We start from the raw sequence: 54,307 nt of genomic DNA, 5'->3' as shown, positions 1-54,307 counted from the left end.
CGCATGTAATCAGCCAGCGAGACGGGCGATCCGCACCGTGGACGAAAAATGGAGTGTATGTCATGAGCCTGTCATCTTGTTTGCCGCAGGTGTAGGGCAGTTGCTTTGAAAAGGGAATTGCGCAATAAGCATCGAGATGATGTTTGCGGTAACATTTTGCGTAAGCTGATCTGCAAACTTGAGATGACGTAAGGAGGTCTATGCCAATGCGACGCCTGAGAAATGTGAAAATCGTGGCGACGCTGGGGCCAGCGTCAAATGACTATGACACGATTCGTGCCCTGCACGAGGCTGGCGCTGATGTCTTTCGTCTGAACATGAGCCATGGCAGCCATGATGAGATCCGCGAACGGCACAAGATCATTCGGCAGGTGGAAAAGGACCTGGACAGCCCGATTGCCATTCTGGCCGACCTTCAGGGGCCCAAGCTGCGCGTTGGTGTCTTTGCCAATGAGGCAGAGGAGCTGGAAGAAGGTGCGTCCTTCCGGCTCGACCTCGACCCTGCTGCGGGCGACATCAACCGGGTCTGCCTGCCGCATCCCGAGATTTTCGCGGCGCTTGAGCCGGGCGCGCGCCTGCTGGTGAATGACGGCAAGATCCGACTGATCGTTCAGGACTGCGGGCAGGATTTTGCAAATTGCACGGTCGAGGTGGGTGGCACGATCTCGAACCGCAAGGGCGTCAACGTTCCTGATGTGGTGCTGCCGCTGGCGGCTTTGTCGGCCAAGGACCGAGAGGATCTGGAGTTTGTCTGCCAACTGGGTGTCGACTGGTTGGCGCTGAGCTTCGTGCAGCGCGCCAAAGACGTTTTCGAGGCTCGCGCGCTTGCGGATGGCCGCGCAGCGATCCTGTCCAAGATTGAAAAACCTGCGGCAGTTGAGGCGTTTGACGATATTCTTGATGCGTCGGACGGGATCATGGTGGCACGCGGCGACCTGGGCGTGGAACTGCCTGTTTCTGCCGTGCCTCCGATCCAGAAACGACTGGTCCGTAAATGCCGCGGGGCAGCCAAGCCCGTCATCGTCGCCACACAGATGCTGGAAAGCATGATCGAAAGCCCGATGCCGACCCGTGCCGAAGTGTCGGACGTTGCGACGGCGATCTACGAAGGCACTGATGCCATCATGCTCAGCGCGGAATCGGCAGCCGGTGCCTATCCGATCGAAGCGGTGCAGACGATGAACAAGGTTGCCATCGAAGTTGAAGCCGACCCGACGTATACGCAGATCATCGCCGCCTCGCGTACCGCCAAGGGAACCACCGTTGCGGACGGGATCGTTGCCGCGGCGCGCGAAATAGCCGAGAAAACCGAAATCAAGGCGATCTGCTGTTTTACGCAAAGTGGCACGACAGCCGCATTGACCGCGCGCGAACGTCCCGGTGTTCCGATTATCGCAATGACGTCGCTGATGGGAACGGCGCGCAGACTTTGCCTGACCTGGGGTTGCAACTGCGTCATGACGCCCGAGCTTGAACGGTTCAAAAGCGCGGTTGTAAACGCAGCGCGCGCCGCAAGGGCAGGGGGATTTGCAACCGAGACCGATCAGATCGTCGTCACTGCCGGCGTGCCGTTCAACGTGCCGGGCACGACCAACATTCTGCGCGTGGCCCCGTGTGACGAGCGACTGATCTACAGCACGGATCCCGAATAATCAGAACGGGTATCAAAGCCCGGACACCCGTTGGCCAACAGGCTCTTTCACGGCTTCCATGACCGTGAAAGAGCTGGTTTGGTGAATCCCGGGCAGCTTGTTGATTTTCTCACCCAGTATCATCCGGAAATGCGCGATATCGCGGGTGCGGACAGTCAGCAGGTAATCGAACGACCCTGCCACCATCAGGCAGCTTTCGATTTCCGGCACATCGCGTACGGCCTCGTTGAATTTATCCAGGGATTGCTCGGCCGTTGCGGTCAGCGACACCTGTACGACGGTCAGAAGGGCCAGCCCCATTCTCTCTTTGTCGACGATGGCGCTGTAGCCCTTGATATAGCCGTTCTTTTCCAGCCGTTTCACGCGTTCCGAACAGGGCGTGTTTGTAAGGTTTACGCGCGCCGCAAGCTCAACTATTGAGAGCCGGCCATTGGCCTCAAGCTCGTGCAGGATGCGCTGATCGATATTGTCCAATTCTCTACTAATCAGTAAATCTTCCTGTTTTTTTAGTGCAGAACGATAATTTACACTGAGTATAGGCCAAAAAAATCCCCAATTCCTAGTGAAAATTCCTGATACTTACCAAAGGGCGGTCTTATTGAAAGTTCCAAGTTCCGGCTGCCCTGCCGGGGGCACGGGCCCCGGCCAAATGAAAAAAATGGAGGAACGACATGACAACAAAGATTGTCATAGGACTCGACGGGACAGAGACCGGTGAGCGCGTGATTGCCTTTGCCAAGGATTTGGCAAGGTTGATCGGCTCGTGTGAACTGGTGGTCGCTTATGTGATCGAATGGTCCCCTTACACCTTTCAGACACCGGAAGAAAACGCACAGCGTCACAAGCGAAGGGAAGAAGAGGTTGATCTGGCAACGTCGCGTATCGTGACACCTGCCGTTGAGGCCCTCAGAGAGGCTGGTTTCGAAGCGCAGGGTGTTGTTCGTCATGGCGACGTGGCGGAGACCTTGAACGCCATTACAATGGAAATGGGCGGCTCGCAGATCGTTGTCGGCCGGTCTTCGGCAGACGGGATCAAGAAACGTATCTTCGGCAGTTCGACCCAGAACCTTGTGATGCATGCCGATGTTCCGGTCACGGTTGTGAACTGAAGGGAGGGACAAAATGAGAATGCTTAAACAACTCGGCGCCTCAACGGCCGCCGCTATTGTCGCCAGCCCTGCCTTTGCGCAAGATGCTCCGGGGCTTGATGAAAAAATCAACCAGGCTTTCGCTGACCTGACCGGCCCATTCGTCAGCTTCATCTTCGCACCATTCCCCGGGACCAGCTTCCCGTGGATCGTGATGTGGCTGGTCATCGCTGCGACGGTCTTCACTCTGTACTTTGCTTTTGTGCAGATGCGGTTCTTCAGTCACGCAATCAGTCTTGTCAAAGGTGACTATTCCGACCCCAACGATGCAGGCGAGGTCAGCCACTTTCAGGCTCTGGCCACGGCGCTTTCGGGCACAGTCGGCCTGGGGAATATCGCGGGTGTCGCTGTTGCCGTCGGCATCGGCGGACCGGGTGCAACCTTCTGGATGATCCTGGCGGGTCTTCTGGGTATGGCGTCGAAATTCACCGAATGTACGCTGGGTGTGAAATACCGCAACGAGTACGAAGATGGCACCGTTTCGGGTGGCCCGATGTACTATATGTCCAAAGGGTTCAACGAATTGGGCTTGCCGGGTGGCAAGATCCTTGCGGTTTTGTTCTCGATCTTCTGTATCCTTGGCGCGCTGGGTGGGGGCAACATGTTCCAGGCCAATCAGGCGCATCAGCAGATCGCAGGCATCGTGGGCGATTATCCGGGCTGGATCACAGGGCTGGTCTTTGCAGCGGTTGTTTTCATGGTCATCGTCGGCGGCCTGAAGTCCATCGCACGGGTGACTGAAAAGGTCGTACCGTTCATGGGCGTTCTCTACGTTCTGACCGCTTTGGTCATCATCTTGATGAATGCGGATATGATCGGCTGGGCCTTTGGTCAGATCTTCGCCGGCGCCTTCACCGGTCTGGGTGTTGCAGGCGGCATGGTCGGGGCGCTGATCCAAGGCTTCAAACGTGCGGCGTTTTCGAACGAAGCGGGTGTTGGCTCGGCAGCGATTGCGCACTCGGCTGTTCGGACCAAGGAACCGATCACTGAAGGCTTCGTTTCCTTGCTGGAACCGTTCATCGACACCGTGGTGATCTGCACGATGACCGCTTTGGTCATCATCATCACCCAGCAATTGATCATCGATCCGGAAACCGGCAACTACATGCTGAATGAGGCCGGCACGGCGATTGCCACTGTTGACGGCAACTCGGGTGTCAGCCTGACCTCTGCCGCCTTCGGCAGCGCGTTCGGTTTCTTCCCTTATATCCTGGCGGTTGCGGTGATCCTGTTTGCCTTCTCGACCATGATCAGCTGGTCCTACTATGGCCTCAAGGCCTGGACTTACCTGTTCGGTGAGGGCCACACCAAAGAGCTGGTGTTCAAGATCATCTTCTGCATCTTCGTCGTCATCGGTGCCGCAGCCAACCTTGGCCCGGTCATCGACTTCTCGGATGCGGCGATCTTTGCGATGGCGGTGGTCAACGTCTTTGCGCTCTACTTCCTGATGAAAGTGGTGCGTCAGGAGCTGGCCTCGTATTCCGAGCGCCTGAAAACCGGTGAAATCCGGAAATTCGAACACTAAACCCAATCACTGGGGCGGCCTTTGTCGCCCCAGTGCCCGATCAGCCGGCAAAAAGCGCAGAATCTGATCCAAACCCCCTTGCCAGTATGACCGAACTTGCGTAAACGGCGCTTCTGATCGCGTGACCGGCCGAGATGGCATGCCGAGTCGCGTCTGGAACCGAACCCGAAAAAGGAGACGGAAATGCCTAAGATGAAGACCAAGTCGAGCGCCAAAAAGCGCTTCAAGGTGACTGCGACCGGTAAGGTCCTTGCTGGCCAGGCCGGCAAACGGCACGGCATGATCAAGCGGACCAAGAAATTCATCCGCGATGCCCGTGGCAACACCACCCTGTCCGCCCCCGACGCCAAGATCGTCAAGGGCTACATGCCCTACGACCGCTAAGAGGAGATTAAGAGATGTCCCGCGTTAAAGGTGGAACCGTAACTCACGCCCGTCACAAGAAGGTCATCAAGGCCGCCAAAGGTTACTATGGCCGCCGCAAGAGCACCTTCAAGGTTGCCCGTCAGGCCGTCGACAAGGCCAACCAGTATGCAACCCGCGACCGCAAGAACCGCAAGCGCAACTTCCGCGCCCTGTGGATCCAGCGGATCAACGCTGCTGTCCGTTCGCATGACGAAGCACTGACATATTCCCGCTTCATCAACGGCCTGAACCTGGCCGGTATCGAGGTGGACCGCAAAGTTCTGGCCGACCTGGCCGTGCACGAACCGGAAGCGTTCGGCGCGATCGTCGCCAAAGCTCAGGCAGCTCTGACCGCCTGATCCTCTTTCGAGAGACAGTGAAAGAAAGGCCGTCCCATTTGGGGCGGCTTTTTTGTTTTCCATAGATTGGATGTCGGTGTTAAGCACACTCTGGACATCGTCCAGCAGTCGTGCGCACCTTAAACTATGTCGCTGGTACAAGACTTAGAGCAAGTTTTAGAAACTGCCTTGCCACGCGATCCCAGCTTTCGGCGGATCGAACAGACGGCGATAGACAGTTGCATTAGTGATGCCCGAAGATACGCTTCAGAAGGTCTAAAAGAGGCCTTTCTGTTTTCAACAATGCGCCTACTGGCACTTCCCGACAACGGGCACACACGGCTGATTCCGAATGATGCCATCTCGGTGCTCCCGCTGAGATTCGTGAGCATCGGAACCGCCATCCAGTTAGTTGGTACGGCACCAGAAACAACGGCGCCCAGAGGAAAGCTGGTTGCAGTCAACGGCACACCGTTAAGCCAAATCGAAGCCGCCTCAGAAACATTTCTGGCAGGAACGCGCCAAAGGAAACGGGTAATCGGATCGATAATACTCGTGTGGCCCTATGCTTTGGCTCGTCTCGGTTTTTCCTCAAAAGACGAAACGACCGAGTATCGCGTGCAAGACGAGAACGGTCAGATATCCGAATTCAAAGTGGAAAACGGTCATACGGTTCCTGCATCAACGCTCTACCCGAGAAACGAGCATGGCCGGGCCGATCCGGCTTGGACACCCGAGAGACTTGTGGAGACTAAGGGCTGGCGGGGACTTGGGCTTTCGATACTGTTGCCCAGTTTTCTCGATTCAGGAGAAGGTGCGCTGCCGAAAGCCATCTCAGGTGCAGCAGATCAAGTAAGCGTTTGCTCGGAAAAAACGCTCTTGATTGACATTCGTGGAAACACCGGTGGCGACTTTCTCAAAACGATGCCCTTGATCGACGCCATCTCTGAAAACGCAAGCAGGCAGGTTGTTGTGCTTGTCGATAAATTCACGTTTTCGGCTGCGATAGTTTTTGTCGCCATCCTCAAACATCGATTGGGACCTAGGCTCAAGCTCATAGGGGAAGAAATGGGTGACGGGTTGACGTTTTTTGCCGAGGGAGGTTCGCTCGATTTGCCAACCAGCGGGGCGGTCGTTCGATACTCATCGGCTTTTCATGATTGGGAGAACGGAACCAGCGATGAAACCACACCAGCCGAGATCGCGCGGCAACTAGTTCCGGCTGGAACACTGGATTTGGATTGGGAATTGATCAACGAACCTACCGCTGAAGATGCACATGGCGCGTTCTATCAACGAATTCTCAGAAGTCTGAGAAATTAGACGAATGGCAGGAAAGCCCGCGTAGATGCCACGCGAACGCAAAAAAAACCGGCGCATTCAGCGCCGGCTTTTGTAAATTCATTGAGGGAACTTACCCGAACACACGCCCCAGCGCGCCATCGACCGCGTCGGTGATCTGGTCGATGTCATCGGCCGTGGCGATCAGGGCGGGCGAGAAGCACAGCGTGTTGTTGCGGCTTGGGATCGAGCGGTTTGTGACACCGATGATCACGCCCTGGTTCATACAGTCAGCCACAACCGCCTGTGCCAGTTTCTCGTCCACAGGCTCTTTGCTGGTACGGTCTGCGACCAGCTCGGCACCCAGGAACAGGCCCTTGCCGCGCACGTCGCCAATGACCTTGTGTTTTTCCATCAGCGCCTGAAGGTTGCCCATCATGCGGTCACCCATGGCCGCGCAATTGCCCAGCAGGTTTTCATCCTCGATGATGCGCATGTTTTCGATTGCAGCAGCCGGACCGGCAGTGCAGCCACCAAAGGTCGAGATGTCGCGGAAATAGCTCATCGGGTCCGAAGCATCATCCTTGAACATGTCAAAGACTTCCTCTGTGGTGACCATGCAGGCAATCGCGGCATAGCCCGAGGCGACGCCCTTGGCCATGGTCACGAAATCCGGCTTGATGCCGTATTGCTGATAACCGAACCAAGTGCCGGTGCGGCCCACGCCGCAGACAACTTCGTCGATATGCAGCAGCACGTCGTATTTCTTGCAGATCTCCTGCACGCGCTGCCAGTATCCTTCGGGCGCTTCGATCACGCCGCCACCTGCGGTCACCGGCTCGAGGCACAGTGCGCCGACGGTGTCGGGGCCTTCGCGTAGGATGACCTGTTCGATCTGATCTGCGGCCCATTCGCCAAAGTTCTCTTCGGGGGCGCCGTCCAGCTCGTGCTTGCGGTATTCCATGCAGTGGGGCACGCGCACGAAATCAGGCGCAAAGGGGCCGTATTGTGCGGTGCGCTCGTCCTGACCGCCTGCCGACATGGTCGCCAGAGTCGAGCCGTGATAATCGCGGTCACGATACAGGATCTTGGTCTTCTTGCCGCCGTACTTCTTGTGCGCGATCTGGCGCACCATCTTGAACGCCTTCTCGTTCGCTTCAGAGCCCGAGTTGGTGTAATATACGCGGCTCATGCCGGGCATCTTGTCGATCAGCTGCTCGGCAAAGATCGCGCCGGGGATCGAGCCGGCCGAATTGGCGAAATAGCACAGCTTCATCAGCTGGTCGTAAACGGCCTTGCAGATCGATTCGCGGCCATAGCCGACGTTGACAGTCCAGACGCCGCCGGAAACCGCATCCAGATGCTCTTTGCCTTTCTGGTCCCAGACGCGCATGCCCTTGCCTTCGACAATGATGCGGGGGTCATTGGTTTCAAAGGGTTTGTGCTGGATCAGATGATGCCAGATATGGGCGCGGTCAGCTTCGACCACGCGGGAAAGATCGTTTTCGTTGAACGTGCCGTCCATGACAAGTCCTTTCAGTGAGGTGCGGTGCACGGGGTGCGGAAATGGCGTGCCCCGGCATATGTTTAAGATGCTTCAGATCACCGCGAATGGCCGGATCTAAGTAGGGCCAGATCGCACCATCCCGTATTGCCAGTCAATAAGGGTACCGTAATACTACGGATTTGTCAGAGCACCAAGTTTATGCTCAAGTCGCGCAAACCGAGTGCAGGGAGGATCAGCAGTTGGCAGCGACCAATATCTATGAGCGTCATTTGGACAAATGCCGGGCGAATTACACACCCTTGTCGCCCCTCTCGTTCATTGAGCGCACAGCGCAGGTTTATCCCGATTACCCGTCGGTCGTTTATGGTGAGCGGCGGTATACTTGGGCTGAAACCTATGCCCGGTGCCGCCGGCTGGCGGGGGCCCTGAATGCGCGGGGTATCGGAAAGGGTGATACCGTTTCAATTATCGCCGCAAACATCCCCGAGATGTACGAAGCGCATTTTGGTGTGCCCATGGCGGGTGCCGTTTTGAACGCCATCAACACGCGTCTGGATGCTCCGATAGTCGCTTTCATCCTGAACCACGCCGAAGCCAAGGCCTTGTTGGTTGACCCCGAGTTTTCCGGCGTCGTGAAAGAGGCGCTGGAGCAGGTTGATCATGATATTCTGGTAATCGACATCGAGGATCCCAGCTTTGAAGGCGGTGAAAGGCTTGGCAGCCTGACCTATGACGCCCTGATATCAGAGGGAGACCCCGAGTTTGACTGGTCACTGCCCGAGGATGAATGGGACGCGATCACGCTGAACTATACGTCCGGCACAACGGGCAATCCCAAGGGCGTGGTTTATCACCACCGCGGCGCCACGCTGAATGCACAATCGGATTTGCTGGACTGGGATATGCCCAAGCATTCGATCTATCTGTGGACCTTGCCGATGTTTCACTGCAACGGATGGTGCTTCCCCTGGGCCATGGCCGCCAATGCGGGCGTGTCCGTCTGTCTGCGCGCCGTGCGTGCCGAGCCGATCTATGCGGCATTCCGTGATGAGAAGGTCACCCATTTCTGCGGTGCTCCCATCGTTTTGAACATGTTGGCCCACGCGCCTGATGAACTGAAGGACTTTGACCATCAGATCAAGGTGATGACCGCGGGCGCTCCGCCGCCGGCCGCCGTGATCGAAGCGATGGAGGCGATGGGGGTCGAAGTCACGCACGTTTACGGCCTGACCGAGACTTACGGACCTTCGGTCGTTTGTGCCTGGAAGGATGAATGGAACGACAAGGGACCCGAAGACCGTGCTGCCCTGAAAGTAAGGCAGGGCGTGCGGTATACGGCGCTGTCTGGTCTGATGGTGGCCGATCCCGAAACGATGGAACCCGTGCCCGCGGATGGCGAAACCATGGGCGAGATCTTTATGCAGGGCAACGTGGTGATGAAAGGGTATCTCAAGAACCCTGATGCCACGGATGGGGCCTTCAAGGGCGGCTGGTTTGCATCCGGCGATTTGGGCGTCATGCACCCGGATGGCTATATCGCGCTCAAAGACCGGTCCAAGGACATCATCATTTCAGGCGGCGAGAATATCTCGTCCGTCGAGGTCGAGGGTATCCTCTACAAACACCCGGCAGTCATGGAAGCGGCGGTTGTGGCCCGGCCAGACGAGAAATGGGGCGAAACCCCCTGCGCCTTTGTCGAGCTGAAGCCTGACGCAACCGCGACCGAGGCAGAGCTGATTGCTTTTTGCCGAAACAACATGGCCCATTTCAAAGCGCCCAAGACCGTGGTGTTTGGCACCCTGCCGAAAACGTCAACCGGCAAGGTGCAGAAATTCGTTCTGCGGGATCAGGCGCGGGCGCTGGGCTGAAGCGTATCAAAGATCGACAGGTCCAGATCCAGCATTTCACCCATCCAAATCGCGCGATCGCGGTGATCGGCCAGATGGTCGCCGGTTTCCGGGTGGGTGAAAACCGTAAGGCCCCGCCGGTTCAGCATCAACCACGGAGTGACCTGGTCGAAGGCATCAGCCGCAAAGCTCAATTGGCAGCTCCAGCGCGGGTGGGGGCCGACATTGCGGCTATGCATGCGTCCCATCCGGACGGGGAACAGTCGGGCGGCCTCTTCGCAGACCTGTTGCGCCGTGTGCTGCGTGTCGGCGTCGAAATAGACATGGGCGTGGTATCCGGTGATCTCGGGCATCAGAACCTCTTTTGCTTTGATGAAACAAAGCTAAGTCCGATTGCGACGGACGCCTAGGCACACCGGCACACAGGACCTGTGCAAGCTTATTGGGGTGCGTGCCTGTCAGGATGCGCCGCAACAAATGCGGGATGATCGGCACAGGCCTTTTCGACACCCAGCAGACGGGGCATGTCCGACAAGTCGACCTTCCACCGGCGTGCATTATAGATCTGCGGGATCAGGCAGATGTCGGCGAGGCCGGGCTGTGAACCAACGCAATAGGGGGTTTGTTCAAACTCACCCAACATGGTCTCGAAGGCCTGCAACCCCGGCCGTATGAAGTGCCGCATCCACTCTCCGGGCATGTCGGTCGGGTCTTTGCTGAGGGTGGTCGCATGGCGAGCAACTGAAAGGTTGCAAACAGGGTGAATGTCCACCGCAATCGCATAGGCCAGCGCCTGCACGCGCGCGCGCCCTGCTGCATCGTCGGGCAGAAGGTTCAATTCACGTGTCTTGTCCAGATAGTCGAGAATGGCCAGAGACTGTGTCAGCCGCTGCCCGTCAATATCCAGCACCGGAACCAACCCTTGTGGATTTCGCGCGATATGTGCATCGCCCTTGTGTTCGCCGCCCACCAGGTCGACGACAACCGCGCGATAGTCGATCTCGGCCAGATTCAGGGCGATCCGCACCCGATAGCTGGCCGAGGACCGCCAATAGTCATAAAGGACGGTTTTGCTCACATTCGAATCCGTCACTTGTCGACCAGGGTGGCGGCGCGAATAGCGTCAGACAACACCGCCTTGTCGCCGATGTGATTGGCCAGCACCAGAACCAGTCGGGCGTTCAGCGCGTCACTGCCGGCTTTTTCAAGCCCTTCATGCGCGGCCAGCAGCTCGGCATAGAAGTCGTCAGCATCGTCGATATTCGGGGATAGGATCAGGTCAGACATCGCGCTCACTCCTTGCCACAGGCTCTGCGGATTGCATGGCGGAAACTGTTTTCTTCATAGCTGTCCCGCCGCGCCGCCACGTGCTGATCGGGTCGGATCAGATAAACGGCGCTGGTTGCGTCGCCCAGATAGCGACGTTTCAGCGCCAGCGTCTGGTCATCCTTGACCGACAGCGCCAACCGCGTGACCTCGACCCCGTCTTCTTCCAGCACCTCCGGGGCATCCGCGTCAATCGTCAGAAGGGTGAACTTGCCTGCCAGTTTGGGCAACAGGAACGCATCACCCAGCGGCGCGTCCGGGCAGGCCGAGCCGGGGCGCGTTTCGGCTGGGCCATCCAGCGCGTCGGCAGAATTCAGGGTCGAGCCGTCATAGGTGCAAGGTTGACTCAGGCGTCCTGAATTCACCAACGGACGGGCAAACTCGTACTGCTCGCCCAGGTCCAGAACTGCATCCCGCAGAACCCGCGACATCTCGGATTTCGGAGTGATGAAATCGGTCGACCGACTGGATTTCTGGATGTTCTCATCAGCCCCGTGCACGCGTTCCGCGTCGTAGCTGTCCAGCAGGCTTTCGGGGGCTTTCCCATCCAGCACCAGTTTCAGTTTCCAGCACAGGTTATCAGTGTCTTGCAGGCCGGAATTGGCACCGCGCGCGCCAAAGGGGCTGACCTGATGCGCGCTGTCGCCTGCGAAAAGAACCCGTCCTTTGCGGAAGCTTTCCATGCGGCGGCACTGGAACGTATAGATCGAGACCCACTCCAGTTGAAACTCGACGTCGTCGCCCAGCATCGCCTTGAGGCGCGGGATCACATTCTCGGGGCGCTTTTCGCGTTCCTTGTCGATGTCCCAACCCAGTTGCAGGTCAATACGCCAGACATTGTCGGGCTGTTTGTGCAAAAGCGCGGATTGCCCGCGATTGAACGGAGGGTCAAACCAGAACCAGCGTTCCGAGGGGAAATCGGCATCCATGATCACGTCCGCGATCAGGAAATTGTCTTCGAAAACACGCCCTTCGAAATCGATGCCCAGCATCCGCCGGGTGGGCGACGCGGCACCATCGCAGGCGATCAGCCATTCGGCCTCGAGTGTATAAGGGCCTTCGGGGGTTTCGACCTCCAGCCGCACGTGATCTTCGTGCGTACCGATTGCATCAACCTTGTTGCGCCCGCGAATCTCGATCGGTGCGCCGTCTGCCTGCAACTCGCGCACGCGTTCCACAAAGAAGTTTTCAAAATGGTATTGCTGCAAGTTGATGAAGGCCGGGTTGGCGTAACCTTCGTCCGGTTGCAGGTTGAATTCATAGACCTGACGATCATCGAAAAAGACCTTGCCGCGGTCCCATAGAACGCCTTTGTCGACCAATCGCTGGCCGCAGCCCAGCCGGTCTGCAATTTCCAGCGTGCGTTGGGAAAAACAGATGGCGCGGCTGCCAAAGCTGACCTTGTCATTTTCGTCCAGAACCACAACTTCGACCCCTTGCTGGGCCAGATCGATGGCGGCGGCCAGACCAACTGGCCCCGCACCGATCACGATGACCTTGTGCCTGACGGGCGTCGGGCTGTCCTGATCCGGGCTGCGTTCATATCCGTAAAGCGGCGTTTCAAAGATCTTGTTCATGGGCTCCCCCCAAAACAGATGCACCGTTGTGCTGCATGTCCTGTCCCCCGGCGGCGGGCGCCGGAGGTCTTAGATTATGGTTTCATCGAATCCCGCCGCACAAAACGATCTGGATCAAACTCGACCGTTTTTCGTCAGCCTTGCAGCGCTTCCCACATCTCGAGGTCGCGCTGGGCGGTCCAGATGCGGGGCGTGTCAATGCCGCGCGCCTCGTCATAGGCGCGGGCCACGTTGAACGGCAGGCAGTGCTCGTAGATCGCGTAATCGGCAAATTTGGGGTCACATTCAGCGCGGACTGCGTCCCAGGCCTCTTTCAGGGACCCGCCGCGCGCCGCGACCTTCGCCGCCGGCCGGTATGTGCTTTCGACAAAATCGCGGGTGTTCTCGATGGCCGCATTCACCATGTCCTTGCCAACCAGCGCATCGCCGCGCCCCGGTGCGATGGCGTCGACATCGAACCACTTTATCTCGTCCAACGTGTCACCCCAATCGCTGAAATGACCGTCACCGCAATAGCAGGCCGAGTGATATTCGACGATATCGCCGGTGAACATCACGTTCTGATCCGGCACATGGATGACGATATCGCCTGCCGTATGCGCCCGGCCCAGATGCATCAGGTCGATCCGGCGGTTGCCCAGATACACCGTCATCGTATCGCTGAAGGTGGTGGTGGGCCAGGTTAGGCCGGGGATGCTTTCATGCCCTTCAAAGAGGCGCGGGAAGCGCTGGAATTCGCTGTCCCAGTCTTCCTGACCCCGCTCGACGACCATGGCGCGGGCCATGTCCGACATCAGGATCTGCTGCGCGCCGAATGCGCTTGCGCCCAGAACACGCACTGCGTGGTAGTGGGTCAGGCCCACATGCGTGATCGGTTTGTCTGTGACGGAACGCACACATTCGATTACCTTGTTTGCCAGACGCGGAGTCGCCTGCGCCTCGACGATCATCACGCTGTCGTCACCGATGATCACACCCGAATTCGGATCGCCTTCGGCGGTAAAAGCATAAAGCCCTTCTCCGACTTCAGTAAAGCTGATCTTTTTTTCCGACATGTCCCCCTGGGACGCGAATGCCTTGGCCATCTTGGGTTTGTCCTTTTTCGGTTGCGCGGAAGGCAGAGGTTGGATGCCTCCGGCGGCAGTATTTGGGAAAAGATGAAGATCAGTGCGTCATCTTTCGTAGGGGTTCTCGAGTGCGGGCAGCAGCTTGCCCACACAATCGCCGAAACCGATCGTGTAGCCATCGCCCCTGGCAGCACCTTTGAGGGTCAGGGTATCGCCGTCCTCGATGAAGCTGCGGGTTTCGCCTGTATCCAGCGTGATCGGTTCCTTGCCGCCCCAGCTGAGTTCCAGAAGGGAACCGCGGCTGTCCTTCGTCGGCCCCGAGATCGTGCCCGATCCCAGCAGGTCGCCCGTGTTCATGGGGCATCCTGATGTGGTGTGATGCGCCAATTGCTGCGCAGCGGAATAGTACATCTGGTTGTAATTGGTCCGGGCAATCGTCGTGGCGGGTTGTCCGGCAGGTGCCATGGTGATCGCCAGATCGATGTCATAGAGCATCGGGCCGCAATCCTTGAGGTGATCCAGCAGCTCGAACTCGCGGGGCGGCGTATCACAGCGGAATGGCTCCAGCGCCGCCTTGGTCACGATCCACGGGCTGATCGAGGTTGCCGTGGCCTTTGCCTGAAACGGGCCCAGCGGCTGATATTCCCATGCCTGAATGTCGCGCGCAGACCAGTCATTCAGAAGCGCGTAACCGAAGATATTGTCATCCGCTTCCTGCACGGTGATCGGACCATCCGAGGGCGTTCCGACAACCGCGCCCATCTCAAGCTCGATGTCAAAACGGCGACTGGGCAGGAAGGCGGGCAAGTCCTGATCGGGGGCTTTCAACTGACCCCAGGGGCGGCGAATATCCGTGCCTGAAACCACGACCGAAGATGCGCGGCCGTTGTAACCAATGGGAATGTGCAGCCAGTTCGGCGGCAGGGCGTTTTCCGGCCCCCGGAACATGGTGCCCACGTTGAAGGCATGGTTTCGGCCTGCGTAGAAATCGGTGTATTCGCTGACCGCAAAGGGCAGATGCATTTCCGCATCTTCTTGTTTGACAAGCAGCGGTTCGACCTTGGCTTGTTCATCTGAACCCTCGGCCAGCAGGCTGATCAGCCGCGCGCGCAGCGCGGTCCAGACGGCTGGGCCTTCCTCCATCAGAGGGTTCCAGAACGGCATGTCGAAAAGCGGCTCGTCGCTCAGGGTGATCAACCCCTCGGCTTCGGCTGCCGTGACGTCGAGGATCATGTCGCCGATGGCCACACCGCAGCGGGGATCATCACCTTCGGTCGAGAAGACACCATACGGCAGGTTATTCAGTGGGAACGGATGTGTCGCGTCATTGGCCGACGCCACCCAGGATGTCATTAGAGGCATACGATGTCCCTGTTTTGTTGGTTAAGCAGAAGGGCGAAGGGATTTCAGCCCCAACAAGATAGCAGCGAGGATCATGAAGCTGCCGCCAATGCGGTCAAGCCACAGCTTTGCCGGGCCTTGCAAACGGCGAGCCAGCCAGCTTGCGCTGCCGCCATATGCGGTCAGGAACATCCCGTCCATGACCAGATAGGTAGACGACAGAATGGCGAATTGCGGCCAGAAGGGCAGGGCTGCGTCAATGAACAGCGGAAACAGTGCTGCAAAAAAGACCACGGCCTTGGGATTTGCGGCAGAAGTAATGAACCCCTGCATCCAAAGCGATTTGCGGCTGGCCTTGGGCGCGGTTTGCGCTTCAGACATACGGGCCTTTAGGATCTGTTTAACCCCTAGATAAACCAGATAGGTGACACCAAACCACTTGATGACCGTCAGTGCGGTTGCAGATGTGGCGATCAGGGCGGCTAGGCCCAGCCCCGCCGCCAGCATTTGCAGAAAGTTCGCCGTCAGATCTCCGGCAGCGGTGAACAGCCCGCGCCGAAGCCCGTTAGTTGCTGAGTTTGACAACATCAGCAACTGGCTGGGTCCCGGTGTGCTCATCAGCAGCAGGACCGTTGCCACATAGGTGATCCAGATATCCAAGCTCATTTCTTGCCCGGCGTTCCGTCGAACTTTTTCTCAAGCGATGTCCAGCAGTCGATGTAATCATCCTGCAACGGCGCTTCGGTGGCGGCAAACGGGGTCAGGTGCTGCGGGAAGCGGGTTTCGAACATGAACGACATTGTCTGGTCCAGCTTGTCCGGCCCCAGGTTGGAGTATGACGCCTTATCGAAGGCTTCCCTGTCGGGGCCATGCGGGATCATCATGTTGTGCAGGCTTGTGCCGCCGGGAACAAAGCCCTGAGGTTTCGCGTCGTACTGGCCGTAGATGTTGCCCATCAGCTCGGACATGATGTTCTTGTGGTACCACGGCGGGCGGAACGTGTCTTCCATCACCATCCAGCGTTCGCGGAACAAGACAAAGTCGATATTGGCCGTGCCGGGCTGGCCGGACGGAGCCGTCAGAACGGTAAAGATCGACGGGTCGGGGTGGTCAAACAGGATCGCGCCGACGGGGCAATAGTTGCGCAGGTCGTATTTGTAGGGCGCATAGTTGCCGTGCCATGCCACGACATCCAGTGGACTGTGGCCGATCTTGGTTGTGTGGAATTGCCCGCACCATTTGATTGTCACGGTAGAAGGGGTTTCACGATCCTCATAAGCGGCCACCGGTGCCTTGAAGTCGCGCGGGTTGGCCATGCAGTTGGCACCGATTGGTCCGCGACCCGGCAGTTCAAACTTCTGACCGTAATTCTCGCAGACAAAGCCGCGCGCAGGGCCTTCCAGAACCTCGACCCGGTACAGCAAACCGCGTGGAATGATCGCGATTTCCTTGGGTTCCAGGTCGATGATTCCCAGTTCTGTCGCAAATCGCAGGCGTCCTTCCTGTGGCACAACCAGCAATTCGGAATCAGCCGAAAAGAAGTAGTCATCCACCATGGATTCCGTGACCAGATAGATGTGGCTTGCCATGCCGACCTGCGTGTTCACGTCACCTGCGGTCGTCATGGTCCGCATACCCGTCATCCAGTTCAGACCTTCATCGGAATGCGGGACAGGATCCCAGCGATACTGGCCAAGGCTGATTACATCCGGATCAATGCAGGGGGCCGATTTCCAGTAGGGCAGATCGATTTTTTCATAACGGTGTGAATGCTTTACGGATGGGCGAATACGATAGCACCAGGTGCGCTCGGGTGGGTTGGCGGTAAAGGCCGTGCCACTCAGCTGCTCTCCGTAAAGACCATAGTTGCACCGTTGCGGGCTGTTCATCCCTTGCGGCAGGGCCTCGGGCAGGGCCTCGGTTTCAAAGTCGTTCCCAAAGCCTGGCATATAGCCTGCATGAGTTCCGACAGGCGTCGCAGCCTGTGTCAGCGTATGCGGATCAGTCGGACGATTCATTGCGTTTTCCTCCGTTTGCTGCTTGTCGGTTAATAGTTGATTTTGTAACTAACAAGCATGACACACGATGAATCCGAAAAAAATGATGACTTTTATCTGCAAAATTTTCTGCCCTTCCTGCTGAATCAGGCGGCCGAACGGGCTTCGCTAGAGTTTCAGGCAGTTTACAAGGGCCGTTATGGGATGCTCAGAACCGAATGGCGGGTATTGTTCCATCTGGGTTTGTTTGGCGAGATGACTGCCAAGGAAATCGGTGAGCGCGCCAGAATGCACAAAACCAAAATCAGCCGTGCTGTGGCCAAGCTGGAACAGCGTCGATACCTGAAACGCACACGGGACGAAGCGGATCGGCGGGCGGAATGGTTGACACTAACACCAGCAGGGCAAGCTGTGTATCGTGACCTGCGCGGCGTTGCTGCCAATTACGATGCGAAACTGTCAGGCCTGTTCAAACCGGAAGAGGCCGCGTTGTTGCGACAAATGCTGCAAAGGTTGGCTGGTTTGGACTGACCTATGGCAATTGACGCGGCCTACCCCCAAATGGGGATCATACTTGATACGGACAACAAAATGACATTGCCAGATTCCGCTTCAGTTTTCTCACATTCCCTGATTGATTGGCTGGTCAACAAGGGGCTAGAGGGCGCCGGGCAAGAAGAGCTGTTGGAAGGGTTTTGTGCCCGATTGGTGGAAATGGGTATTCCGTTGATGCGCTTTCATGCGGCGCAGTCGACCCTGCATCCGGTTTACGGAGGTACCGGTTACAGCTGGTACAACGGCGCGGGCGGTGAATCCGAGAAGTTTGAATACACGGAAACGCCCAGCGAAGTTTGGCAGCAAAGCCCACTCTATGCGCTGCTGAACGATGATCTGGATGAAATCCGGGTCAAACTGGTCGACCATAATGAACCCAGCCGCTTTCCCTTGTTGAATGATCTGCGTGAAATCGGAGCGACAGACTATTATGCCACCGGCCTGTCATATGAAGGGGCCAGTCAACTACGCCCCGACGGCACGAAAAAGGTCAGCGATGGTGTTCTGATGTCCTGGACCAGCGACGCACCGAACGGATTCGAAGACAGCGATCTGAACAAAATACAATCTGTACTTCCGCATCTGGGGCTGGCGCTCAAATCCGCCAAGAACCAGGATCTGGCCAAGGATTTGATGCGGGTTTATCTGGGGCGAGATGCCGGTCGCCGGGTTCTGTCGGGTGAAATTCGGCGTGGGTCTTTGCAGCAAATCGATGCTGTGATCTGGAATTTCGACCTCGAAGGCTTCACCACGCTGTCCGAAGACCTGCCGGGGCATGAGATCATCGACATGCTGAACGACTATCTGGCTGTCGCCGTGGGTGTGGTGCATGACAAGGGCGGCAACATCCTGAAATTCATGGGTGACGGCCTGATGGCAATGTTCGATGTCGGAGAGATCGACGAAGACGCCCGTGCCGCGCTTGATGCTGTGCCTTTGTTGCAGTCCCGCATGGATGAACTGAACGCAAGGCGCCGCGCGCAAGGTCTGCCGGTGGCCAATTATACGCTGGCCCTACATTCGGGCGAGATTCTCTATGGCAATATCGGGTCCGAGACCCGGCTGGACTTCACTGTGATCGGCCCGGCTGTCAACCAGGCCGCCCGCATTGCGGGAATGCACCGGTCTTTGGGTCAAAGGATCCTTATCTCGGACGATGTCGCCCGCGCTGCACAGCCCTGCGCGCAGGAGCTTGTCTCGGTCGGCCGCTACATGCTGCGCGGCGTTAATGAGCCGAAAGAGTTGTTTACGGTGTACAGTCCCGGCGGGCCATCAGAATCCGATTGAGACAGCGGCGATTCCTTCCAGCGGTTCCGAAACTGAAAGTCTTGATGGAACGCATTTAACTCGCCGGGTTTGAGCGGCGGTTTGGACCGAATGTTCGACTATAGTGTGAATATGAACATTAAGCTGGTTAGAGCCCAAGCCGTCGATGGCTCATCGCACAGCAGTCCTGCCCAATGAGCGATAAACGCTGAGACAGACTCTGGTCCTTGCTTGCAATGGCCGTGCAGGAATTTGTTTCCGCCGGATGAACCTTTGCCAGGTAAAGGCAAAGATTGAATTAAGAAATCCGCTGCGGCATTGTCCGGCCCATGGAATTTCTGGACTTCGGACATAACCCTTGGTTGGTGGTTACATCGTTCGTTGTGGCGCTAGTTGCTGGGGCCACGGGATTGTCTTTGACGAGGGATTTGTCCGAAAAGTCGCTTTCACAACGCAGGTTGGCCATCGCGTTGGGTGCCGTTGCTTTGGGTGGTGGGATCTGGTCAATGCACTTCGTGGCTATGCTTGGCCTAAGGCTGCCCATCCTGTTTTACTATGATGCCGCAATCACGCTCGCATCTGCGCTTATTGCGATCCTTATGGTCGCTTTGGCGCTTGTCCTTTTGCATTTCACTGAGCGTTCCAAGGGGATCATCATTGCTGCCGGAGCAATCGTAGGCGCGGGCATCTTGGCGATGCACTATGTGGGAATGGCTGGCATGCAGCTTTGCAAACCCGTTTATACCCTTCAAGGTGTGCTCGGGTCGTCGGTATTGGCTATTGTCCTGTGCATTCTCGCGATCGGCGTTGCCTATAATGAGCGTTCCAACAGGACCATCGCGATCGGCACGCTGTGTTTTGGCGTAGCTGTCTTTTCAGTGCATTTCCTGGCCATGGCAGGAACCAATTTTGTAGCCTTGAAAGAAATCCGAGAGTTTGGGCCCGTCATCAGCAACGAAGTCATGGCCGTTGGGGTGATCCTGTCGAGCTTTGTTATCTTCGGCGCATTTTTGTGGGTCGGCACAACTTATCTTGTGCCTATGCAAGCCACAGAGATCCCGATGACAGGCGTGGCCCAAGACGAGCCTTCAGCAAACCAGACCCCGCCTATTCGCATCCCCTGTGAAAGAGACGGAGGCAAGGTTTTTATTGCCGCGCCTGACGTTGCATTCGTCAGGGCGGATGGTCACTATACGCAGGTCTACACCCGCACAGAAAAGTACTTTTGCGTCTGGCCGATCACTGAAGCGGTCAAACGGCTGGAGCCAACTGGCTTTTTGCGCGTGCATCGCAGCTATATAGTGAACCCCAAAAAAGTCGCGCGGTTTGAACGGACCAAAGACAAGGGACAATGCACCTTTGGTGAGGCCGATCTCCCTCCGGTGCCGGTCAGCCGATCAAACCTGAAAGCAGCACTGACCGCCTTTGGGTAACGCGTGGTAATTCAGGCAGCGCAACTCGTGCGTCCTGAAGCGCATTTCGTGCAAAATTAGCGAAAACAAAGTGTTTTCTCGGGTCTACAACCCGGCATCGAGCGAGCTTCTCTAACAGCCAGAACAGTTGCTGCAGGGAGGAGAGGCAATGATTCCAGCTGCCTTTGAATATTATAGACCTAAGGATTTGGCGGGCGCCCTGTCCGTACTTGTGGAGCACGGAGATGACGCACGGGTCCTCGCAGGGGGGCACAGTCTGATACCTATGATGAAGCTCCGCATGGCCGAAGTGCCACATCTGATCGACTTGCAGGATGTGGAGGGATTGAGCGGCATCTCCATTGAGGGGGATAGCATCCGCATCGGCGCGATGACGACGCAACATGACATCATCGACAACGCTCAATTGGCGTTGGCTGCTCCGATCATGCGAGAGGCTTCTTTGCAGATCGCAGACCCGCAAGTGCGTTACATGGGCACGGTTGGCGGCAACGTTGCAAACGGCGACCCGGGTAATGACATGCCGGGCTTGATGCAGTGTCTGGACGCGACTTTCACTTTGGTCGGGCCGGATGGCGAACGCAAAGTCGCGGCCCGTGATTTCTACGAAGCGGCTTATATGACTGACCGCGAGGATGAAGAGATCCTGACAGCGGTGGAGTTCAATGCGCCAAAGGGCGGGTACGCCTATGAAAAGCAAAAGCGCAAAATCGGCGACTACGCCACCGCGGCTGCTGCGGTTCTTTTGACTAAAGAAGGTGGGACTTGCACCTCGGCTTCCATCGCGATGACCAATCTGAGCGACACTCCAGTTCATTCTGAAGATGCTGGTGCTGCGCTTGTCGGCACGTCTGTGGATGATGCGGCAATCAAAGCGGCGGTGGACGCCATGTTGGGTGACATCGATCCAACACAGGACAACCGTGGTCCCATTGAATTCAAACGTCACGCAGCGGCGATTATCTTGCGCCGTGCGATCGAAAACGCCTGGGCCAGAGCCTGAGGAGAGAGATCATGTCAAAGAAGAAACACTTCACTCTAACAGTGAATGGCGAGGAGCAAGAGTTCCTGGCTGAACCGCGCGAACTGCTGATCCACACCCTGCGCGAACGGCTGCGCAAGACCGGTCCGCACATTGGTTGCGAGACCTCGCATTGCGGCGCTTGCACCGTGACCATGAACGGCAAATCGGTGAAGTCCTGTACCGTGTTCGTAGCACAGGCTGACGGTGCCGAAATCACCACGATCGAAGGGCTTGGCAACCCGGACAGCCTGCACGTATTGCAGGAAGCGTTCAAAGAACACCATGGTCTTCAATGCGGCTTCTGCACACCGGGTATGATCACCCGCGCATCCAAGCTTTTGGAAGAAAACCCGAACCCAACTGAAGAAGAGGTGCGCTTTGGCATGGCGGGTAACCTCTGCCGCTGTACCGGGTATCAGAACATCGTCAAATCTATCCTCGCCGCCGCGGCCGAGATGAACTCTGCGAAGGAGGCGGCACAATGAAAAAGGAACTGACCCGCGAAGAACGCGCCGACGCACTGGGAGGAATGGGTTGCAAACGCAAGCGCGTTGAAGATGCCAGGTTTACCCAAGGCAAAGGCAATTACGTTGACGACATCAAACTGCCCGGCATGCTGCATGGTGATTTCGTGCGTTCGCCCTATGCCCACGCCAAGATCGTGTCGATCAATGCCGAGGCCGCTTTGGCGCTGGACGGTGTGATTGCCGTACTGACCGCCGAAGACCTCGCCCCTCTTGGTCTGCACTGGATGCCGACGCTGGCGGGCGACAAGCAGATGGTTTTGGCTGACGGCAAGGTGCTCTTCCAAGGTCAGGAAGTGGCATTTGTGGTGGCAAAGGACCGTTATATTGCAGCCGATGCAGTCGAGCTGGTCGAAGTGGAGTATGAAGAACTCCCCGTTTTGACCGATCCCCACGCAGCATTGGAATCCGACGTGGTTCTTCGCGAAGACCTGATGGGCGAAGGTGGAGCGATTCCAGGTGGGGCCCACGGCCCACGCAAACACCCTAACCACATCTTTACCTGGGAGGTTGGCGAGAAGGATGCGACCGAGCAGGTAATGGGGGAGGCTGACGTGGTCGCTGAAGAGATGGTGTATTACCATCGCACGCACCCATGTCCGCTCGAAACTTGTGGCTGCGTGGCTTCGATGGACAAGGTCAACGGCAAGCTCACGCTGCACGGCACGTTCCAGGCGCCTCACGCTATTCGCACAGTGGTCAGCCTGATCTCGGGCATTGAAGAGCACAATATCCGCGTGATCTCGCCCGACATCGGTGGCGGCTTTGGCAACAAGGTTGGGGCTTACCCCGGCTATGTGTGCTCGGTCGTGGCCTCGATTGTCACCGGTGTTCCGGTGAAATGGGTCGAGGACCGTATGGAAAACCTGATGACCACCGCTTTTGCCCGTGACTACTGGATGAAAGGTAAGATCAGCGCAACCAAAGAGGGTAAAATCACCGGTCTCTGGTGCCACACGACCGCAGACCACGGCGGCTTTGACGCCTGTGCCGACCCGACCAAGTTCCCGGCTGGGTTTATGAACATCTGTACCGGGTCTTACGACATTCCGACTGCGTATTTGGCAGTGGACGGCGTTTACACCAACAAAGCGCCGGGCGGGGTCAGTTATCGCTGCTCCTTCCGTGTAACCGAAGCCGCTTACTTCATTGAACGCATGATCGAGGTTCTGGCGATAGAGTTGAACATGGACGCGGCCGAGCTGCGCCGGATCAACTTCATCAAGAAAGAGCAGTTTCCCTATCAGTCCGCGCTTGGGTGGGAGTATGATTCCGGCGACTATCACACTGCTTGGGATAAGGCGCTAAATGCCGTCGATTACGAAGGGCTGCGTGCAGAACAAGCTCAACGGATCGAGGATTTCAAGGCGGGCAAAACCCGAAAGCTTATGGGCATCGGCCTGACGCATTTCACCGAAATCGTCGGCGCTGGACCCGTCAAGAATTGCGATATCCTTGGTCTTGGCATGTTCGACAGCTGTGAAATCCGCATTCACCCGACCGGCTCAGCGATCGCACGCCTTGGCACCATCTCGCAAGGCCAGGGCCATGCCACGACCTTTGCACAGATACTCGCAACCGAGATCGGCCTGCCGGCGGATAGTATTACCATCGAAGAGGGTGATACGGATACCGCGCCCTACGGTCTTGGAACATACGGCTCGCGCTCGACGCCGGTAGCGGGTGCCGCGACCGCGATGGCAGGGCGCAAGATCCGCGCCAAGGCACAGATGATCGCGGCCTACCTGCTGGAAGTGCATGACGATGATGTCGAATTCGACGTGGATCGTTTCGTGGTCAAGGGCGCGCCTGAAAAGTTCAAGACGATGAAGGAAATCGCCTTTGCCGCCTACAATCAGGCCATTCCGGGCATCGAGCCGGGTCTGGAGGCGGTCAGCTACTATGACCCGCCGAACATGACCTATCCCTTTGGCGCCTACGTCTGCGTGATGGACATCGATGTGGACACCGGTGTGACCGACATTCGCCGCTTCTATGCGCTGGATGACTGCGGCACGCGCATAAACCCGATGATCATCGAGGGCCAGGTGCACGGTGGTTTGACCGAGGCGCTGGCTGTCGCTCTGGGGCAAGAGATCGCCTATGACGAGATGGGCAACGTCAAGACCGGCACATTGATGGATTTCTTCCTGCCGACCGCATGGGAAGTGCCGAATTACGAGACCGATCACACCGTTACCCCCAGCCCGCACCACCCAATAGGTGCCAAGGGTGTCGGCGAAAGCCCTCATGTGGGCGGCGTGCCCTGTTTCTCCAACGCGGTGAATGATGCCTTCCGTGCCTTTGGCCTGCGTCACACCCATATGCCGCACGATCACTGGCGGATCTGGAAGACAGCAAACGAACTGGGCCTTCACGGCTAAGCTTCCGGCGCGCGCGGCAGGGATGGCTGCGCGCGCCTCACAAACCACTTGAGGCTCTGATGACCTGGACCGATCTCCAATCTGCACTTGTAGAACAGAACTACGTCGCCTCAGACGATCTGGCGGTGTCGCTGCATTTGGCTTTGTCATTGCGCCGCCCTCTACTGCTGGAAGGCGCGGCGGGCGTAGGAAAAACCGAAGTTGCCCGAGTACTGGCTGCGGCCCAGAACACGCAGTTGATCCGCCTGCAATGCTATGAAGGTCTGGACGCCTCTCAGGCGATCTACGAGTGGAATTACCAACGACAACTACTGGCGATCCGTGCGTCCTCTGAAGCAGGCGAGACCGGCAAGGCGGTCGAGGATCGGATATTCTCGCGTGAGTATTTGTTGGAGCGCCCCTTGCTGTCGGCGATCACGCAAGACGTTTCTCCGGTTTTATTGATCGATGAAATCGACCGCGCAGACGAAGAGTTCGAAGCTTTCCTGCTCGAGATCCTCGCTGATTACCAAATCACCGTTCCGGAGCTTGGCACCATCAAAGCCACCGCCGTGCCAACAGTTATACTGACCTCGAATGGCACCCGCGACTTGTCGGACGCGCTGAGGCGTCGCTGCCTTTTCAGTTATGTCGATTATCCCGACCGGACAACGGAACTCGCGATCCTAAAAGCCCGGTGTGCTGGGATTGAAGCGCAGCTGGCCGATCAGGTGATCGAGTTCGTCCAGACGCTGCGCAAGGAAGAGCTGGAGAAAGTGCCCGGAATCGCGGAGACACTGGATTTTGCCGCCGCGCTCATGGGGTTAGGGATTGCTGATCTGACGGAAAACCCGGCAGCCCTCCAAGCCACACTCACGACACTTCTAAAAACTCAGAGCGATCGCGCAAATATCACCAGCGAAGTGGCACAACGCATCGCGGGGAAGGCCGCATGACCCGCGTGACCCGCTTTGCTGGCCGAGATCCCGGCGCTACGGCGCGCATGGCAGGGTTCCTGGCCCATTTGCGGGAGAATGGCCTGCGCCTTGGCGTGCAGGAAACCGAAGCAGCTCTGACGGCGTTGACCTGTGTTGAGGCAGCCAACCCTGAAGAGGCGCGTTGCGCACTCAAGGCCGTCTGCACGGGATGCAAGGACGAAGCGCAGAGGTTTGATCCGCTGTTTGATAGTTTCTGGATGGATGCCGGTCGCGTGCGAACAAAGGTCATGCCGAAAATGTCGACCCACCCCAAGGGCGACGACAGCGTACATTCGTCACGAGATGCCAAAGGAGAAGACGTTGGAGGCGCTGGCGATGCGACAGCGCCAGACGGAGGTGACGGTGATGCCGAAAGTGATGGCGACGGTAAGCTGATCGCCACCGAAATGCGCAACCTGTCCCGGCGCGATCTACGTGATCTGGTACGGGCAGAAGAGATTGCCGAGGCCGAAGAAGTTGCTCGCCGCCTCGGACAAGCGCTGCGCGACCGCCGCTCCCGCCGCCGCATCGCTGCCCGCAAGGGCGATCGACTGCATTTCCGCAAAACAATCCGGCGCAGCCTGGCGACAGGGGGCGAACCCATCCGACTCATCAAGCGCAAACGCCCTGATCGTAGCCGAAAAATCGTAGCGCTATGCGATGTTTCCGGCTCTATGACCGTCTATGCGCAAGTATTCCTGGCCTTTTTGGCCGGCCTGATGCGCGGTGATCCAACCGCCGACGCATACCTGTTTCACACACGCCTCGTGCGGATAACCGAGGCTTTACGCGATAAGGACACGATGCGCGCCATCGGACGGATGTCCTTGATGGCGGATGGGTTCGGCGGAGGTTCCAAAATCGGGGAAAGCCTGGATCGATTTGCATCTACCTACGCGCGCCGTTTCGTCGATGGGCGTTCAGTCGTGATGATCCTCTCGGACGGCTATGACACCTCTTCTCCTGACCACATTGACGCGGCGCTGACCAAGCTGCGCAAACGCGGCTGCCGCATTCTTTGGCTGAACCCGCTCAAAGGCTGGCGCGACTATGCGCCCGTCGCAGCGGGCATGACGGCAGCCTTGCCTCATTTGGACCTCTTTTCCGCCGCCAACACGCTGGCGGACCTCGCCGCGCTGGAGAAGGAGTTGGTATCGCTATGACCCCCGCTGAGTTGTTTTCATCTGACTTGGCAGAAACAGCCCAATCACTGCGCGCAAAGGAACAACCTTTTGCCTTTGCAACAATCGTGCGCACTGCCGGAACCACCGCGGCAAAACCCGGCGCAAAGGCAATCATTGGTGCGGATGGCACCATATTGCACGGGTTTCTTGGTGGCGGCTGCACCCGTGGCGCTGTGAGGCGAGCCACCTTGGAAGCCCTCGAAACCGGCGCACCCAAGCTTGTGTCGGTCGCGCCGGAAGACTTTTTGAACGATATCGGCGTCAGTGCCGGAGCAATGGTGGAGGGCGTATTCTATGCGCGCAACGGTTGTCCCTCTCGTGGCACCATCGACATTTTTATTGAGCCCTGTCTTCCGATGCCAGAGTTGACAATACTCGGAAACTCGCCGGTCGCAGAGGCTTTGGCACAAATCGCACCGCATTTTCACTGGTCAATCTCACGTGCCGTGGATGAGGAGAATGCACTTGGAAAGATGAGTGCGATCGTCGTGGCGACGCAAGGGCAGGGTGATCTTGACGCCTTGCGCGACGCGCTTGCTTGTGAAGCAAACTATGTCGCCTTTGTGGGCAGTAAGAAGAAATTCGCGGCCCTGTCTGAAAAGCTCTCCGAAGCTGGTGTGCCCGAGGTCACACTCGCGATGGTTTCAGCCCCAGCTGGTTTGGACATTGGTGCTGTCACACCTGAAGAAATCGCGCTTTCCATCCTGGCGGAACTGATCACCGTGCGCAGGAATTCCGTAGAAAGGAACCCAAATGCGTAAACTTTTCAAAATCTTAACTCGTGGTTTCAAGCCATCTACAGAGCAGGCTGAGGTGCTTGCCACGATTAAATACCCCTGTTGCTGAACAAAGAAAGGAACCGCCATGGAACTGGCCGACGAAATTATCATCGATGCCCCTAGGGATGTGGTTTACGCAGCTTTGAACGACCCCGAGATACTTAAACGTTGTATTCCCGGGTGCGAAGAACTGATCAAGAAATCCGACACCGAACTTGAAGCCAAAGTTGTACTCAAAGTTGGCCCCGTGAAAGCGAAATTCAGCGGAGATGTGGTGCTCAAAACCGATGGCGCGCCAGAGACGTTTTCGCTGGATGGCCAGGGCAATGGTGGCCCGGCTGGACATGCAAAAGGCGGAGCCGACGTCACACTGACTGAAAATGGGTCTCAGACCATTCTGCGCTACGAAGCCAAGGCCGTGATCGGCGGCAAGCTGGCGCAACTTGGGAGCCGTCTTATCCAGAGTACAGCAAAGAAACTCGCCGCCAAATTCTTCAAATCCTTTGCAGAAGTCATGTCGGAAGAACCCGTTTCTTGATCCACACGTCCTGAACACCGGGTTGATGTCCTTGGCCATGCAGTTGACCAGCTAAACGTTGGTAAGCTGTTTGTTCTGATCACATCGATCAGTATCAAGGGCTGAACGGCGCGCGAAGTAGGTTCGCGCGCCGTTGTCTCTTCAAGCGGGAGGATGGTCGGCTATATGTCCAATGGCTGCATTGACCGGGACATCCGACTACAGGTGGTCTCGGTGCTTGAAACCGGCGGCACGGCCAAAACGATCCGAAACGTTGCAGGGTCTTCTTTCTTTGCTCTCAAGCTTCCATGCGGGAAGTCTTTGCAGCTGTTTCTGAATGCAAGTCCAGAACCAAAGAACATTCATACTGCCTAAAAAAGTCCGCATAGCGGCCGCCGGGACAGCTGATCAGAAGTCAATCTCCACACCCGGCAGATTCAGCTCTTTCATCATGTCACGCAGTTCCTGCCGGGCTGCGATGTTCGAGATGTTCAGCTGTTTGACCCCGATATCCTTGAGGTCCAACAGTGTCAGGCCACGCGGGAACAGCTCGCGGAAGATAACCCGCTCGGAAAAGCCCGAGGCGACGCGGAAGCCGATGCGCTGGGACAGCATTTCGATCGCGCGCTGCATCTTTTCCTTGTTGACCATGCGCTGCGTACCGACCCGGTTGCGGACAACGACCCAGTCGATCGGCTTCAGCCCCGCCTGTGCCCGCAGTTGACGAGCGTTCCAGACCATTTCGGAATAGACGGACGGGCCAAGGATCTTCTCTCCCTTCGAGTCGATCCGCGCCAAAAGGTCGAAGTCAATGAAGCTGTCGTTCAACGGGGTGATCAGCGTGTCGGCCAGTGAATGCGCCACCTGACTCAGACGGGTATGAGACCCCGGGCAGTCGATCAGAATAAAGTCGCTGTCGCTTTCCAGTTGGGATACGGCAGCAGACAGGCGATGGTCATAGATGTTCTCGCCCGGTTTCAACGTTGCGGCGTCGATCTCGGGCAGGTCGTGATGGCGCGGGCTGGGCAGAGTCAGGTCCGAGCTTTTGAGGAAGTTGTTGCGGTTCTCGAAGTATCGTCCCAGACTGCGCTGGCGCAGGTCCAGATCCAACGTGCTGACCTTGTGTCCCAATCGGGCCAGCGCGGTCGCCACATGCATCGACACGGTCGATTTGCCTGCGCCACCCTTTTCGTTCCCGACCACAATGATATGTGCCATGCTTGTATTCCCAAGTCTCGCCGTGCTTCACTACACGTTGTTGTCAGCCACTATATGTTGTGTCGGCGGCGAAGGAAAGAACCTCAAGCGGCGCTTTCGGGCATTATCAGACTCTAATCGGGAAAACCCAACGCCGTGCACGGGTTACACAGGGTGCTTGCCATTGCAATGGCGCTGATTCACTGTCGAAAAACGGTTTCAGCAAGGAGAATTCTGTTTGGAGCACCTGTTCCTGAACGTACTGAACGTGGTTCTGCCAGTTCTGATCTGCGCTGGAATTGGCTATGCTCTGGCCGTGATTCAGGCGCCTTTCGACAACAGGGTCATTGGCGGGATCGTCTCAAAAGTCGGCTATCCGACATTGATCATTTCTCATCTGTCGAACACCAAACTGGCCGTGGGCACGTTTCTTGACATGATGACCGCCGCTGCCCTTGCGGTGGCCGGTTTCGGGGTTTTGGGATATGTCGGGCTCAAGGTTCTTCGCTTGCCGGTGAGGGCATTTCTGACGCCGTTGATGCACGGGAATGTCGGCAATATCGGCCTGCCAATCACTTTGCTGGCGCTGGGCGATGCAGGTATGGCCTATACCATGGCGTTCGTGGTGGTGGTGCTGATCAGCATCTTTACCGTCGGCATGTGGATCCCGGCCGGAGAATTCTCGCCCAGGAAACTGGCGACGTCCCCGATTATCTACGCCGTGGGCCTCGCTCTGATCCTGATGGCAACGGGGCAGAGCCTGCCGCAACCGGTCGCGAAGTCCTTTGACATCTTGGGTGGATTGTCGATTCCGCTCATGCTGCTGACACTGGGGCATACGCTCGCGACGCTGCGTGTGAAAAGCCTGGGTCGTGCGGTTCTGCTGACGGCCCTGCATCTGGCGATGGCCGTTGCAATTGCCAGTGTTCTGATCTGGTTGTTTGGTTTCACGGGAACCGAGCGGGGTGCGCTGATTCTGTGTTGCCTGATGCCTTCATCCGTGGCGACTTATCTGTTTATCGACCAGCATGTTCCGGAATACGGGCCAGATGTGGCCGGGTTCATTCTTGTCTCGACGCTCAGCACCGTCCTGGTGCTGCCCGTTGCGCTGTCTTACTGGATCTGACGCACCCCTATGCGCAAGGCCAGAAATCGTTAAACTGATGATGTTTGTATTCAAAATTCTTGGTCAGTGGGTGTTTTATGGGCGATGAGAGCTCGGTCAGTGTATCTCCGCAGTCCCGCGCCCGTGTGGTGCTGGCCATGACGGCCATCTGCATGATGGTCGTGGGGTTCAACACAACTGCTGTGACCACCATATTGCCCAATCTCAGGGCCGAGTTCGATTTGACCCCGTCAGGTTTGCAATGGGTGATGGCCACGTATTCCGTGACCAGCGCCACGCTTGTCTGCATCGTCAGCCGGCTGGGTGACATTACCGGCAAGATGGGCGTGTTCTTTTTTGGCATGATCGTCTTTGCAATCGGGTCTTCCTTTGCGCTGTTGGCGCAGGACGGGGCGATGCTGCTTATCGGGCGCGGCGCGCAAGGCGCGGGCGCGGCTGCTTTGTTCGGCACGTCCCTGTCATTGTTGACGGCGGCCACGCCCGAAGAGCAGCGCGCCAGTGTTACCGGCGTCTGGGGGGCGATTGTCGGTCTGGCGATCGGTGTCGGACCCATCGTCGGTGGCGCTTTCGGCCATTATGTCAGCTGGCGCGCCGTCTTTGCAGCCGACCTGATTCTGCTGGCGGTGGCCTTCGCCATCGGGCTGCATGTCAGCAAACGGAAATACGTTCCCGATACCCGTCTTGCCGGGGCAAAGTTCGATTATGCGGGGGCCGTTGCCATTCTGTTTTTCCTCGGGCCATTGTCCTTTGCGCTCAGCAACGGGGAAAGCGGCGGGTGGACTTCGCCTTTGACACTGGTGCCGCTGGTCGTGGCGGCCGTGTCGACAATTGCCCTTGTCATCGTATCCCGCCGCAGCGACGACCCTTTGATCGAGCTTCGGTACTTTCGCCATCCGCGTTATCTGATGGCCGCGGCGGGGATGTTCTTTACTGGCTTCACGCTGTTCTGCTTCTTCGTCTATTTCAATACATTCGTCCAATCGCCTGATGCCTTTGGGTATTCGTCCATCGATGCGGGTCTGGCGATCATGCCGCTCAGCCTCAGCATGTTTGTGATCTCGGTCACTGCACCCCGCTTTCTTGCCCCCTACAGCTTTCAATGGCCGATCGCCATTGGCCTGGGGGCGATGGCCTGCGGGTTCCTGCTGCTGATGACAACAACGAACACAACGCAGTTTTCCGAAATCTGGTGGAAGCTGCTGATCGTCGGTGTCGGATTGGGCATCTGCTTTTCGCTGTTGCCACGTCTGGGCCTGCGCCTGCTGCCCGAGCAGCATGTGGGGCAGGGTTCGGGGGTCATCAACGCCTGTCTCTATTTCGGAGCAACCCTTGGTGCCGTGGTGGGCGGTCTGGCCGAAGCGATCACCAGACGCCGAGGTCTGTCCGAGGTGATCGACGCGTTGCCTGCCGGGTCAACCCAGCGCGAGGATCTGGCCCATGCGCTGGCACATGGAACGCCGAACCAGATACAGCAATTGATCTCGGGGATGGATCCGTCTGCGGGAGATACATTGGCGAAGGCCCTGCGGGATGTGCAGGACAACGCCTTTGACAATGCCATGTTGGTTGCCGCGATTGCGGCGCTGGCCGGAATGACGCTGGCGCTGATGTTGCTGCGCGGGCCGGTTCCCCCTGTACACAGTGCGGCGGAATTGACCCGCAATCCGCGACAACCAAGCTCCTAACCGCCGAGGTAGACCCCTTTCTGAGGGCGAAAAAAGACCTTCTGATCGTGTAGCTTGCCCAGAAGTTCGTGAATACGCCGCAACGTGTCTTCCCGGTCGGTCCTGCTGTCCTCTGGTTCATCCGAAGCAGCATGTGACAACGAAGCGATCGAGTCGCGCAACGCCGTTTCAATCAGATCCATATCATCGACTGAAAGCTCGATCATGTCGTTGTACTGGGGCATGTCCGGGTCTCCGTGGAAGCTGAGGGTTGTTCACACGGAGTGTAACATCACTGGGTCTTTGCAAAAACGCACCTTGTCCGGTTTCGCGTCCATAAGACACATGGAAGCTTCCAGAAAAAAGGCCGCCCCCATGGGACGGCCTTTCGAAATCGAAACAAGTCAGACTTAGAAGCCCAGACCTTCGTATTTCTTTTTGAACTTCGACACGCGGCCGCCGGCGTCCATCAGGCGCGACGAACCACCAGTCCATGCAGGGTGCACGGAGGGGTCGATTTCTAGAGCCAGCTGGTCGCCTTCGGCGCCCCAGGTGGATTTCATCTGAACCACTGTGCCATCGGTCATTTTGACGTCGATGACGTGATAATCGGGATGGATGTCTTTTTTCATCTTTCCGTTCCTTACGCTTCGGCGCCAGCCTTGGGCTTGTAGTTCGTGACCTCTGCGATACGCGCGGATTTACCGCGGCGGGTGCGCAGATAGTACAGTTTGGCGCGACGAACGCGGCCACGGCGGACAACGGTGATGCTGTCGATGTTGGTCGAATACAGCGGGAACACACGCTCCACGCCTTCGCCAAACGAAATCTTGCGAACGGTGAACGAACCGGCAATGCCATTGCCGTTGTTGCGCGCGATGCAGACGCCTTCGTAGTTCTGCACACGGGTGCGCGACCCTTCGGTCACCTTATAGCCGACACGAATGGTGTCACCGGCCTTGAAGTCGGGGATGTCTTTCCCCAGGGCGGCAATCTGTTCCGCCTCAAGCTGTGCGATAAGATCCATCGCAGGTACTCCTATATGCTCGTGGTTGGCCCACGAAGTTTGGGCACGGCCTGAGAGCTCTTGGTCTTCACCGGGTCCTGCATGCAGCCCGCCAGAGGTCAGATCGAATGTTCCTTTGGTCTGGTTTGATCTGACACATCCCCGCCGAAGAAAGCCGGGCTTGAAGCCGATAATCAAACCAAAACACCGGAGTCGCAGAATGCGGCACCGGATTGCGGTCGTCTAAAGGTATTGAGTGCCGGGATCAAGAACAAATTGTATGGCGAAGCAGTGGGAATCCGCCTTTCGAAAATCCCACCGTTGCCACAGCGGTCAGATCAGGCATTCTGAAGGAAATTGAAAGAGCAGAAGTTTCAGACAGGACCCCATGATGCGAATTGCACTTATGCTGACGATTGCAGCCGCTTTGCTTATGTCGTGCGGACGCGGCGGCCCGAAACCGCAGGTCGTGGAACCCACGCCGGGTGTGGACAGGACAGCACCGTCCGTAATCTATCCTGATTTTGGTGATGCCGATCCGCATGACTGGGAGGGCCGTCACCCCGGCTTGTATCCGATCCACGGGCTTGACGTCTCGCGCTGGCAGGGACCGATAGACTGGCGCACAGCCAAAGCTTCGGGCGTAAGCTTTGCGTTTCTGAAAGCAACCGAAGGCGGCGATGTGGCGGATCCATTATTCGACGACCACAGGCGCGGTGCTCAGGCAGCGGGCGTGCCGTGGGGGGCTTATCATTACTATTATTTCTGCCGATCGGCCCGGGAACAGGCGCGTTGGTTCATTCAGAACGTCCCGAAAGGGGCAGATCTGCCGCATGTTCTTGACATGGAGTGGACGCCGCATTCCAAGACCTGCACGTTGCGGCCCGATGGCAGAACCGTCCGCGCCGAAGCGCAGCGCTTTCTGGACATTCTCGAACGGCATTATGGCCGGCGTCCCATCGTCTATACGACAGTGGATTTCTTTGCGGATACGGATATCGGGCGTTTGCCCAAAACCGAGTTCTGGTTGCGATCCGTCGCAGGCCATCCGCGTCAGGTCTATCCCCGCACGGTCTGGCGGTTTTGGCAATACACCGGCACCGGGCTGGTGCCGGGGGTTCAGGGCAGGGTGGACATCAACACGTTCAACGGCACCCCAGAAACTTGGGCCAGCTGGAAAGCGCGCCGCTAGTTTTGTGACGTTCCGTGGGTTTCGATAGTGCCGCCCCCGACCAAGTGGTCCAGCCGCCGTTCGCGTTCATCACCAAAGGCGTTGCGGACCCAGAACGATTCACCCGCGGTCAGTTCGCGCCGCTCGAAACCGCGTGCGCGCAGGCAGCGATCAACCTGATCGATTTCGCCCTGTTGGCGCAGTTCGTCCTGAAATGGCGCGGTGACCGCAGGCCCGATGATGATGCCCCAAAGCAGGATATTTGTTGCATAACCGCCGATTACGGCGCTGTTGCCGCCCTCGTCAGCTTCCTGAGAGCAGGAGTCAACGGCAACCTTCGCAGAGTGCAGATTGTGACCGGCTTGCGTCGGAACCGACATCCCAAGCGGTTTGGTGGTACAGGCGGAGGCAATCAGTAACGTGCCAAGCAATAACTTTTTCATAATGCCTTCTATTTCACTTCTTATTACCCAAAAACTAATGGGGCATGGAAGTGAATAAGTTCAGGTGCGTTCAACTTCAAATGGCATTCTGACAAACATCGAAACTGAGGCATCCCGGCCACAACGAGCGGGTCTAGTCTTCGGATTCTGATCTGGCTTTGCCGTATTCTGCCCAGATATCAGGACGCCGTTCGCGCGTGATGTCTTGTGCCATTTTTTGCCGCCATTCCGCGATTCGGCCATGATGGCCCGACATCAGAATCTCGGGGATCGGGCGCCCTTTCCAATCTGCGGGGCGGGTATACTGGGGGTGCTCCAGCAAACCCGAGGCAAAACTTTCTTCTTCGGTCGAAGCCTGATTTCCAAGCACTCCGGGAATCAGCCGTACCGTGGCATCGATCAGGGCTTGTGCCGCGATTTCGCCGCCGGTCATGACGAAATCACCCAACGACACCTCTTGCACGCCATAATGTTCCAAAACGCGCTCGTCCACGCCTTCAAAACGACCGCACAGAAGGGTCATGCCGTCACAACGGGCAAGATTCTGCATCATGCGCTGGTCCATGCGACGCCCGCGCGGGCTGAGGTAGATCAGCGGCCAGTTCCCTTGAACGCCTGCCATCGCATGTTCGATCGCGTCACCCAGAACATCGGCCCGCAGAACCATGCCCGCGCCACCCCCGGCCGGGGTGTCATCAACGTTGCGATGTTTGCCTAAACCGAACTGTCGCAGATCCACTGTTTCCAGTTGCCAAAGCCCTTCCTGCAAGGCCTTACCTGTCAGGCTTTCGCCCAGAACACCGGGGAAAGCGGACGGGAACAAAGTGATGATCTTGGCTTTCCAGACCCCGTGCAGATCAGGGCTCGGCGTCATCAGCTCGCGTGGTTTCAGGGAAGGACGGATCGCCTTGCGGCCGTGGGATCTGCTGGGTTTCTCTGTCATGTCTGGCGGGCCAGTTCGTTCTGTGCGGATTGAATCAGTGCTTTCTTCTGGGTGATCATGGCGGCGTCGTCCAGCGAGGATCGGTTCAGCGCCAGGATTTCCTGTAGCACATCGTCTGAAAATGTTGGCGTGCCATGTGCAGGCCCGACAAGTTGTGACGAAAGCTCGGGTGGCAGGTTCAGAAATTCGGCCAAGGGCGCACCTGCACCAAGGCGGTGGTTCTGCAACGCCTCCATCCACTCTGTTCTGACCGTGACGGATGGCAACCGATTCCGGACGGCATCAGCGGTTTCCTGAAGCGATGGCAAATGGGCAAGGTCGGAGGAAAAGGCGTCCAAGTCCTGCACCGTGCGTGATTTCTGCAAGTCGTGTGCCCACAGGCTCCGCAGCCATTGATCGCGGGCGCGCAAGGATATGTAGATCGTGATGTCGGTTTCATGACCCAGAAACCGACGCCGCACGACGCTGACCAGAGTTTCCGCCAGTTCCGGTGCGGCACCGTAACCTTCACGCTTGTTTCTGCTGGGGCGCAAGCCTGCGAAATTCTCTTCGCTCAGGATCAACCCCCGGCGTGCGCCGAAATCCAGATCGTCCAGAAACGCGTGCAGGTGGCTTCCAAAACCTGCCAATGTGGAATCCAGCCGGTAAAGCGAGTGACGCGTGGCGCTCTCGCTCAAGCCGCTGTTGCGCGTCTTGTAGGGCAGAACCAACGCGAAGCGTGGCCAGATCAGTTTCCGGTTTTCATGGAGGAAGGACTGTGCTGCGGTCATGCCTGTCTTGTGCAGGCCCAGATGCAGCAGGACCCGACGCATCAGATCAGGCCTTCGGGCGGGTCGGCCACGATACGGCCTTGTTCCAGATCCACCGTGGGTACAACTTGCATCGTGAAAGGCAGCAAAACCGTGGTTTTCAGGCCCGGCCCGTGCAATTCCAACAAGTCCGCGGCGCCGTGGTTCTGCACCGATTTGACCTTGCCCAGCAGGGTGCCTCCGGTGTCATAGACATCCAGCCCGATCAGGTCGTTGTGGTAGAATTCATCATCGGGCAGCGACGGCAGCTGATCGCGCCTTGCGTAAAGGCGCAACCCATTCAGGGCATCCGCCTGTTCCTTGGTTTCAACGCCACCAAGGCGGGCCGCGAATCCGTTCTTGATGGCGCGCGTCAATACCACAGGATAACGCTCTTTGCCCGCTTCATCGGTCAGCGGCGAATAGGTCTCGATATCTTCGGGAACGGCGCAAAAGCTTTTCAGCCTCACCTCGCCTCGCACACCGTAAGCCCCCGCGATGCTGCCGACGCAGATCAGATCACTCATTGGCTGCCCCAGTCGTCAAACATATCCCGTTTCTCCATTCGCCAAGCCCGTTGCAGGCTTCGCGCTGGTTGTTGCGCTCGAAGAACACGCCCACAATAAAGGCGATCAACAGCAGAATGGGAAGTCGTATCAATCCGAACATAAGGCCTTACCGTGTTTCGATCGTCAGGCCCTGCGCCCGGGTTTCCCAGCCGACCTGTTCCAGTTCAGGTGTATCTGACATCTGTTCCGGCCGGCCGACACAGAAATAGCCGATCAGGCGCCAGGTTTCAGGAACACTCAGATCGCGCTTCATCTGGTCGGGATCCAGAATGGAAACCCAGCCCAGCCCCAGCCCTTCCACCCGAAGTGCAAGCCAGAACAAAGTGATCGCGGACACGACAGAGTAGCGCCGCATCTCGGGCATCGTGCCGGCGCCAAGTCCCAGCCCTTTTTCGGTGCTGTCGTCGCAGAAGACGGCCAGTTGCACAGGCGCTTCCTGCATCCCGGAAAGCTTCAGCCTGCTGTATAGCTGCGCCTTGTCCCCCGAGTAGCCTGCCAAAGCGTGGTCATTGGCGGTGCGAAAATTCTTCAGCGCTGCGGCCCTTGCCGCTTCGCTTTCGACGCGGATCACGCGCCAGGGTTCGCTGAGCCCCACTGAAGGGGCCAGTCGAAATGCGTCGAGGCAGCGCGCCAGCACTGCCTCGTCAATCGCATCGGTGCGGAACCGGCGCACATCCCGCCGGAGCCGCAACAACAGGTCGAACTGCGTGCGAAAATCGTCTGTAAAGGGGTGATCCCGCACGCGTGCGCCTGCTTATTCTTCTGCTGCGGCTTCGGCTGCTTCAGCGGCCTTGGCGGCTTTCTCTTCGGCGCGCTCCTGGGCTTTCTTGCCCGGAGTTCCCTTGTTGGGGTTGTTGCGCTCGGCCTTGTCACGGGCACCGACCGCTTCCAGCATACGTGCGATACGGTCGGTGGGCTGTGCGCCCTGATCCAGCCAGTACTGGATGCGCTCCATGTTCATTTTCACGCGCTCGTCGCTGTCTTTCGGCAACAGCGGGTTGTAGGTGCCCAGTTTCTCGATGAAACGGCCATCGCGCGGCATACGGCTGTCAGCCGCAACGATGCGATAGAAAGGACGTTTTTTCGAGCCGCCGCGGGCGAGACGAATTTTCATTGCCATGGTGGTATCTCCTTTGAATGGCGTGTCCGGCGTGGGTGCCGGTTAGTTCTGGTGTTTGTTGAACCGGAGGTTCACTCTTGATGCTTCCGGTGGTGTCGGATGACTTCCTGAATGATGAAATTCAGGAAAGCCTTGGCGAAATCGGGGTCCAGATCGGCCTCATTCGCCAGGTCTTCTAACCGTGCGATCTGCGCAGCTTCGCGCGAGGGATCGGACGGGGGAAGGTCGTGTTCGGCCTTGAGCTTGCCAACGGCCTGCGTGTGCTTGAACCGCTCGCCAAGCGTATAGACGAGGATCGCGTCCAGCCGGTCGATGCTTTCGCGATGCTCTTTCAACAGCGTGGCAGCCTGTGTCACGGGGTTGGTCATTGGCCGGTCCTTTCGGTGGTCAAGTCTATCTGCGGGTGGCGCCAGATCTGAGCGTGCTTGCCCAGAAGTTCGGCATTCTCAAGCTCAAGCGTTGCACCAAGCCGTTCAGCCAAAGCGCGCGAACGATCATTTGCATGGGCGATGTACGAGATCACGCCGTTCAGGCCCTGATGCCGGGCGGCATGATCACGCGCAGCCGATGCAGCTTCAAAGGCCAGCCCCTTGCCTTCGGCTTCTTCCATCAGGGTCCAACCCAGTTCCGGTTCGGCCCAGCCCGGCACGTAGATCATTCCGGCCCAGCCAACGAATGTGCCGCCGGCCTTTTCGGTCAGGTGCCACAGGCCATAACCCCGCAACGCCCAATGACCCAGCCGGTTCGACAATGAGCTCCAACATTCGCGCGCATCCTTGGGGCCGCCCACCAAATGGCTGCGCTGGGTCGCGAAGAATGCGGTCATCGCGGGCAGGTCATCCAGATGCGGCGCGCGCAGGATCAGGCGTTCGGTTTCAATGGTGGGAATGGTGAAAGAGGTCATGCGTATGCCTCCATTCCGCCATTCACCAGATCCGAGGGCGCCGGGTGCCGCCAGATTTCGGATTTTCCGAACTTGGGGTGGTCATAGTGATACTCGAACTGCGCGCCCATACGCTTGGCCACGGCCTTGCTGGCGTGATTGTCCAGGTCGATCAGTGAGATCGCGGTTTCCCAGCCCAATACATCATAGGCGTAGGCGCGTGCAGTCAGCGCGGCCTCGGTCGCATAGCCCTTGCCGGTGGCGTGGTTTAACAGGGTCCAGCCAACTTCGGGTTCCGGCCAGCCTTCGGGAAACCAAAGCCCGATCCGCCCGACATAGGTGCCGGTGTCTTTTTCATCGACGCTCCAATACCCATAGCCGCGCAAGGCCCAGTGCCCCAGCAGCGAGGCGACCACCCGCCAAACCTCATCCCTGCGCAGAGGGCCGCCGACGAACTTGGCCGCATCGCTTGCAAAGAAGGCGGTGTCTGCATCGACGTCGGCCTCGGACGGTGCGCGCAGGATCAGGCGTTCGGTTTCCAGCGTAGGGATAGGCATCGCGAATGTCATGCCTGTACCTCGCGGTAGCGCCAGACATGCTGGGTTGGCCCAAAGGCGCTTTCTGCATCGGCATCACGCGCTGCGCCCAGTCGTTGGGCAAGCGCGTTCGAACGGGTGTTGGATTGCGAAACATAGCTTACGAACTGCCCCGATCCCAGCAGGTCAAATCCGAAATCACGCACGGCGGCGCAAGCCTCGGTGGCATAGCCCTGCATCCGGTGTTCAGCGCCGAACATATAGCCAAGTTCCGGCTCGTGATCGTCCCATTCCAAACCCAGAACGACGAAGCCAATTGCCCGATCATCACCCTTGAGCGTGACCGTGAACAGGCCGTGACCATGTAGAAGCCAGCCCGCGGTATAATAGGAAAACTCGGTCCACGCGGCTTGCGGGGCGTCGCCAAAGCTGTCCTCGCAGATCGACGTCCACACCGGCAGGTCTTCCAGAGTGGGCACGCGCAGTACCAGCCGCCGGGTCTGAATGACCGGCAAGGCTGCGCGATATTGCGCTGCTGCCATCGCCGCCTTTCCGGACGGGGGCTGGGTACAGCGTGCGGGGGTCACTTTTTCTTTCCGAACCCGCTCAGGCCCGGTGGCAGACCCATCCCGCCGCCCAGACCGGGCATCTTGCCGCCCATGGCCTTGGCCGCCTGTTCCAGCGCCTTGGGATCCATGCCTGCGGCCATCTCCTCGGGGCTGGGGCCGCCTTTGCCGAACATGCCTTTCATGGCCTGTTTCAACATCTTGCCTTTGCCCATCTTGCCCATCTTCTTCATCATGTCCGACATTTGCCGGTGCATCTTGAGCAGCTTGTTGAGGTCGCTGACCTCCATCCCGGACCCCGCCGCGATGCGTTTCTTGCGGCTGGCCTGAAGGATCTGCGGGTTGGCGCGTTCGCGCTTGGTCATCGACTGGATCATGGCGATCTGCTGGCGCAGGATCCTGTCGTCCAGACCGGCCTGATCCATCTGCTTGGCCATCTTGCCCATGCCCGGCATCATGCCCATCATGCCCTGCATGCCGCCCATCTGGATCATCTGTTCCAGCTGCATCTTCAGGTCGTTCATGTTGAACTGACCCTTGACCATGCGCTTCATCATGCGCTCGGTCTGTTCCATCTCCATCGTTTCCTGGGCCTTTTCGACCAGGGCAACGATGTCACCCATGCCCAGAATCCGACCGGCGATCCGGTCCGGCTCGAATGTTTCGAGCGCGTCCATCTTCTCGCCCAGACCGACAAAGCGGATCGGCTTGCCGGTCACGGCGCGCATCGACAGGGCCGCACCGCCGCGCCCGTCGCCGTCCATCCGTGTCAGGACCACGCCCGAGATACCGACCTTGGCGTCGAACTCCTCGGCCACCTCAACGGCAACCTGCCCGGTCAGCCCGTCGACGACCAGCAGCGTCTCGCGCGGGTCAACCACGTTGCGCACCTGCTCGACCTCGTCCATCAGTACTTCGTCGATGTGCAGACGGCCCGCAGTGTCGAGCATGTAGACGTCGTAACCACCCAGCGTCGCCTGCTGTTTGGCGCGCTTGGCAATATCGACAGGTTTCTGGCCGGGAACGATCGGCAGGGTGTCCACCCCGATCTGAGTGCCCAGAACCGCAAGCTGATCCATCGCCGCCGGACGGTAGACGTCCAGCGAGGCCATCAGGACCTTCTTGCCCTCTTTCTCTTTCAGACGTTTCGCCAGCTTGCCGGTGGTCGTCGTCTTACCCGAACCCTGCAAGCCGACCATCAGGATCGGCGCGGGCGGGTTGTCGATCTTCAGCGCACCGGGGTCTTCCTCGCCACGCAGGGTGTCAACCAAAGCGTCATGCACGATCTTGACGACCTGCTGGCCGGGGGTGATCGACTTGGTGACTGCCTGACCGGTGGCCTGGCTTTGAACTTTCTTGACGAATTCCCTTGCAACCGGCAGCGAGACGTCGGCCTCAAGCAGGGCAACGCGGACCTCACGCAGGGCGGTTTTGACGTCTTCTTCGGACAGGGCACCCTGTTTGGTCAACCGGTCGAAGACGCCAGAGAGGCGTTCGGATAGATTTTCAAACATGCCTGCGGCCTCCTTAGCCGGTTCTGGTTTGGCGCCCCTTAGATAAGGGCAGACGGGTCAATGCACAAACGCCCCCACGGGCGAAACTCGCTGGTGGGGGGCGATCCCTGAACGACTCAAGGGACCGGAAGATCGAAAGGCTTCCGGATGTTGGGGCGTCATCTACGCCTCTGGGCCGTGTGAGTCAAGATAAGCTATGTGAGTGTCACATTGCGGGCTATTCTGCGTGATTGAAGCTGAGGGAGGGGGCGATGAAGAATGGTCTGCCGCGAAAGACGACCGACTATGTCGGCGAAGTGACCAACACCGATATATGGTCCGGATTCGAGATCCGGCCCAGCGACGTCTTTGTGTGCACACCGCCCAAATGCGGCACCACTTGGACGCAAACACTGGTGCGCATGCTCATCACCGAAACGGCCGACCCCAGTGTGTACGACAACAGGGTCTCACCGTGGCTTGATTGCAGTTTTCGCGATCGGGTCGCGCAGGCGGATGAACTGAGCGCGCAAAGACATCGGCGCTGTATCAAGACACATACCCCGCTTGATGGCATCGTGTTCTCGCCAAATGCGCAATATCTGGTTGTTCACCGCCATCCGGTTGACGTGCATTTTTCAATGCGCCGCCATGTCGAGAATATGAAACATGACTGGCTTGATTACCTGTTCCCCGACGATCTGTCGGAAGCTTTCGACATGTTTTTGAACCGGCCCGCGTCATCCAAGGGCACAGATGACCTGACCCTCAGATCGATCATTCATCACTTCCACTCCTTTTGGATGTATCGCGACCTGCCCAACATCCATTTTCTGCACTATGCCGAGCTCAGCCGGGATCTTCCGGGACAGGTCGCGCGGCTTGCACGGATCATGGACATCGAAATTGACCCGGACCTGGTCAAAGACATAGCCGAGGCCGGCAGTTTCGGATCAATGAAAAACAACGCCATACGTCTGGAGCAAACCCCCGGATTCACCAGTGGGTTTCACGACTTTGCGCAGTTCTTCTCTTCGGGCACAAGCAACAAGTGGGAAGGCAAACTGACCGAGCAGGACATGGCGCGATATGACGCCTGCATGTCCCGGCTGGTCTCAGCCGAAGAGCGCTTGTGGCTGGAACGCGGCCTGGCGTCTTAGTTTGTCCCGACTGCGCGACGGTCTTGGCCTGGTTTCGATGGAAGCCAGTCATTCACCGCCTCTGCCAACCGGTGAGAGCCGGAGCCGCTGGAAAACGCTTCGACAATGGGATGGCGACCCGCGCTCATGCCTTTCTCAAGAACAAGGACCGGGCGATACAGCGTCGAGGTGCCGTTTTTGCCACGGGATGTCGTGCTTTCGATTTCTGCGTGGGACAGGTTGGACAGTGTGTGTTCGACCGCTTCATAACCAAAAACCGATTGGCGGCGGATCAGGATACTGTCTTTGTGCCGATCCAGAATGATCTGAACCCGTCTTACGAAAACACAAAACGCACCAAACCCAAGACCGCCTCCGCCGAGGGCGAAGATCAGGCCGAACCAGATGCCTTCGCCGCCCGTGCTCATCAGAAAGATACCGGGGCCGACAAAGGCCAGAATGAAAATGACCAGCGTGATACCGATGAACCAGGGCGTATTGGCGATGATCAGTTGGTTTGGGGTGTCTCGGGTCACTTTCATGGCGGTACGCTAGCACCGTTCCAACACCCTGTTCCAGTTTGTTTCATCACGGTCTTTCGTGAAATCAGGCTGAAACGCGCAGGGCCAGCGCAGCAACGTCCTTGATCTCGGGCAGTGTGGTTGGCGGGGTCAAGGCCAGGTTCGGCACGCCAGACGCTGACTGCGCCTGTGATGCGCGCGATTTTCATTCGGGCGGGTATCACCCACGCAATTGTATGTCTCGCGCTTGAATTCCAAGCTTTGTTGCGCGATGAGCAATCCCCAAAAAGCGAGGGCTTCATGGACGCTTCATCCACCCATCAGGACACTTTGCCGCTGAGTTCGGACGCATTGCTTGCGCAGATGGAAGATTGGGAGCTGACCTATCGCCTGCATACCCATGTGCCATTGCGTACGGTCGAGGATGCAAAGGCGGTCGAAGACCAGTTCATGACACCCGGAGAGAACGCGCTGCGGGTCAAGAACCTGTATCTGCGCGACAAGAAAAAGCGCAACTATCTGGTGACCTTGGAACAAAGTCGCGAGATTGATCTCAAGGCTTTGGGGGCCGAGTTGGGCATAGGCAACCTGTCCTTCGGCTCGGCGGACCGGCTGTTTCAGAATCTCGGCATACGTCCCGGCGCCGTCAGTCCGCTGGCGATGATCAACGGTGTTCAGAATGATGTCAGGTTCTTCATGGATGCGGCGGCACAGCAGGCCGAGGTGATTTACATGCACCCCCTTGTCAACGACCGCACCGTGGCCCTGACGCGGGCCGACATGATGGCCTTTTTCGAGCGCATCGGCTGCGCGGTCACGTGGTTGCCCTGATTACATCAGCGCCTCTTTCAATGCGGCGGCAACATGCGCGGCTGACGGGTTGACGAACAGATGCCCGTCAGCTTCGAACACCGGATCGTCCAGGTGGTTGGGAAAAGCCAGTGGAAGCTCGGTACAGGCCAGCAGGATCGCGGTTCCGGGGCTGGCGTGCTTGTCGCAAAACGCCAGCAGTCTGGCGCGGGCGATGTCAGACGCACCACCATAGAAATCACTGTCGATCATGGCCTGCATCTGGGAAATCTCGGGTTCGGGCAACCGTTCATTCGCGGCAATGCCTTCGGCGGCCAATCGGTTCGCATAGTTGGTGGCCTGCATTGTCACGGTGGTTCCCAGGACCAGAGCCCGTGATGCGCCGGCACCTGCCGTCGCCTCGGCGGTTGCGTCAAAGATGCTGAGGATCGGCATCGAGACACCCTGCCGTATCGCGTGAAGCCGCGCATGGGGGGTGTTGGACGCGATAATGCCAAAATTGCACCCGGCGCGTTCGAGAGTCAGCAGGGCATCGCGGAACACCGCGTCAAAATCCGCCCAGCTTGCCTCATCACCGGCGACTCCGCGCAGGGCGCGCGTTCTGGCCTGCGTAACGGATTCGATGGTCATCGGTGGGATCGGCAAAGGCGAACCATGGCCGCGTTCCGCGTGATAACGCCCGGCCCCTTCGGCAATCGCCCGGTAGTAATCGACGGTCGAGGCCCAGCCAACACCGCCCAGAATGCCGATTTTCTTCATGTGGCCCATCCAGTCTGCCTGTTTGCTCGCATGCAGACTGGACGTTTCCACGCTCGTTGGCCAGAGGCGATCAGGCTGCAAGCTCCGCAACCGCCTTGTGGGCATTTTCCAGCGCCGCATCCGGGTTCACGGCCATCTGATCCGCGGCGATGACGTCAACGTCATGAATGCCGATGAAACCCAGAACGTGGCGCGCGTAATTGGTGGCGAAATCAGCTTCGGATCCGACGGGAACGCCGCCAGATGCGATGGCCAGAATCGCACGTTTCCCTTCCAGCAGGCCTTTGGGGCCGTTTTCCGTGTAGGAAAAGGTCAGGCCCGCGCGCGCCACGAGGTCGACCCAGGCCTTGAATGCGGCAGGCACCGAAAAGTTGTAGATCGGCAGGCCGATGACGATGGTGTCGGCCTCTTGCAGTTCGGTAACCAGTTCGTCCGACAGGGCCAGCCGGTCGCGCTGTAGATCGTCGCGCTGCTCGGCGGGGGTGAAATTGGCGGCGATCCAGTCTTCTGTCAGCAGGGGCAGGGGGGTGGCCAGATCGCGGCGGATGATGCGGTCTGCGCCCAGTTGCTTGACCACACGGTCAGACAGATCGCGCGTGGTCGAGTTCACGCGGCGGGCGGATGAGTCGATGTGAAGGATCGTTTTGGTCATTGTTTTGGTCCTTTCAGTCAGGGGAATCTTGTCCTGCGCCCAATATGATTGTTGCGTTGATGAACAAAACTCGGATACATCAACAGTTATTGTTGGAAATTGCACAGTGACGACATTGCCATGGATAATTGGGATGAGGTGAGAACCGCCTATCAGGTGGCACGCATGGGGACGGTCAGCGGCGCGGCAGAGGTTCTGGGCGTTCACCACGCCACCGTGATCCGTCACATTGATGCGATCGAGGCGCGATTGGGTGTCAAACTGTTCCAGCGCCATGCCCGTGGGTATACGCCGACCGAAGCAGGCGACGATCTGTTGCGCGTGGCACAGGCGACCGAAGATCAGTTCAACCAGCTTGTCGGCCGGATGAAGGGTCGCGGAGACGATGTCTCGGGTGAATTGGTCGTGACTTCCCTGGGGTCTCTTGCCCCGTTGGTGGTGCCGACGCTCACGGCGTTTCAAAAGATGCATCCGGACCTGATCGTGCGATACCTGACGGGCGACCGGCTGTTCCGGCTGGAATACGGTGAAGCGCATGTGGCGATCCGCGCCGGATCGGCCCCTGATCAACCCGACAATGTCGTCCAGCCTTTCCGGCAAGAGGAAGTTGGTCTTTATGCCAGCGCCTCGTACATCGAACGGTTCGGCAAGCCATCCGGAATCGAAGATTTTGCACGCCATCACTTCGTCAGTTCCGATGATGAGACCAGCCGCGCGCCGTTCACCCGCTGGCTGCGCGCGACAGTACCCGCCGATCGCATCACCTTCCGCTGTACCAACAACTTCTGCATGCGCGAGGCCGTTCTGGCCGGTGCCGGCATCGGCTTCATGGCCCGTTGGGAGGCTGCCCGCCACGACAATCTGGTCGAGGTGATTGATCCGCTGCCGGAATGGTTCGGCAATCTGTGGCTGGTGACCCACGTGGACTTGCACCGCACCACCAAGGTACAGGCGTTCCTGAGCTTTTTGAAAGAAGAAGCCAAAGGCTGGCAGCCATGAGCCCGCAGATGCGTGGCCATCTGGCCATGCTTGCCTTTTCAGCCCTTGTGGCAGGCAGCTTTTCGTTGGGGTCCATGATCGCCAACGAAATCGCGCCAGCCGCCCTGAATGCGGTTCGCTTTGCGATTGCGGCTGCCGTGATTGGTTTGGCCGCACTGGCGACAACCGGCCTGCCGCGCAGCGCCGCGCAGGCCCCTTGGCGCTATCTGGTGCTCGGGGCTTTGTTCGCCACCTATTTCGTCCTGATGTTCTATGGGTTGCAAACCGCCCCACCTGTCAGTGCGGCAGCGGTGTTCACCCTGACACCAGTTGTCTCTGCCATGGCGGGGTGGGTCTTGTTGCGCCAAATCACGACTCCGCGCATGGCGCTGGCCCTGACCATTGGCGCTGTGGGGGCGCTTTGGGTGATTTTCCGGGCCGATTGGCAAATGTTCCGCGCCTTTGAAATCGGTGGCGGCGAAATCATCTATTTCTGGGGCTGCGTCGCCCATGCGATCTATACGCCCATGATACGCAAGCTGAACCGAGGAGAGCCCGCCGTGGTATTCACCTTCGGTACGCTGGTCGCCGGGTGTCTGTTGTTGGTCGTGTTCGGCTGGTCCGAGCTGATGGCAACCGATTGGGCCGGGCTTCCGGCTATTGTCTGGATCGGCCTGTTCTACATTTCGTTCTTTGCAACGGCAGCCAGCTTCGTGCTGGTGCAGTTTTCTTCCTTGCGGCTGCCGTCGGCCAAGGTCATGGCCTATACCTACCTGGTTCCCAGCTGGGTCATTTTGTGGGAGATTGCGCTGGGCAAAGGCGTGCCAACCGGTTTGATCCTGGGTGGTGTGGCGCTGACAATCATCGCCCTGCTGATGTTGTTGAAAGAGGAAGTTCCGCCCTCGGTGCCAGTGCGCCGCGCCATGGAATAAGCCATGTCTTCGCTGGAAAATCCGGCAGATCCAATATGCATTCCAGAGGTGGAATTTGTTGAGCCAGATCAAGGCACCCCTGTGGGCCTTTCCATAACCTCTTTGGCAGGCAAATGGAGGAGATCATGTTCAAACATATCATGTTGCCGGTTGACCGGCATCTACCGCCCGAAGTTCGCAAAGCAGCCGATGTTGCCGGGCAGGTTGCAAAGTGGCAGAGCGCCAAAATCACTCTTGTCAGCGTCACCGGGGCCCATATGGGTGAATCCTCGGAAACCGAGGCCGAGATCGACAAGGAATTGGCGGAGTTCACCGAACAGTTGGCCGCAGAAAGTGGATCTGACGTTTCGATGCGCAAAATCCACTCGGTCGACGTTGCCGCTGAGGTGGACAGCGATCTGACCCGCGCGGCCGAGGAGATCGGCGCAGATCTGGTCATTGTCGGCACCCACGCGCCCCGGATCACCGACTATATTTTTTCCAGCCACGCCGGTTATCTGGCGAAACACGCCAGCATGTCTGTTTTTGTGGTGCGCTAGGCCTCGCCCGACGTTGGCAGTTCAGCTTCCAGAAACCGTTCGAACGCGTCCAGATTGACGGGCTCGAATTGTCCGAACCCCTGCATCCAGACCGAAGCGGCGCGCAAGGCGTCGGGTTCCAGCTTGCACCATTTTACCCGCCCGCGTTTTTCCTGACTGATCAGACCGGCCTTGGTCAGTATGACCAAGTGTTTGGAGATCGCGGCCAGCGACATCTCGAACGGTTCGGCCACATCCGTCACCGCCATGTCATCCTCCAGCAGCATCGCCAGAATGGCGCGGCGGGTGGGGTCGGCGAGGGCTGCAAAGACGGTGTCGAGATCGTTGGACATGCGTCCGCTCAACCATAGCCGCCGGGATTGGTCAACCATTTGGTTGAATATGCGGATTCAGGGCTTTGGCGGCGCGATGGTGGCCCTCGAAACCAATGACACGCCCTGTGACTTCTGAAAAACATAATATTTTCAATACTTTAGACTGCGTCAATGAGGGCATTCAAGGTCGTTGACTCTGCGCGCTTCGCGCCTTAGCACCATGCCCAAGATTGTACGAGGGAAACGCCCGTGACCGATGATGACCAAAAGCAGCGTATGGCGCAGCTTGAGGCCAAGATCGAAGCGGCGAAAAAGGCCAAAGCGCCAAAGCCTCGTGCGGATGCTGACGTGTCCGGGGGCGAGCTTGCCTGGCGGATGGTCATCGAAATGGTATCCGGTCTGGGGATCGGATTTGGCATCGGATACGGGCTGGACAGCCTGCTCGGGACGATCCCGATCTTTCTGGTGCTGTTCACATTGCTGGGCCTTGTCGCGGGCGTGAAGGTTATGCTCCGCAGCGCGAAAGAGGCTCAAGATAAACAAGCGGCGGCATCGGCTGCCGAGAAGGACGAGAGGGACTGAACGTGGCAACTGAGACCACCGCAGCAGAAGGCAGCAGCCTGGTATTCCACCCGATGGATCAGTTCATCGTCAAGCCACTGTTCGGCGACGGTGCAGTAGGCATGTTCACCGTCACCAACGTGACCCTGTGGTTGTTCTTTGCGGTGCTGGCCATAATCGCTCTGCTGGTACTGCCCACCTCGAAACGCGCCATCGTTCCGACCCGTATGCAGTCGGTGGCCGAGCTGGCCTATGGCTTCATCTACAAGATGCTGGAAGACATCTGCGGCAAGGAAGGCGTGAAATACTTCCCTTATGTCATGACCCTATTCATGTTCATCGTCTGCGCAAACTTCCTGGGGCTGATCCCGACCTCGTTCACCACCACATCGCATTTTGCCGTGACCATCCCGCTGGCGCTGGCCGTGTTCCTGACCGTGACCGTGCTGGGTTTCGTGAAGAACGGCGCCGCATTCCTGGGTCTGTTCTGGGTCTCCAGCGCGCCTCTGGCGCTGCGCCCGATCCTGGCGATCATCGAGCTGATCTCGTACTTCGTGCGTCCGGTCAGCCACTCCATTCGTCTTGCCGGAAACGTCATGGCTGGCCACGCGGTTATCAAGGTTTTCGCAGGCTTCGCCGCGATTGCCGTGATCTCGCCCGTGTCGGTTCTGGCGATCACCGCTATGTATGGTCTTGAGGTCCTTGTGGCCTTCATTCAGGCCTACGTATTCACCATTCTGACCTGTGTTTATCTGAAAGATGCGCTGCATCCGTCGCACTAAGGTCCGAACACCCAACATCGAAACTTCCAATTCGTAAGGAGATACATCATGGAAGGCGATCTCGCACACATCGGCGCAGGCCTGGCAGCAATCGGTTCCGGCGCAGCCGCAATCGGGGTGGGCAACGTAGCAGGCAACTTCCTGGCCGGCGCCCTTCGCAACCCTTCGGCGGCTGCTTCGCAGACCGCAACCCTCTTCATCGGTATCGCGTTCGCAGAAGCCCTGGGGATCTTCGCATTCCTGGTCTCGCTGCTGCTGATGTTCGCCGTATAATCTGCGGAACCTGATCCTTACGCGCAGGTGGGTCCAAGCCATAGCGGCCCACCTGTTGTAAAGACAAGTTTCCGACGGAGGATATCATGGCGACTGAACCCCTTACAAAAGAGGTAGCTGGCTCGTGCGTCGACTCCTATGGCTCTGCCATCGGGATGCCACAGCTCTGCTTCGATTGGTTCCCCAACCAGATTTTCTGGCTGGTCATTACGCTGGTCGTCATCTTTCTGGTCCTGTCCCGCGTGGCCCTGCCGCGCATCGCGGCAATCCTGGCTGAACGTCAGGGGACCATTACAAATGACCTGGCTGCGGCCGAAGATCTGAAGGCCAAGGCGGTCGAGGCCGAAGAGGCCTATAACAAGGCGCTGGCCGATGCCCGTGCCGAAGCGCAGCGTATCGCTGCCGAAGCTCGCGCAGAAATTCAGGCTGGACTGGATGACGCGATTGCCAAGGCGGATGCGGAAATCGCTGCCAAGGCGGCTGAATCGGAAAAGGCAATCGCCGAAATCCGTGCCGGTGCGCTGGAAAGCATTCAAGTGGTTGCCAAGGATACGGCGGCTGAACTGGTCACCGCACTGGGCGGCGAGGCAGATGCCAAAGTCATCGACAGTGCAGTAGACGCACAGACGAAAGGATAAGTGACATGCGGAACACTCTTGCCCTTATCCTGACCGTTGGTGCCGCCAGCCCCGCGCTGGCTGCAAGCGGCCCGTTCTTTTCGCTTGGCAATACCGACTTTGTCGTCCTTCTGGGCTTCATCGTCTTCATTGCGGTCCTGTTCTACTTCAAGGTTCCCGGTATGATCGGTGGCGCGCTGGACAACCGTGCCGAAGGCATCAAGTCCGAACTGGACGAAGCCCGTGCTCTGCATGAAGAAGCCCGCAGTTTGCTGGCCTCGTACGAGCGCAAGCAGCGTGAAGTTCAGGGGCAGGCCGATGCGATCGTCGCGGCAGCGAAGGAAGACGCGGCCTTGGCGGCAGAACAGGCGAAAGCTGACTTGGAAAAGTCGATCGAGCGTCGTCTGGCCGCAGCTCAGGACCAGATCGCTTCGGCCGAAGCGTCTGCACTGAAGGAAGTGCGTGATCAGGCCGTATCGGTTGCGGTTTCGGCGGCCAGCTCGGTTCTGGCAAAGCAAATGACCGCAGCGCAGGCCAACAAGCTGATCGATGCATCGATTGCAGATGTGGATGCAAAGCTGCACTGACGGGTGACCCCGACAGACACGTGATACAGACGACCCGAGAGCTTTTGGCTGTCGGGTCTTTTGTTTTCGTCGTGCTTCTGTTTCTGTTGTTTAAAACACTCCGAATCCTACGACCTGCCGGTGATCAGGTTGATAGGAGCGCCCTGATGGGGGCGTGAAAACAACAGGGAAAGACAGGCGGTGTCAGGCAACGCATTTTCGATGAATATTGTCGGCGTCGTTCGAAATGGCGGGTCGGCGCTGATCGACACGATCAACAGAATCGAAAACCTGTCTGCGCAGTTGCACCGGTTCACCGTCACCATTGCCACGAACGACAACACGGACGGTACGGATCAAGTGTTGTCCGACTATGCGGGTCAAAGCCGGCATGTCGATATCCTGCGACTGGATGGTCTTGCGTCAGAATTGCCAAACCGGGTCGAGCGTATCACGACGGCCAGAAATGCAGTTCTCAAAAAACTCGAGGATCAGGACACGGACCTGGAGTTGACGCTGGTGTTGGATCTGGATGGTCCGAATACCTGCCTGGATGCCCAGGCGGTTCTGACAGCAGCGCAGCGGGTCGCCCCGTTGTGGGAGGGTGTTTTCGCCAACCCAAAACCAGCATATGACGATATCTACGCTTTGCGTTGTTCGGGTTGGTGTGATGAAGACGTGTGGCAACGCATTCAAAGCACGCGCCGGCCGCTGTTCGGGCGTCGCAAGTGGCGCCGGTCTGTCATGAAGTCCGCTGTTTTTGACCGCCAGTTTCACATTCCTGCCGATATGCCCCTGATCCCGGTCGACAGCGCATTCGGCGGTGCCGGGTTGTATAAATCCCGCGCGCTGCGAGGGTTGCGCTATACTTGCCGGGACGAAAAAGGCCAACAGGTGTGCGAACATGTAATGCTGCACAAACGTCTGAGAGATCGCGGCGCAAGGCTGTTCATCGACCCGGCGCTGACGACACTGGCCGCGGAGAACCGTCTGGGAGAAGGCAGCGGCGCGCCGTTCCCCCGACATCTGCTGCCAGCCGCGTCAGGCGCTGCCTAGTCCCGGCCTTGCCCTGCCAAGTCTGCAAAATCCGGACCGCGCTCAGCCCCGCCCGGTTTCGTGTTGCAGCCTTTGTTGCGCAATAGCTTCGTTCCGATCGGCCTTTTGCTGGTCCGCCATGCAGCGTTCCACAAAATCCAAATGGCGTTCGATTGCATTTCGGGCGGCCAGAGGATCACGCTCTTGCAGCGCCGCATTGATGGCGCGGTGCTGATCCAGGATGGCCTCGCGGGTGGCGCGCTGACGGAACATGGTCTGACGGTTGTAGAACACCCCCTGCACCAGAAGGTCATACATCGAGCGCATCATGTGCAGCATCACCACATTGTGGCTGGCTTCGATGATGGCCATGTGGAACTCGGCGTCCAGCTGCGCCTCGTCATTCGCAGCGTTTCGGTTGTGGGCCGCCTGCATCTTGTCAAAGACCGCCTGAACGACCTTCAGGTCGCTGTCTGACCCCAGGCGCGCGGCCCGTTCCGCCGCCAACCCTTCCATGTCACGGCGAAAGGACAGGTAATCGAATACGGCTTCTTCATGGCTGCCGAACAGACGGATCAGTGCCGGTGAAAAGGCAGAGCCCAGAACCTCGGCCACATAGATCCCGGATCCGGCCTTCGCGGTCAAAAGCCCCTGTTCCTGAAGGTCGGAAATCGCATCTCGCAGGGACGGGCGCGAAACGCCCATGCGCTCTGCCAACTCCCGCTCGGATGGCAGGCGCTCGCCGGGGCGCAGGATGCCTCGCAGGATCAAAAGCTCGATCTGGCGAACGACTGCGAGCGACAGCTTTTCCGTCTGAACTTTGTGAAATGGCATCTCATCTTCCGAAATTGGTCAATTCATTTGACCATGGACGTCGGTACTGTTCAAGAATCCCCGGCCGCATCCATTGAATAATTAGGTCAGCAATATTGACTTTAATAGTGGAGAGCTTAGGCTGCACCGAATTGAGATCGGAGGAGCCTCATGTCCCAACACCCTTTGTTTGCCACCCGGGCCTCGCGAATGAAAGCGTCAGAGATTCGCGAATTGCTGAAGCTGCTTGACCAACCCGGCATCATTTCCTTTGCTGGTGGGATTCCTGATCCCGCACTGTTTCCCGCCGATGCGTTTGCACAGGCGTTTCAACAGGCCCTGGGGCCGGATTTGCAAGCGCAGGCGCTGCAATATTCGGTCAGCGAAGGCTATGTCCCATTGCGGCAGTGGCTGGCGCAGCACATGCGCGAAATCGGGGTGGCCTGTGACATCGACAACATCCTGATCACCTCGGGGTCACAGCAGGCGCTGGACTATCTGGGCAAGCTGTTCCTGTCCCCCGGTGACACGGCCCTGGTCGGGTGGCCCACTTATCTGGGCGCGCTGGCTGCATTCAACGCCTACGAGCCACGCTTTGACCGGCTCAATGGCAATCAGGGGGCCAAGGAATACAAGGCCGCAGCGGGCGCAGGCGCAGTGAAATTTGCCTATCTGTCGGCGGATTTTGCGAACCCGACAGGAGAAACCGTGGACTTGCAGGGCAGAGAGGCTCTGCTGGATCTGGCCGAGGAACTGGATTGCGCGTTGATAGAGGACGGAGCCTATCAGGCTCTGCGCTATGACGGGGATCCGATCCCCCCCATACTGTCATTGGAGCAGGCCCGCAAAGGGTCAATCGAGGACTGTCGGACGATCTATTGCGGCAGTTTCTCGAAAACGCTGTCGCCGGGTTTGCGTATGGGATGGGTCGTTGCGTCCAAGCCAGTCATTTCCCAAATGGTGCTGTTGAAACAGGCAGCTGATCTTCATTCCGCGACCATCAACCAGATGGCTGTGCATCAGGTGGCGCAGGCCTGTTTCGACACCCATATTCCGAAAGTACGAAATGTCTATCGCGCCCGTCGTGATGTGATGCTGAACGCCATGGACCAGCATATGCCTGACGGGGTGGATTGGACACGTCCCGAAGGGGGGATGTTCATCTGGGTCACGTTGCCCGAGGGGATGGTTGGCTCTGACCTGCTGGCGCGTGCGCTGGACACCGTCAAAGTAGCTTTTGTTCCGGGGCAGGCGTTTTTCCCGGATGGCAGCGGGGCAAACACGATCCGTCTCAGTTTTTCGAATTCTGACGAGGCGACAATACGCGAAGGCATTCGCCGACTGGGAGAGGTGCTGCGGGCCTGACGTCCGGAAAGGTTCTGTTAACCAAAATGCTGCAACTCTGCGGCATGATCCGGTTTCTCGCACCTCTGTTGCTGGCCGCCTGCGCCGCCGGCACTCCGCATTTCCGCGACGTTCCAGCCACGCGCGTGGCTGTGAATGGCAGTGTCTTTGATGTGCGTGTGCGCGGCGACCTGGCCGAGGCTGTGCGGATCAACGCGCAATACGCCCCTCGGCTGGGCCCGGTCCGGGATCGCGCCGCTTTGGCGATGGCGCAGGTTTCGGGATGTCCGATTCTGGACGTGCTGGGGGATGCAGCCGTGACCGTTGGGGTTTTGGGGTGTGACCGTGATGCGGGTGAGCGGCTTTTGCTGACGGCCGTCTCGACCCCCAATTACGAATGCATCGACTTTGGTCTTTATGAAAACGTCGGTGGGGAAAACGGGTATCAGGTCTTTGAATGCACGCCGTATTGAGATGCGCGCGTTCTTGCGTGTTTCGGCAAGATGTTGTGGATAACTTGGGGTGATATCCCAT

Annotated in this window: 64 protein-coding genes and 2 pseudogenes (1 of these 66 running past the window's edge); 35 read left to right on the top strand and 31 right to left on the bottom strand. The window is 58.2% G+C overall.

Translation table 11 applies throughout. The features are described 5' to 3' along the window. Window positions 1-64, bottom strand: partial view of an N-formylglutamate amidohydrolase gene (locus tag GS614_RS19730; protein ID WP_171727131.1) — the beginning only. 674 nt of this gene lie to the left of the window's left edge; only the first 64 of its 738 coding nucleotides appear in the window; it begins with the start codon at window positions 62-64; its stop codon lies beyond the left edge, outside the window. Between the two features lie 142 nt (window positions 65-206). Here GS614_RS19730 and pyk point away from each other — a divergent pair, with 142 nt between their 5' ends. Next, entirely contained in the window at window positions 207-1,652 is a 1,446-nt protein-coding gene (gene pyk, locus GS614_RS19725; protein WP_171329906.1) for a pyruvate kinase, read from the top strand. Window positions 1,653-1,664: 12 nt separating this feature from the next. On the opposite strand, the gene GS614_RS19720 is transcribed toward pyk, so the two are convergent. Next, complete coding sequence (locus tag GS614_RS19720) at window positions 1,665-2,126, bottom strand: Lrp/AsnC family transcriptional regulator (RefSeq protein WP_174818381.1); 462 nt, start codon at window positions 2,124-2,126, stop codon at window positions 1,665-1,667. Window positions 2,127-2,323: 197 nt separating this feature from the next. Here GS614_RS19720 and GS614_RS19715 point away from each other — a divergent pair, with 197 nt between their 5' ends. From GS614_RS19715 to GS614_RS19695, 5 genes are all read left to right on the top strand, one after another. After that, window positions 2,324-2,761 carry a universal stress protein gene (locus GS614_RS19715; RefSeq protein WP_170344758.1) on the top strand — a complete coding sequence of 146 codons (438 nt, stop codon included), beginning with the start codon at window positions 2,324-2,326 and terminating at the stop codon, window positions 2,759-2,761. 13 nt (window positions 2,762-2,774) lie between these two features. Further along, complete coding sequence (locus tag GS614_RS19710; RefSeq protein ID WP_171329908.1) at window positions 2,775-4,325, top strand: sodium:alanine symporter family protein; 1,551 nt, start codon at window positions 2,775-2,777, stop codon at window positions 4,323-4,325. 183 nt (window positions 4,326-4,508) lie between these two features. Further along, window positions 4,509-4,709, top strand: coding sequence for a 50S ribosomal protein L35 (gene rpmI / locus GS614_RS19705; RefSeq protein WP_010443552.1), 201 nt, complete (start codon window positions 4,509-4,511; stop codon window positions 4,707-4,709). Window positions 4,710-4,723: 14 nt separating this feature from the next. Then, window positions 4,724-5,089: a 50S ribosomal protein L20 gene (rplT, locus tag GS614_RS19700; RefSeq protein ID WP_152457001.1), complete on the top strand. Its 366-nt coding sequence runs from the start codon at window positions 4,724-4,726 to the stop codon at window positions 5,087-5,089. A gap of 126 nt (window positions 5,090-5,215) precedes the next feature. Next, a complete protein-coding gene (locus GS614_RS19695; protein WP_171727130.1) occupies window positions 5,216-6,391 on the top strand; it encodes a peptidase S41 in 1,176 nt (391 codons plus the stop codon). A 91-nt stretch (window positions 6,392-6,482) separates the two neighbouring features. Here the strand turns inward: GS614_RS19695 and GS614_RS19690 are convergent, their stop codons facing one another. Continuing rightward, a complete protein-coding gene (locus GS614_RS19690) occupies window positions 6,483-7,874 on the bottom strand; it encodes an aspartate aminotransferase family protein (protein WP_171120373.1) in 1,392 nt (463 codons plus the stop codon). Between the two features lie 221 nt (window positions 7,875-8,095). On the opposite strand from GS614_RS19690, the gene GS614_RS19685 reads away from it, so the two are divergent. Further along, window positions 8,096-9,724: an acyl-CoA synthetase gene (locus GS614_RS19685; protein WP_171727129.1), complete on the top strand. Its 1,629-nt coding sequence runs from the start codon at window positions 8,096-8,098 to the stop codon at window positions 9,722-9,724. On the opposite strand, the gene GS614_RS19680 is transcribed toward GS614_RS19685, so the two are convergent. From GS614_RS19680 to hmgA, 8 genes are all read right to left on the bottom strand, one after another. Beyond that, window positions 9,703-10,056, bottom strand: a complete 354-nt coding sequence (locus GS614_RS19680) for a DOPA 4,5-dioxygenase family protein (RefSeq protein ID WP_152457005.1) — start codon at window positions 10,054-10,056, stop codon at window positions 9,703-9,705. The genes GS614_RS19685 and GS614_RS19680 overlap by 22 nt on opposite strands. A gap of 86 nt (window positions 10,057-10,142) precedes the next feature. Further along, window positions 10,143-10,781, bottom strand: a complete 639-nt coding sequence (gene maiA / locus GS614_RS19675) for a maleylacetoacetate isomerase (RefSeq protein ID WP_171169268.1) — start codon at window positions 10,779-10,781, stop codon at window positions 10,143-10,145. A gap of 11 nt (window positions 10,782-10,792) precedes the next feature. Then, the gene (locus tag GS614_RS19670) at window positions 10,793-10,990 is read right to left on the bottom strand and encodes a DUF2783 domain-containing protein (protein WP_171169266.1); all 198 of its coding nucleotides are present in this window, start codon (window positions 10,988-10,990) and stop codon (window positions 10,793-10,795) included. Window positions 10,991-10,995: 5 nt separating this feature from the next. Beyond that, entirely contained in the window at window positions 10,996-12,606 is a 1,611-nt protein-coding gene (locus GS614_RS19665) for an FAD-dependent oxidoreductase (RefSeq protein WP_171727128.1), read from the bottom strand. 134 nt (window positions 12,607-12,740) lie between these two features. Beyond that, a complete protein-coding gene (locus GS614_RS19660) occupies window positions 12,741-13,691 on the bottom strand; it encodes an MBL fold metallo-hydrolase (RefSeq protein ID WP_171727127.1) in 951 nt (316 codons plus the stop codon). Between the two features lie 87 nt (window positions 13,692-13,778). Further along, window positions 13,779-15,035, bottom strand: a complete 1,257-nt coding sequence (fahA, locus tag GS614_RS19655; RefSeq protein WP_171727126.1) for a fumarylacetoacetase — start codon at window positions 15,033-15,035, stop codon at window positions 13,779-13,781. A gap of 21 nt (window positions 15,036-15,056) precedes the next feature. Next, entirely contained in the window at window positions 15,057-15,680 is a 624-nt protein-coding gene (locus GS614_RS19650; protein ID WP_171205703.1) for a LysE family translocator, read from the bottom strand. Beyond that, window positions 15,677-17,032, bottom strand: coding sequence for a homogentisate 1,2-dioxygenase (gene hmgA, locus GS614_RS19645; RefSeq protein ID WP_171364513.1), 1,356 nt, complete (start codon window positions 17,030-17,032; stop codon window positions 15,677-15,679). The genes GS614_RS19650 and hmgA overlap by 4 nt, the downstream gene beginning before the upstream one ends. 57 nt (window positions 17,033-17,089) lie before the next feature. Between hmgA and GS614_RS19640 the strand changes: the two genes are divergently transcribed. The 12 genes and pseudogenes from GS614_RS19640 to GS614_RS22495 all read left to right on the top strand — a co-directional run. After that, on the top strand, window positions 17,090-17,542 hold the full coding sequence (locus GS614_RS19640) for a MarR family winged helix-turn-helix transcriptional regulator (RefSeq protein WP_171120356.1): 453 nt from the start codon (window positions 17,090-17,092) through the stop codon (window positions 17,540-17,542). Between the two features lie 60 nt (window positions 17,543-17,602). Beyond that, window positions 17,603-18,853 carry an adenylate/guanylate cyclase domain-containing protein gene (locus GS614_RS19635; RefSeq protein WP_171364514.1) on the top strand — a complete coding sequence of 417 codons (1,251 nt, stop codon included), beginning with the start codon at window positions 17,603-17,605 and terminating at the stop codon, window positions 18,851-18,853. A gap of 308 nt (window positions 18,854-19,161) precedes the next feature. Continuing rightward, window positions 19,162-20,265, top strand: coding sequence for an MHYT domain-containing protein (locus GS614_RS19630; protein ID WP_171727125.1), 1,104 nt, complete (start codon window positions 19,162-19,164; stop codon window positions 20,263-20,265). 148 nt (window positions 20,266-20,413) lie between these two features. Further along, window positions 20,414-21,268, top strand: coding sequence for a xanthine dehydrogenase family protein subunit M (locus GS614_RS19625; RefSeq protein ID WP_171364516.1), 855 nt, complete (start codon window positions 20,414-20,416; stop codon window positions 21,266-21,268). Between the two features lie 11 nt (window positions 21,269-21,279). Then, the gene (locus GS614_RS19620) at window positions 21,280-21,774 is read left to right on the top strand and encodes a (2Fe-2S)-binding protein (protein ID WP_152457016.1); all 495 of its coding nucleotides are present in this window, start codon (window positions 21,280-21,282) and stop codon (window positions 21,772-21,774) included. Next, window positions 21,771-24,197, top strand: coding sequence for an aerobic carbon-monoxide dehydrogenase large subunit (locus tag GS614_RS19615; RefSeq protein WP_171727124.1), 2,427 nt, complete (start codon window positions 21,771-21,773; stop codon window positions 24,195-24,197). Before GS614_RS19620 ends, GS614_RS19615 begins: the two co-directional genes overlap by 4 nt. A gap of 59 nt (window positions 24,198-24,256) precedes the next feature. After that, a complete protein-coding gene (locus tag GS614_RS19610; RefSeq protein WP_171727123.1) occupies window positions 24,257-25,132 on the top strand; it encodes a MoxR family ATPase in 876 nt (291 codons plus the stop codon). Then, window positions 25,129-26,316, top strand: coding sequence for a VWA domain-containing protein (locus GS614_RS19605; protein ID WP_171120345.1), 1,188 nt, complete (start codon window positions 25,129-25,131; stop codon window positions 26,314-26,316). The genes GS614_RS19610 and GS614_RS19605 overlap by 4 nt, the downstream gene beginning before the upstream one ends. Next, window positions 26,313-26,552 (top strand): annotated as a pseudogene (locus GS614_RS22500) (XdhC family protein); the annotation flags it as partial. The gene GS614_RS19605 and the pseudogene GS614_RS22500, both read left to right, overlap by 4 nt. 30 nt (window positions 26,553-26,582) lie before the next feature. Further along, entirely contained in the window at window positions 26,583-27,098 is a 516-nt protein-coding gene (locus GS614_RS19600) for an XdhC family protein (RefSeq protein ID WP_371809420.1), read from the top strand. 103 nt (window positions 27,099-27,201) lie between these two features. Continuing rightward, entirely contained in the window at window positions 27,202-27,654 is a 453-nt protein-coding gene (locus GS614_RS19595; RefSeq protein ID WP_171120341.1) for a carbon monoxide dehydrogenase subunit G, read from the top strand. A gap of 117 nt (window positions 27,655-27,771) precedes the next feature. After that, window positions 27,772-28,008, top strand: a pseudogene (locus GS614_RS22495) (XdhC family protein); the annotation flags it as partial. 33 nt (window positions 28,009-28,041) lie between these two features. Here the strand turns inward: GS614_RS22495 and GS614_RS19585 are convergent. Then, a complete protein-coding gene (locus GS614_RS19585) occupies window positions 28,042-28,851 on the bottom strand; it encodes a division plane positioning ATPase MipZ (RefSeq protein WP_152457022.1) in 810 nt (269 codons plus the stop codon). Window positions 28,852-29,068: 217 nt separating this feature from the next. Here GS614_RS19585 and GS614_RS19580 point away from each other — a divergent pair, with 217 nt between their 5' ends. Beyond that, the gene (locus tag GS614_RS19580) at window positions 29,069-29,956 is read left to right on the top strand and encodes an AEC family transporter (protein WP_171617495.1); all 888 of its coding nucleotides are present in this window, start codon (window positions 29,069-29,071) and stop codon (window positions 29,954-29,956) included. Window positions 29,957-30,033: 77 nt separating this feature from the next. Continuing rightward, complete coding sequence (locus GS614_RS19575) at window positions 30,034-31,641, top strand: MFS transporter (RefSeq protein WP_171727122.1); 1,608 nt, start codon at window positions 30,034-30,036, stop codon at window positions 31,639-31,641. Here the strand turns inward: GS614_RS19575 and GS614_RS19570 are convergent. From GS614_RS19570 to rplS, 3 genes are all read right to left on the bottom strand, one after another. Then, entirely contained in the window at window positions 31,638-31,865 is a 228-nt protein-coding gene (locus GS614_RS19570) for a hypothetical protein (protein ID WP_152457025.1), read from the bottom strand. The two genes, GS614_RS19575 and GS614_RS19570, sit on opposite strands and share 4 nt — an antisense overlap. 165 nt (window positions 31,866-32,030) lie before the next feature. Further along, window positions 32,031-32,252 (bottom strand): 50S ribosomal protein L31, encoded by a 222-nt coding sequence (gene rpmE / locus GS614_RS19565; protein ID WP_050605278.1) that lies wholly within the window; start codon window positions 32,250-32,252, stop codon window positions 32,031-32,033. An 11-nt stretch (window positions 32,253-32,263) separates the two neighbouring features. Next, window positions 32,264-32,647, bottom strand: coding sequence for a 50S ribosomal protein L19 (gene rplS, locus GS614_RS19560; protein WP_152457026.1), 384 nt, complete (start codon window positions 32,645-32,647; stop codon window positions 32,264-32,266). Window positions 32,648-33,017: 370 nt separating this feature from the next. Here rplS and GS614_RS19555 point away from each other — a divergent pair, with 370 nt between their 5' ends. Further along, on the top strand, window positions 33,018-33,818 hold the full coding sequence (locus tag GS614_RS19555; RefSeq protein WP_171120334.1) for a GH25 family lysozyme: 801 nt from the start codon (window positions 33,018-33,020) through the stop codon (window positions 33,816-33,818). Here the strand turns inward: GS614_RS19555 and GS614_RS19550 are convergent. The 11 genes from GS614_RS19550 to ffh form a co-directional block, all read right to left on the bottom strand. After that, window positions 33,815-34,240, bottom strand: coding sequence for a hypothetical protein (locus GS614_RS19550; RefSeq protein WP_171727121.1), 426 nt, complete (start codon window positions 34,238-34,240; stop codon window positions 33,815-33,817). The genes GS614_RS19555 and GS614_RS19550 overlap by 4 nt on opposite strands. 133 nt (window positions 34,241-34,373) lie before the next feature. Beyond that, entirely contained in the window at window positions 34,374-35,183 is an 810-nt protein-coding gene (gene trmD, locus GS614_RS19545; RefSeq protein WP_171727120.1) for a tRNA (guanosine(37)-N1)-methyltransferase TrmD, read from the bottom strand. Further along, on the bottom strand, window positions 35,180-35,995 hold the full coding sequence (locus GS614_RS19540; RefSeq protein ID WP_171727119.1) for a hypothetical protein: 816 nt from the start codon (window positions 35,993-35,995) through the stop codon (window positions 35,180-35,182). The genes trmD and GS614_RS19540 overlap by 4 nt, the downstream gene beginning before the upstream one ends. Next, on the bottom strand, window positions 35,995-36,498 hold the full coding sequence (rimM, locus tag GS614_RS19535) for a ribosome maturation factor RimM (protein ID WP_171120329.1): 504 nt from the start codon (window positions 36,496-36,498) through the stop codon (window positions 35,995-35,997). The genes GS614_RS19540 and rimM overlap by 1 nt, the downstream gene beginning before the upstream one ends. A 148-nt stretch (window positions 36,499-36,646) precedes the next feature. Further along, window positions 36,647-37,282 (bottom strand): 5,6-dimethylbenzimidazole synthase, encoded by a 636-nt coding sequence (bluB, locus tag GS614_RS19530; RefSeq protein ID WP_171727118.1) that lies wholly within the window; start codon window positions 37,280-37,282, stop codon window positions 36,647-36,649. Between the two features lie 12 nt (window positions 37,283-37,294). After that, window positions 37,295-37,660, bottom strand: a complete 366-nt coding sequence (gene rpsP / locus GS614_RS19525; protein ID WP_171727117.1) for a 30S ribosomal protein S16 — start codon at window positions 37,658-37,660, stop codon at window positions 37,295-37,297. 71 nt (window positions 37,661-37,731) lie between these two features. Beyond that, window positions 37,732-38,028 carry a chorismate mutase gene (locus GS614_RS19520; RefSeq protein ID WP_170344783.1) on the bottom strand — a complete coding sequence of 99 codons (297 nt, stop codon included), beginning with the start codon at window positions 38,026-38,028 and terminating at the stop codon, window positions 37,732-37,734. Then, window positions 38,025-38,564, bottom strand: coding sequence for a GNAT family N-acetyltransferase (locus GS614_RS19515; RefSeq protein ID WP_171727116.1), 540 nt, complete (start codon window positions 38,562-38,564; stop codon window positions 38,025-38,027). Before GS614_RS19515 ends, GS614_RS19520 begins: the two co-directional genes overlap by 4 nt. Beyond that, window positions 38,561-39,112, bottom strand: a complete 552-nt coding sequence (locus GS614_RS19510) for a GNAT family N-acetyltransferase (RefSeq protein WP_171727115.1) — start codon at window positions 39,110-39,112, stop codon at window positions 38,561-38,563. Before GS614_RS19510 ends, GS614_RS19515 begins: the two co-directional genes overlap by 4 nt. Beyond that, the gene (locus GS614_RS19505; protein WP_171169228.1) at window positions 39,109-39,621 is read right to left on the bottom strand and encodes a GNAT family N-acetyltransferase; all 513 of its coding nucleotides are present in this window, start codon (window positions 39,619-39,621) and stop codon (window positions 39,109-39,111) included. Before GS614_RS19505 ends, GS614_RS19510 begins: the two co-directional genes overlap by 4 nt. 41 nt (window positions 39,622-39,662) lie before the next feature. Further along, window positions 39,663-41,159, bottom strand: a complete 1,497-nt coding sequence (ffh, locus tag GS614_RS19500) for a signal recognition particle protein (RefSeq protein WP_171617503.1) — start codon at window positions 41,157-41,159, stop codon at window positions 39,663-39,665. 251 nt (window positions 41,160-41,410) lie between these two features. Here ffh and GS614_RS19495 point away from each other — a divergent pair, with 251 nt between their 5' ends. After that, a complete protein-coding gene (locus tag GS614_RS19495) occupies window positions 41,411-42,298 on the top strand; it encodes a sulfotransferase domain-containing protein (RefSeq protein WP_171232708.1) in 888 nt (295 codons plus the stop codon). Here GS614_RS19495 and GS614_RS19490 read toward each other — a convergent pair. Further along, window positions 42,295-42,819: a hypothetical protein gene (locus tag GS614_RS19490; protein WP_171232707.1), complete on the bottom strand. Its 525-nt coding sequence runs from the start codon at window positions 42,817-42,819 to the stop codon at window positions 42,295-42,297. The two genes, GS614_RS19495 and GS614_RS19490, sit on opposite strands and share 4 nt — an antisense overlap. Window positions 42,820-43,098: 279 nt before the next feature. Here GS614_RS19490 and GS614_RS19485 point away from each other — a divergent pair, with 279 nt between their 5' ends. Then, on the top strand, window positions 43,099-43,629 hold the full coding sequence (locus GS614_RS19485) for a prolyl-tRNA synthetase associated domain-containing protein (protein WP_171727114.1): 531 nt from the start codon (window positions 43,099-43,101) through the stop codon (window positions 43,627-43,629). Here GS614_RS19485 and GS614_RS19480 read toward each other — a convergent pair whose 3' ends face one another. After that, window positions 43,630-44,367 carry an aspartate/glutamate racemase family protein gene (locus tag GS614_RS19480; RefSeq protein ID WP_171727113.1) on the bottom strand — a complete coding sequence of 246 codons (738 nt, stop codon included), beginning with the start codon at window positions 44,365-44,367 and terminating at the stop codon, window positions 43,630-43,632. Between the two features lie 70 nt (window positions 44,368-44,437). Then, window positions 44,438-45,019: an FMN-dependent NADH-azoreductase gene (locus GS614_RS19475; protein ID WP_171169218.1), complete on the bottom strand. Its 582-nt coding sequence runs from the start codon at window positions 45,017-45,019 to the stop codon at window positions 44,438-44,440. A gap of 120 nt (window positions 45,020-45,139) precedes the next feature. On the opposite strand from GS614_RS19475, the gene GS614_RS19470 reads away from it, so the two are divergent. The 3 genes from GS614_RS19470 to GS614_RS19460 all read left to right on the top strand — a co-directional run bounded on the left by GS614_RS19470 (window position 45,140) and on the right by GS614_RS19460 (window position 47,468). Further along, complete coding sequence (locus GS614_RS19470; RefSeq protein WP_152457042.1) at window positions 45,140-46,018, top strand: LysR family transcriptional regulator; 879 nt, start codon at window positions 45,140-45,142, stop codon at window positions 46,016-46,018. After that, window positions 46,015-46,929, top strand: a complete 915-nt coding sequence (locus GS614_RS19465) for a DMT family transporter (RefSeq protein WP_171617509.1) — start codon at window positions 46,015-46,017, stop codon at window positions 46,927-46,929. Before GS614_RS19470 ends, GS614_RS19465 begins: the two co-directional genes overlap by 4 nt. Before the next feature lie 125 nt (window positions 46,930-47,054). Next, window positions 47,055-47,468 carry a universal stress protein gene (locus GS614_RS19460; protein WP_171617510.1) on the top strand — a complete coding sequence of 138 codons (414 nt, stop codon included), beginning with the start codon at window positions 47,055-47,057 and terminating at the stop codon, window positions 47,466-47,468. Here the strand turns inward: GS614_RS19460 and GS614_RS19455 are convergent. Further along, window positions 47,465-47,800, bottom strand: a complete 336-nt coding sequence (locus GS614_RS19455) for a metalloregulator ArsR/SmtB family transcription factor (protein WP_171120302.1) — start codon at window positions 47,798-47,800, stop codon at window positions 47,465-47,467. The two genes, GS614_RS19460 and GS614_RS19455, sit on opposite strands and share 4 nt — an antisense overlap. A 231-nt stretch (window positions 47,801-48,031) precedes the next feature. Between GS614_RS19455 and GS614_RS19450 the strand changes: the two genes are divergently transcribed. The 6 genes from GS614_RS19450 (at window position 48,032) to GS614_RS19425 (ending at window position 51,637) form a co-directional block, all read left to right on the top strand. Then, entirely contained in the window at window positions 48,032-48,364 is a 333-nt protein-coding gene (locus tag GS614_RS19450; RefSeq protein WP_171727112.1) for an AtpZ/AtpI family protein, read from the top strand. Between the two features lie 2 nt (window positions 48,365-48,366). Beyond that, window positions 48,367-49,125: a F0F1 ATP synthase subunit A gene (locus tag GS614_RS19445; protein ID WP_152457047.1), complete on the top strand. Its 759-nt coding sequence runs from the start codon at window positions 48,367-48,369 to the stop codon at window positions 49,123-49,125. 48 nt (window positions 49,126-49,173) lie between these two features. Continuing rightward, window positions 49,174-49,398, top strand: a complete 225-nt coding sequence (locus GS614_RS19440) for a F0F1 ATP synthase subunit C (protein ID WP_005981269.1) — start codon at window positions 49,174-49,176, stop codon at window positions 49,396-49,398. Window positions 49,399-49,484: 86 nt separating this feature from the next. Next, entirely contained in the window at window positions 49,485-50,036 is a 552-nt protein-coding gene (locus tag GS614_RS19435) for a F0F1 ATP synthase subunit B' (protein WP_171727111.1), read from the top strand. 5 nt (window positions 50,037-50,041) lie between these two features. After that, window positions 50,042-50,602, top strand: a complete 561-nt coding sequence (locus tag GS614_RS19430; RefSeq protein WP_170344804.1) for a F0F1 ATP synthase subunit B — start codon at window positions 50,042-50,044, stop codon at window positions 50,600-50,602. A gap of 201 nt (window positions 50,603-50,803) precedes the next feature. Continuing rightward, window positions 50,804-51,637 carry a hypothetical protein gene (locus GS614_RS19425; RefSeq protein WP_171727110.1) on the top strand — a complete coding sequence of 278 codons (834 nt, stop codon included), beginning with the start codon at window positions 50,804-50,806 and terminating at the stop codon, window positions 51,635-51,637. Window positions 51,638-51,679: 42 nt separating this feature from the next. On the opposite strand, the gene GS614_RS19420 is transcribed toward GS614_RS19425, so the two are convergent. Then, on the bottom strand, window positions 51,680-52,450 hold the full coding sequence (locus GS614_RS19420; protein WP_171364537.1) for a FadR/GntR family transcriptional regulator: 771 nt from the start codon (window positions 52,448-52,450) through the stop codon (window positions 51,680-51,682). Window positions 52,451-52,600: 150 nt separating this feature from the next. On the opposite strand from GS614_RS19420, the gene GS614_RS19415 reads away from it, so the two are divergent. Continuing rightward, window positions 52,601-53,794: a PLP-dependent aminotransferase family protein gene (locus tag GS614_RS19415; protein WP_171169208.1), complete on the top strand. Its 1,194-nt coding sequence runs from the start codon at window positions 52,601-52,603 to the stop codon at window positions 53,792-53,794. Between the two features lie 44 nt (window positions 53,795-53,838). Next, window positions 53,839-54,246: a hypothetical protein gene (locus GS614_RS19410; protein ID WP_171120297.1), complete on the top strand. Its 408-nt coding sequence runs from the start codon at window positions 53,839-53,841 to the stop codon at window positions 54,244-54,246. Window positions 54,247-54,307: the final 61 nt, after the last annotated feature.

It is taken from the genome of Ruegeria sp. HKCCD6604 (genome assembly GCF_013110635.1).
Taxonomy (GTDB): Bacteria; Pseudomonadota; Alphaproteobacteria; order Rhodobacterales; family Rhodobacteraceae; genus Ruegeria.
The sequence above is the reverse complement of the archived record's forward strand: the minus strand, read 5'-3'. Positions and strand labels throughout refer to the sequence as shown.

Excerpts from the sequence above, each read along its gene's own strand:
- GS614_RS19585 (WP_152457022.1), bottom strand. The coding sequence starts at position 28,851 with ATGGCACATATCATTGTGGTCGGGAACGAAAAGGGTGGCGCAGGCAAA.
- GS614_RS19520 (WP_170344783.1), bottom strand. The coding sequence starts at position 38,028 with ATGACCAACCCCGTGACACAGGCTGCCACGCTGTTGAAAGAGCATCGC.
- GS614_RS19430 (WP_170344804.1), top strand. The coding sequence starts at position 50,042 with ATGCGGAACACTCTTGCCCTTATCCTGACCGTTGGTGCCGCCAGCCCC.
- GS614_RS19615 (WP_171727124.1), top strand. The coding sequence starts at position 21,771 with ATGAAAAAGGAACTGACCCGCGAAGAACGCGCCGACGCACTGGGAGGA.
- GS614_RS19620 (WP_152457016.1), top strand. The coding sequence starts at position 21,280 with ATGTCAAAGAAGAAACACTTCACTCTAACAGTGAATGGCGAGGAGCAA.
- GS614_RS19540 (WP_171727119.1), bottom strand. The coding sequence starts at position 35,995 with ATGCGTCGGGTCCTGCTGCATCTGGGCCTGCACAAGACAGGCATGACC.
- GS614_RS19410 (WP_171120297.1), top strand. The coding sequence starts at position 53,839 with ATGATCCGGTTTCTCGCACCTCTGTTGCTGGCCGCCTGCGCCGCCGGC.
- GS614_RS19575 (WP_171727122.1), top strand. The coding sequence starts at position 30,034 with ATGGGCGATGAGAGCTCGGTCAGTGTATCTCCGCAGTCCCGCGCCCGT.
- GS614_RS19695 (WP_171727130.1), top strand. The coding sequence starts at position 5,216 with ATGTCGCTGGTACAAGACTTAGAGCAAGTTTTAGAAACTGCCTTGCCA.
- GS614_RS19435 (WP_171727111.1), top strand. The coding sequence starts at position 49,485 with ATGGCGACTGAACCCCTTACAAAAGAGGTAGCTGGCTCGTGCGTCGAC.
- GS614_RS19440 (WP_005981269.1), top strand. The coding sequence starts at position 49,174 with ATGGAAGGCGATCTCGCACACATCGGCGCAGGCCTGGCAGCAATCGGT.
- GS614_RS19465 (WP_171617509.1), top strand. The coding sequence starts at position 46,015 with ATGAGCCCGCAGATGCGTGGCCATCTGGCCATGCTTGCCTTTTCAGCC.
- GS614_RS19510 (WP_171727115.1), bottom strand. The coding sequence starts at position 39,112 with ATGACATTCGCGATGCCTATCCCTACGCTGGAAACCGAACGCCTGATC.
- GS614_RS19415 (WP_171169208.1), top strand. The coding sequence starts at position 52,601 with ATGTCCCAACACCCTTTGTTTGCCACCCGGGCCTCGCGAATGAAAGCG.
- GS614_RS19420 (WP_171364537.1), bottom strand. The coding sequence starts at position 52,450 with ATGCCATTTCACAAAGTTCAGACGGAAAAGCTGTCGCTCGCAGTCGTT.
- GS614_RS19605 (WP_171120345.1), top strand. The coding sequence starts at position 25,129 with ATGACCCGCGTGACCCGCTTTGCTGGCCGAGATCCCGGCGCTACGGCG.
- GS614_RS19680 (WP_152457005.1), bottom strand. The coding sequence starts at position 10,056 with ATGCCCGAGATCACCGGATACCACGCCCATGTCTATTTCGACGCCGAC.
- GS614_RS19610 (WP_171727123.1), top strand. The coding sequence starts at position 24,257 with ATGACCTGGACCGATCTCCAATCTGCACTTGTAGAACAGAACTACGTC.
- GS614_RS19640 (WP_171120356.1), top strand. The coding sequence starts at position 17,090 with ATGACACACGATGAATCCGAAAAAAATGATGACTTTTATCTGCAAAAT.
- GS614_RS19710 (WP_171329908.1), top strand. The coding sequence starts at position 2,775 with ATGAGAATGCTTAAACAACTCGGCGCCTCAACGGCCGCCGCTATTGTC.
- rplT (WP_152457001.1), top strand. The coding sequence starts at position 4,724 with ATGTCCCGCGTTAAAGGTGGAACCGTAACTCACGCCCGTCACAAGAAG.
- GS614_RS19650 (WP_171205703.1), bottom strand. The coding sequence starts at position 15,680 with ATGAGCTTGGATATCTGGATCACCTATGTGGCAACGGTCCTGCTGCTG.
- GS614_RS19470 (WP_152457042.1), top strand. The coding sequence starts at position 45,140 with ATGGATAATTGGGATGAGGTGAGAACCGCCTATCAGGTGGCACGCATG.
- rplS (WP_152457026.1), bottom strand. The coding sequence starts at position 32,647 with ATGGATCTTATCGCACAGCTTGAGGCGGAACAGATTGCCGCCCTGGGG.
- GS614_RS19660 (WP_171727127.1), bottom strand. The coding sequence starts at position 13,691 with ATGGCCAAGGCATTCGCGTCCCAGGGGGACATGTCGGAAAAAAAGATC.
- GS614_RS19485 (WP_171727114.1), top strand. The coding sequence starts at position 43,099 with ATGGACGCTTCATCCACCCATCAGGACACTTTGCCGCTGAGTTCGGAC.
- GS614_RS19595 (WP_171120341.1), top strand. The coding sequence starts at position 27,202 with ATGGAACTGGCCGACGAAATTATCATCGATGCCCCTAGGGATGTGGTT.
- GS614_RS19460 (WP_171617510.1), top strand. The coding sequence starts at position 47,055 with ATGTTCAAACATATCATGTTGCCGGTTGACCGGCATCTACCGCCCGAA.
- GS614_RS19550 (WP_171727121.1), bottom strand. The coding sequence starts at position 34,240 with ATGAAAAAGTTATTGCTTGGCACGTTACTGATTGCCTCCGCCTGTACC.
- rpsP (WP_171727117.1), bottom strand. The coding sequence starts at position 37,660 with ATGGCAATGAAAATTCGTCTCGCCCGCGGCGGCTCGAAAAAACGTCCT.
- GS614_RS19635 (WP_171364514.1), top strand. The coding sequence starts at position 17,603 with ATGACATTGCCAGATTCCGCTTCAGTTTTCTCACATTCCCTGATTGAT.
- GS614_RS19475 (WP_171169218.1), bottom strand. The coding sequence starts at position 45,019 with ATGACCAAAACGATCCTTCACATCGACTCATCCGCCCGCCGCGTGAAC.
- GS614_RS19515 (WP_171727116.1), bottom strand. The coding sequence starts at position 38,564 with ATGACCTCTTTCACCATTCCCACCATTGAAACCGAACGCCTGATCCTG.
- GS614_RS19505 (WP_171169228.1), bottom strand. The coding sequence starts at position 39,621 with ATGGCAGCAGCGCAATATCGCGCAGCCTTGCCGGTCATTCAGACCCGG.
- GS614_RS19665 (WP_171727128.1), bottom strand. The coding sequence starts at position 12,606 with ATGAACAAGATCTTTGAAACGCCGCTTTACGGATATGAACGCAGCCCG.
- GS614_RS19690 (WP_171120373.1), bottom strand. The coding sequence starts at position 7,874 with ATGGACGGCACGTTCAACGAAAACGATCTTTCCCGCGTGGTCGAAGCT.
- GS614_RS19490 (WP_171232707.1), bottom strand. The coding sequence starts at position 42,819 with ATGAAAGTGACCCGAGACACCCCAAACCAACTGATCATCGCCAATACG.
- rpmI (WP_010443552.1), top strand. The coding sequence starts at position 4,509 with ATGCCTAAGATGAAGACCAAGTCGAGCGCCAAAAAGCGCTTCAAGGTG.
- GS614_RS19455 (WP_171120302.1), bottom strand. The coding sequence starts at position 47,800 with ATGTCCAACGATCTCGACACCGTCTTTGCAGCCCTCGCCGACCCCACC.
- ffh (WP_171617503.1), bottom strand. The coding sequence starts at position 41,159 with ATGTTTGAAAATCTATCCGAACGCCTCTCTGGCGTCTTCGACCGGTTG.
- GS614_RS19425 (WP_171727110.1), top strand. The coding sequence starts at position 50,804 with ATGAATATTGTCGGCGTCGTTCGAAATGGCGGGTCGGCGCTGATCGAC.
- GS614_RS19570 (WP_152457025.1), bottom strand. The coding sequence starts at position 31,865 with ATGCCCCAGTACAACGACATGATCGAGCTTTCAGTCGATGATATGGAT.
- hmgA (WP_171364513.1), bottom strand. The coding sequence starts at position 17,032 with ATGAATCGTCCGACTGATCCGCATACGCTGACACAGGCTGCGACGCCT.
- fahA (WP_171727126.1), bottom strand. The coding sequence starts at position 15,035 with ATGCCTCTAATGACATCCTGGGTGGCGTCGGCCAATGACGCGACACAT.
- GS614_RS19630 (WP_171727125.1), top strand. The coding sequence starts at position 19,162 with ATGGAATTTCTGGACTTCGGACATAACCCTTGGTTGGTGGTTACATCG.
- GS614_RS19715 (WP_170344758.1), top strand. The coding sequence starts at position 2,324 with ATGACAACAAAGATTGTCATAGGACTCGACGGGACAGAGACCGGTGAG.
- trmD (WP_171727120.1), bottom strand. The coding sequence starts at position 35,183 with ATGACAGAGAAACCCAGCAGATCCCACGGCCGCAAGGCGATCCGTCCT.
- GS614_RS19555 (WP_171120334.1), top strand. The coding sequence starts at position 33,018 with ATGCGAATTGCACTTATGCTGACGATTGCAGCCGCTTTGCTTATGTCG.
- GS614_RS19625 (WP_171364516.1), top strand. The coding sequence starts at position 20,414 with ATGATTCCAGCTGCCTTTGAATATTATAGACCTAAGGATTTGGCGGGC.
- rpmE (WP_050605278.1), bottom strand. The coding sequence starts at position 32,252 with ATGAAAAAAGACATCCATCCCGATTATCACGTCATCGACGTCAAAATG.
- GS614_RS19480 (WP_171727113.1), bottom strand. The coding sequence starts at position 44,367 with ATGAAGAAAATCGGCATTCTGGGCGGTGTTGGCTGGGCCTCGACCGTC.
- GS614_RS19670 (WP_171169266.1), bottom strand. The coding sequence starts at position 10,990 with ATGTCTGACCTGATCCTATCCCCGAATATCGACGATGCTGACGACTTC.
- GS614_RS19495 (WP_171232708.1), top strand. The coding sequence starts at position 41,411 with ATGAAGAATGGTCTGCCGCGAAAGACGACCGACTATGTCGGCGAAGTG.
- rimM (WP_171120329.1), bottom strand. The coding sequence starts at position 36,498 with ATGAGTGATCTGATCTGCGTCGGCAGCATCGCGGGGGCTTACGGTGTG.
- pyk (WP_171329906.1), top strand. The coding sequence starts at position 207 with ATGCGACGCCTGAGAAATGTGAAAATCGTGGCGACGCTGGGGCCAGCG.